Raw genomic sequence first — 56,603 nt, 5'->3', positions numbered from 1 at the left:
AATTTTGTAGACGAACACTGCCGCGACAATGATCCAGGCAATCGGCCACAGGCCATAAAGAAAGCCATAAACCACCGAGGCCAGCGCCTGCCCCACCGGCATACCATACAGCAACAATGCCACCAGCAGTGCCAGTACCACTGTCGCCGTACCCGCCTGATAGCCTTTCAGCTTGAGCTTAATCAGCGCGAAGAAAAAGAACACAATCGGGATCACCGCCACCAGGCTGGAGAGCCAGATATTGTCGAGAGGATCGTAATTTTGTTGCCACGCCTGCATGCTGCGATCTCCAGAGGTCACCAGAAGTCTGCGGTGACGCATCACAGATGCGCCACGCTCTATTTGCCGCTGTTTTTAGCTAAATTGGTCCGACCAAAATTCAGCTAACCGGGCTTTCTGGCTCCAGATGGTTAACGTATTGTTAATCTAAAGCAACGAGTCTGCTGTGATTTTTCGTGTTATGTGACGACATGGCAACATTTCAGTCCATTTGGTAGGACCAATTAAGGTGAAATAGCGGTTACCTGAAACAAGAAAGCCTCCGAAAAGGAGGCTTTATGAACGTAAAGGCTGGGATCAGGTGCATCCGCCGCCATGCTGGATTATTACGATAACATCTGAATAGCCAGCGCATACAGCCGCTGGTTCTCTTCGTCGCTGACAGGCTCTTCTTCCGCGTAACAGGCAATCATGGAACTGACTTTGTCAGATGACAGCGTCTCTCCATGAATGTGTAGGGTCAACACGGCGCGGCCGACGATTTTCAGAATGTCCTCGTTTTGTCCCTGGACGTAGTGACTCAATGAAGTGACCTCTGAAGTTGTTTTATATTGCCCAATGGCGCGATAAATATAAAACAGAGTGACCGCCTCGTTTAATCGGAATTTCCTGTAACAGCCATGACATATAAGCACAACATCAGAGAACGACGGATATCCTGCGATTAACTTGCTGACATTATGATGTTAAATAAGCATTTTTTGTCAGATCCGGATTTTCGCATGTTCGGAAATTTCGGAAAATTCATCAAAACTTTGCGATAATATCGGGTGAAAAACAAACCAAATATTTCCAGATATTAATTGATACCAGCGGGTAATCACCCTGCTGACACCCACGTGATTTATCATTGATGAGACCGCCCCTTTCTGCCAGACTGGCCGCCGCAACCCCGCCCGATATCAGAGACTGTTCCGTGACTGCTTTTTCTACCCTGACGCAACTGCCCGTCAGCCAACTCGACAACCTGCGCGAGATGGGTTTTGACGCCATGACGCCCATCCAGGCCGCCGCCCTGCCCGCCATTTTGCAGGGGAGCGATGTGCGTGCCCAGGCAAAAACCGGTAGCGGCAAAACTGCTGCCTTTGGGATCGGCCTGCTCCAGCGGATTGAAAATAGTCAGTTTCATACTCAGGCGCTGGTACTGTGCCCGACGCGCGAACTGGCTGATCAGGTCAGCAACGTGTTGCGCCAGCTGGCACGCTTCACACGCAACATTAAGATCCTGACACTGTGCGGTGGACAGCCGATGAGCGCGCAACGTGATTCGCTGGTGCACGCCCCACATATCGTGGTCGGCACGCCAGGCCGTATTCTTGATCATCTGAAGCGCGACAACCTCGATCTCAGCCAGCTACAAACCCTGGTACTGGATGAGGCAGATCGTATGCTGGAGATGGGCTTCCGTGACGACATGGAGGCCATTATCGGCTTTACCCCGGCATCACGTCAGACCTTGCTGTTTTCCGCCACCTGGCCGGACAGCATCGCCAGCCTGAGCGAGCGTTATCAGCGTGACGCACTGGCAGTGGCGACTGAAACCGAAGTCGAACTGCCTGCGATTGAGCAGCAATTTGTCGAAGTCAACGCCAGTGAACGTATCAACCTGCTGAGCGCACTGCTCAGCCAGCAGCAGCCCGCCTCTTGTGTGGTGTTCTGCAACACCAAACGTGAGTGTGATGACATTGCCGCCGCCCTTAACGATCGTCAAATCAGCGCCCTCGCCCTGCATGGCGATCTGGAACAACGCGATCGCGAACGTGTGCTGATCCGTTTTGCCAATGGTAGCAGCCGGGTGCTGATCGCCACCGATGTGGCGGCACGGGGTCTGGATATTAAAGCGCTGGCGCTGGTGGTGAACTTCCAGCTGGCGTGGGATCCGGAGGTGCATCTGCACCGCATTGGCCGTACTGGCCGCGCCGGAGAAACCGGTATGGCCGTCAGTTTTGTCGCTGCCGATGAGATGGTGCGCGCCCATGCCCTGGAAGATTATCTGCAACAGAAGCTCAAATGGGTCGCCGCTAACACCCTGAAAGGCAATGTAGTTAAAGCGCTGCCTGCTGCGATGATGACGCTGTGCATCGATGGTGGCCGCAAAGCCAAAATCCGCCCCGGTGACATTCTCGGTGCGCTGACGGGTGAAGCCGGTTTCAGTGGCGACCAGATCGGTAAGATCGATCTCACCCCCACCCATGCCTACGTGGCGATTGCGGCCAGCCAGGCCAAAGCTGCGTTGATCAAGCTGAAAGAAGGCAAGATCAAAGGCAAAAGCGTGCGCGCCATTTTGCTGAAATGATCCCGACCAGCGTGAGGGCGATCGCCTTCACGCTAAAATTCCCCTCTCCGCTCTCTATTTTTTAACCAACCTGCCGATAACTCGATCACGGCGATGTTGCCATGCCCTTAACACAGCCCTGAGCGAGGCCAGGATGGATAATTTCCAGAAAGAGATCGATGAACGCGCTAACCTCGCGTTATCAAACAAATTCGAACTGCTGCTATTCCGCCTCGGCTCCGATCAGCGGAAAGGCAAATCCGAGCTGTACGGTATTAACGTATTCAAACTGCGCGAAATCGTACCTATGCCCAATATCACCCGTGCTGCGGGGATGCAATCGCCCTTGCTGGGTATGGCCAGCATCCGCGATCAGTTTATTCCGGTGATTGACCTGCCTGCCGTGACCGGCTGCACCCCGGAAACCGGGCTGAACTTGCTGCTGGTGACGGAATATGCGCGTAGCACCCAGGCATTTGCGGTGGAATCCGTGGAAAACATTGTGCGTCTCGACTGGAATCAGGTGCACACCGCTGAGGCGGGCATCGGTAGCCGTAACATCACCAGCATTGCCTGCCTCGACAATGATGGTGAGAGCAACAATCTGGCATTGGTGCTGGATGTTGAACAGATCCTGTATGACATTATCCCATCGGTACGCGGCGTCGAGCCGGGTGAAGAGACGGTGAAAAACTTCAATCTCAAGCCAGGCCAGGTTGCGATTGTGGCAGAAGACTCCAAAGTGGCGCGTCAGCTGCTGGAGCAAGGGCTGAAAAGCATGGGCATCCCCGCCATCATGCATAACACCGGTCTTGAGGCATGGCAGAAAATCACCCAAATGCAGCAGGAAGCGCAGGCCGCGGGTCAGTCCATTCATGACAAAATTGCGCTGGTGCTGACCGATCTCGAAATGCCGGAGATGGACGGTTTTACCCTGACGCGTAACATCAAACGTGATGATGTGCTGCGCCATATTCCGGTGGTGATCCACTCCTCACTTTCCGGCAGCGCTAACGAAGACCATGTGCGCAAAGTCGGGGCCGATGGTTATGTAGCAAAATTCGAAATTAACGAATTGTCGAATGTGATTTACCGCGTGCTGGAAGCGGTGCGCTAAATCACGCGTAGCGGCGCGATTTATCGTGCCGCTACATGTTACATCCCATCTGCAACCTGTCATTTCCGGTCAAGTTTTTGTGACACACCTCTAAAAAATTAAAGTAAAAACATTAACATCCGATAACCATAGCGCTTGCGCGTGCGGTGTCAGGCTTGTCCCGCCGAGGTGAGTACACTTTTTTTTCCTTAAAAAACATCAACCTGATGCAGATAACTCATCTGCTTTTCTATCTTGAAAACCATACATTTTGGCATCACGGGGAGAACCTATGTTGAGCTTTAAGAACCTGAAGGTCGGCGTCCGGCTGGGCATCGCCTTTGGCCTGGTGGTGGCGCTGTTGGTGATCGTGGGTATCACCACCACCATGAAAATCAGCAACATCAAAAATGGCATCACCTCCATTGTGGAAGATCGTTATGTCAAAGTGCGCCTGGCATTTGATGTGCGCGATGGCGTCAACGATCAGATCAAATACCTGCGCGGCATCGTCATCGATACCACTCGCCCGGAGAACAACGAAAAACGCTTTAAACAACTGGCGGAAGCAACCGAACGCACCAACACGGCGATGAAAAAAATCGAAGCGATCCAGATAACCGCTGTCGGGAAAAAGAAGATCGCCGGTCTGCTGGAAGCCAGCCACAAGTTTGAACAGCAAAAGAATGCGCTGCTGGATCTGGTGCGCGCAGGCAATCTCGATGGTGCCAGTACCTATGTACTGAAATCGATCACCGATACCCAGAATACCTACCTCGACAGCGCTAACGCTTTTGCCAATTCGCAGTCTGAGCAGTTGCAGAATGAAGGGATTACCATCATTGCCGATGGCTCCACCGCCATCATGGTGACGCTGGTGTTCTCGGCTATCGCCATTGTCGCCTCGATTATCCTTGGCTTTTTACTGACGCGTTCGATCGTGCGTCCGCTGAATGAAGCGGTAGCCATTGCAGGCAAAGTCGCAGCGGGCGATCTCAGCACCCACATCGAAGTGAAAAGCAAAGATGAAACCGGCGTGCTGATGCGCGCGTTGCAGAGCATGAACGATAACCTGCTGACCATCGTTTCTGATGTGCGTGCCGGTTCCGATACCATTGCCGTGGCATCCAATCAGATCTCCAGTGGCAACCTTGACCTCTCCTCACGTACCGAGCAGCAGGCCAGTTCGCTGGAAGAAACCGCTTCGGCGATGGAGCAAATGACGTCAACGGTGAAACACAACGCCGAAAACGCGCGCGAAGCTAACAAGCTGGTCGCCAACACCTCCGATGTAGCGAAAGAAGGTGGCGAGGTGATGGAGCAGGTGATTGAGAAGATGGAAGCCATTGCGCTGTCGTCGAAGAAGATTGTCGATATCATCAGCGTGATTGACTCCATTGCCTTCCAGACCAACATCCTGTCACTCAACGCCGCGGTGGAAGCAGCGCGTGCCGGTGAGCAGGGTCGCGGGTTTGCGGTGGTCGCCAGCGAAGTACGTAACCTGGCACAACGCTCGGCTTCAGCAGCCAAAGAAATCAAAGTGCTGATTGAAGATTCGGTAGCGAAAGTGGATGAAGGCAGCCGCCTGGTGTCCCATGCCGGTTCAACCATCGGTGAAGTGGTCAACAGCGTGAAAAGCGTGGCGGATATCATGGGTGAAATCACCATCGCCAGTAACGAGCAGAGCAGCGGCATCAGCGAAATCAACCTGGCGATTACCCAGATGGAAGCAGTAACGCAGCAGAATGCCGCGCTGGTACAGGAAGCATCGGCTGCTTCCCAGGCGTTGCAGGACCAGGCTGAGCGTCTGGCACAATCAATGAGCGTGTTTAAAACGGGCCGCACATTGGAACTGAGTGCGGTGTAAGGCGATTTAACGGTGGCGAGGATTCGCCACCGTCATTACATCAATTCACCAGCGAATAAAAAATGGATGAAATAGCCAGCACACCGACAATCACCACAAATCCATTGCTGAGCTTCCCACTGTACTGACGCATCGCCGGCACTTTCTGGATGGCATACATCGGCATCAGGAACAGCAGCATGGCAATAATCGGCCCACCCAGGGTTTCAATCATCCCCAGAATGCTTGGATTGAGCGTCGCCACCAGCCAGGTGGTCAGCAGCATAAACAGCGATGTCAGACGGTTCAGACGCTGTGGCGTAACGCTCTTACCGCGACTACGCAGCGATTTAATCACCAGCCCATTAAAACCTTCACGCGCACCAAGGTAATGACCGAGGAACGATTTAGTGATCGCCACCATCGCCACAATTGGCCCCAGCCAGGCGATCACTGGCACATTAAAGTGATTCGCCAGGTAAGACAGAATGGTAATGTTCTGCGCTTTGGCCGCATCAAGATCCGCCAGTGACAGACTGAGCACGCAGCTAAACACAAAGAACATCACTGTCAGCACCATCATCAGATGCGCACAGGCCAGAATACGGGAACACTTCTGCTCTGCTCCAGCACCATATTCTTCGCGCTTTGCCACCGCAAAAGAGGAGATGATCGGTGAGTGATTGAAAGAAAACACCATCACCGGAATGGCCAGCCACAACGTCATCCAGATATTGCTGTCGCCACTACCCTGGCTAATTGACAGACTTTCCAGCGCCGCGCCATGCCAGTGGGGCACCAGATAGCACGCCAGCAGCATCAGCACCGCCACAAACGGGAACACCAGCACGCTCATCGCCTTCACGATCATCTGCTCGCCAAAACGTACCACCGTCATCATGCCGACAATCAAAATCAGCGCCAGTACGGCACGCGGCGGCGATACCAGACCCAGCTGATGCACGATAAAGCTGTCGACGGTATTGGTAATCGCCACGCTATACATCAACAGGATGGGGTAAATAGCAAAGAAGTAGAGCAGCGTGATGATCTTACCCGCACCCACGCCAAAATGTTCTTCCACCACCTCAGTGATATTTTCGCCGGGATTTTTCCCGGAGAGTACAAATCGCGTCAGTGCACGGTGGGCATAAAACGTCATCGGGAAGGCGAGAATCGTCATAATAATCAGCGGAATCAAACCGCCTGCCCCGGCATTGATCGGCAGAAACAATACCCCTGCCCCAATTGCCGTACCGTACAAACCCAGCATCCACACGGTATCACTTTTTCGCCAGCCCTTTGCAGGTGCCTCTGCGGCACTCGCCGTGCCGGTTTGCGTGGTTTCCATCTGTCTCTCCAGAATGACTCTTGATCCAAAGCACAGCCAGTAACGGCTGCGAATTATGACGCGCTCGGCGCAACACCCTCATGCTAACCGTTTTTTAGTGGCACAGATGGCATAAACGCGAAAATCGGTCACAAAGGCGTGATTAATGCTCACATCGTCCATTTAATGGACAAAAATGCACAAAATAAGCACGCAACCGTTTGCCTGGGCGCTATTTGACCTGAGACGTAGGGAGAGTGCAAGGAGGAACATTGGGGGCTGATATCGGGGTGGATTAATTTTGATCTGGTGCCGGTAATAGGAATCGAACCTACGACCTTCGCGTTACGAGTGCGCTGCTCTACCAACTGAGCTATACCGGCATAAGGCGGGAACTACGGGGCAACACGTTAGAAAAAACCGTCACATGAGTCAAGCACCAGGGCACCGGTAGTGAGTGTTCTCCGCATTAGCTGATAAAAACGTTCATATCGCACACAAAAACACTCTCCGGCAATGGCTGGTAAGATGCTTCAGCGCCCGTATTTTTATTAAAAAATCAGACAAAAAAATAACGCATCTAATTAACAGGACACATTAAATAAATCCATTAATTAAAAAAAAGAAAAGTGAAAAAATAATTAAAAATAAACGCCATGTTTAATAAAAAACAGAGTAGACTGCCTGCGGGCGCTTGAGGCAATCTGCCTTAAGCATCAGAAAGGATAATTGAGGTGGGTTGTGGAGAGTTTGCTCGCGGGATTAATTTTACTTAACCACCGCGAGCGAGCGACTACCCTACCACATCCAAACAATGTCAGGGTAGTCGCTTGCTCGCTTTAAATCAAGGAGTAAGTGACGATGAAGTCAACATTCAGCCAGCTGATTATCAGCGGACTCATTTTATTAGTTCTGTGTCTGATTAATCGCAGTTCGTTATGCGAGTTACGATTAAAGATATTCACAGCTGAATTATCTGCGGTAATGGCCTGCGAGTTGAGATCGTAGAAACTTCATAAGCGGGGATTTTTCCCCGCTATTCCGTCATTGTTTGCGTGTTTGCTCAGGCGCCCATTTCTTTATTTAATTAACGTGAACATGTAATAAAAAAATAGGCACCCTGAGGGTGCCCATTTTCAGACGGAATAAACATCAACCGCGTGGCGTATCGTTGCCCCAGCCAATCCATTTGTAGGTGGTTAAGGCTTCGAGGCCCATTGGCCCGCGCGCATGAAGTTTTTGCGTACTGACAGCCACCTCGGCACCCAGACCAAACTGGCCGCCATCGGTGAAGCGTGTGCTGGCATTAACATAAACCGCCGACGAATCGACCTGATTCACGAAACGGTTGGCATTGCTGATGCTGCGCGTCAGGATGCCATCAGAATGCTGAGTACCATGAAGCCGAATATGGTCAATCGCCTCATCAATGCTGGCCACCAGCTTGATGTTCAGGTCATTCGACAGCCACTCATCGTCATACTCAGCAGCTTTAACCGCCACCACACTGGCCGGACCGTTCTGCACCTGCGCGATAATATTCTCATCAGCATGCAACGCAATGTTTTCCTGCGCCATACGTTGCAGGAAAGCAGGCAGGAAGCGCTCGGCCTGATCGCGGTGAATCAGCAGCGTTTCCAGCGAGTTACAGGCACTCGGACGCTGCTTTTTAGCATTGACGATAACCGTCAGCGCCGCTTCGGTGTCCATCGTCTCATCAAGATACAGATGACACACCCCGATCCCACCGGTGATCACTGGTATGGTCGAATTTTCGCGGCAGAGTTTATGCAAACCGGCACCACCGCGCGGGATCAACATATCGACATAGCGATCCAGCTTCAGCAGCTGATTAACCAGTTCACGATCCGGGTTCTCAATTGCCTGTACCGCACCCGCCGGTAAACCGTGTTGCACCAGCGCGTTCTGAATCACCCGCACCGTCGCCGCGTTAGTACGATAGGTTTCTTTACCGCCGCGCAGAATCGCCGCATTACCGGTTTTCAGGCACAGCGAAGCGACATCTACCGTGACGTTGGGGCGCGCTTCATAAATCACCCCGACCACGCCCAGCGGCACACGGCGACGCTCAATACGCAGACCGCTATCGAGCAGTCCGCCATCAATCAGTTGGCCGACCGGATCGGCCAGACGGCATACCTGGCGCACATCATCCGCGATACCTTTCAGACGCTGTGGGTTGAGCGTCAGACGATCCAGCAATGCGGCGCTCATGCCATTCTGGCGCGCATCAGCCAGATCCTGTTCATTCGCCGTGAGGATGTCGGCGCTTTCTGCTTCCAGCCGATCGGCGATGGTTAGCAGCACCTGGTTTTTTTCAGCGGTGGAGAGTTCCGCCAGCTTATACGACGCCGCACGCGCCGCTTTACCCATTTCTTCTAACATCAATTGCTCCTTAACTGACGATCATATCGTCACGGTGCACGGCCACCGGGCCATATTCGTAACCGAGGATCTCGCTGATTTGCTGGCTGTGATGTCCGGCGATCATGCGCATTGCATCGCTGTTGTAACGCGTCACGCCATGGGCAACATCGCGCCCTTCAAGGCTGCGAATCCGGATCACTTCCCCACGCGAGAAGTTACCCTGCACCTCACGGATACCTTTTGGCAGTAACGAGCTACCGCGTTCAAGAATCGCGGTCAGCGCGCCGTCATCAACGGTGATTTCACCGGCGGGTGGTGCACCAAAGATCCAGCGTTTACGATTTTCCAGTGGCGTTTGCTGCGCATGGAAACGGGTGCCAACCGGTTTCCCGTCGATCACCTCGCCAATCACGTTGCTGCGGCTGCCAGCGGCGATGATCACATCAATACCCGCGCGGCAGGCAACATCCGCCGCCTGTAGCTTGGTCGCCATCCCACCGGTCCCCAGACCCGAGACGCTACCACCGGCCAGCGTGCGCAGCGCATCGTCAATCTGATGCACATCGCTGATCAGCTCCGCTTCCGGATTATTGCGCGGATCGGCGGTAAACAGTCCCTGTTGATCGGTCAGCAGCAGCAGCTTGTCAGCGCCCGCCAGCATGGCAGCCAGTGCCGAGAGATTGTCATTATCGCCGACTTTGATTTCGGCGGTGGCAACGGCATCGTTTTCGTTGATGACCGGCACGATATGGTTGTCGAGCAACGCACGCAGCGTATCGCGTGCATACAGGAAGCGTTCACGATCTTCCATATCGGCACGCGTCAGCAGCATCTGGCCGATATGAATGCCGTAAATCGAAAACAGCTGCTCCCACAATTGGATCAGACGGCTCTGCCCCACCGCAGCCAGCAGCTGCTTTGAGGCGATGGTAGGTGGCAGTTCAGGGTAACCCAGGTGTTCGCGCCCGGCCGCCATTGCGCCCGAGGTGACGATAACAATACGATGGCCCGCCGCGTGCTGCTGTGCACACTGACGAACCAACTCCACCATATGCGCCCGATTCAACCGACGTGAACCGCCGGTAAGAACGCTGGTACCCAACTTGACCACAAGGGTCTGACTGCCACTCATGTTTTTCCTGCCATATAAGAAAAAAGTTCTGCGAAGGGACGTTTTATCAGGAGTGAGCATGGAAGCCAACAGCCACCGGGGGAAAAGCACAAAAATCCCCGGACAATGCGCTAGACCAAAAGTTCGCGATTAACAAGAAATCAGAAAAACTGTCATAAAACTTTCATCGCCAACCGGTAAAAAGTCCCCGTGTTTTATTACAAGCCCTTTCAGGGGCACAACAAATTTTACTCATTGGGATTGATAGCAAAATGATGAAAAGCAAACTGGCATTAGTCGTATCAGCGCTGGCTCTGGCATCAACTGCGCACGCCGCTGAAGTTTATAACAAAGACGGTAACAAACTGGACTTCTACGGCAAGGTTAAAGCTGAAAACTATATGAGCGACAACGCAAGCTCAAATGGTGACAAATCTTACGTCCGTATCGGCTTCAAAGGTCAGACCAAGATTAACGACCTGATGACCGGTTACGGCCAGTGGGAATATCAGTACAACGTCAACAACTCTGAAGGTACAGACGCTAACACCGGCAACAAAACCCGTCTGGGCTTTGCTGGTCTGAAATTCAGCCAGTACGGTTCATTTGACTACGGTCGTAACTACGGCGTGCTGTATGACGTGGAAGGCCTGACCGACGTATTCCCGGAATTCGGCGGCGACGGTACTGCGCGTGCGGATAACTTCATGACCCAGCGCGCCACTGGCGTAGCCACTTATCGTAACAACAACTTCTTTGGCCTGGTTGATGGTCTGCGCTTTGCACTGCAATACCAGGGCAAAAACGACTCCACCAGCGCCAACGCCCGTGGTAGCGCAACCGATACTTCTCGTCAGAACGGCGACGGTTACGGTGCATCACTGGGTTACACCTTTGGTGATACCGGCATCAGCGCCATCAGTGCCGTCACCTCTTCTGACCGTACCAATCAGCAGGAAGCCCGTACCTACGGTAAAGGCCAGAAAGCTGAATCCTGGGGTGCTGGTCTGAAATATGACGCCAACAGCGTATATCTGGCGGCTATCTACACCGAAACCCGCAACATGACCCCGATCAGCGGAACTTATCAGGGTGCGTCCGTTTCTGGTGCAGCAAACAAAGCGCAGAACATCGAATTGGTGGCACAGTATCAGTTTGATTTCGGCCTGCGTCCGTCACTGGGTTACGTACAGACCAAAGGCAAAGATATCGAAAACGGTATCGGCGATGCCGACCTGGTGAAATACATCGACGTGGGTGCGACTTACTACTTCAACAAAAACATGTCTGTGATGGTGGATTACAAAATCAACCAGCTGTCTGACGACAACAAACTGGCACTCAACAGCGACGACGTGGTTGCAGTGGGCATGACTTACCAGTTCTGATGTAGCTTTACCCTCAATGTGTCTGAAACCAAGGGCAGGCTCATCACCTGCCCTTTTTTGTCGCCGTCAGGCGCTTAACTTTACCGGCTGCTCATCGAATCCGGCAGCAGGTTTGAGATCCAGCTTCAGTTCATGAAGTGTGGCTTTAAGACGCTCGTGGAAGTTGCGCAGCGTCTCTTCTACTTTAGCGTTGTTGTCTTTGCCTTTGATCGCTGAGGCACTCCAGTTCCCCGCTTTATCAAACAAACCAAAAGTGTATTGGTAGGTAAAGTGATCTTCCTGTGCTTCCAGTTCCATCCACCAGCCCCAGAACTCACGGCTTTCCGGTGACGGTTTCACATTAATGCACACCGCGAGGCAATCGAAAAAGAAGCGTGTTTCTTCGCATTTACCTTCACGGATGTACGGCCCCAGCTCAGTGAAACGCTTAAGCAGGCGACTACGGGGGTGACCACTCGGTAACGACATGCTAATTCTCCCTTAACTGGTTAACAGACCTTGTAACGATCACTACTTAGTCTTTTAACTGCTTTGCCAGCCAGTCGCAAATCTGATTTAGCGCTTTGTCGAAACTGCTGAAAACCGGAGCAGCCGGAATAAGCAGTGCTTTCCCCTGGGCCGAGGAGCTGACAATCATGCGCGTATCCTCCTCCGGGCTAAACAGATCGTTGTTCCAGTATGCCGCCAGCATGGGTATCGGCGTGCGACGTCCCAGCAATCCCTGTACTTTCAGGGAGTAACGATTGAGTTCCGTGCGCAGATTATTGTCCGGAGTGGATGACATGCCCAGGCGGCTCGCCAGCATATCCATATACATATCTGGCAGCTGGTCCTGACGCTGTTCATCGACAAACACGCCGTGCACCATCGCTCCCAGCGTCGCCACGGCACGAAGACGCGGCACCTCCAGATAAGCGAGCCGCGTCGCGACATTGGCCCCGAAACGATAACCAAACAACCCCACACGGGTGTGATCAACCCACGGCACGTTACTCAGCTCGCGTAAAACCTGCTGATGCAGCTGGCTGGTATCCTGATTCAGCGTCCATTTGCTGCTGAGACCGACTGACGGCATATCCAGCGTCAGCATCGCGATGCCGCGCGGTGCGAGGTAATCGTGGAACAGGCGATAATGGTCAATCTGCAACGAATCCAGACCACCGCATAACATCACCGTCGGATAGGGTGCCTGCGCCTGCGCTGGCATATGCAGGAAGCCCGTTACCGGGCTGCCACCGCTGATGGGAAAGGTCAGGGTTTTCAGTTCACCAGCCAGCCGCTGCGTCGCTTCTTCATAGGCATGATTGGCGAGCACCTGTGCCTGATCGGCCAGTTCATCGCCTTTAATATACGGATAACCCGCAAGGCTGTAGAGGTTTGCGGCATGCAGCCAGTGCTGGCCAGCCTGATCAGGGTTGTCGCTCTGCATCGCTTCCTGCTGCCACATCCCTGCCTGCTTCGTCCACTCGAAGTTCCAGTTACCGCCACGGTAACCAATTACCGTATCGAGCAGCGCATCGCTGGTGTGTTCAAGATTGCAGATGGCGATACGCGCCAGCACTTCGCTGATTTCCTGCGGAGACAGGCCACGCCACGTCCACAAAAGCTTATTCAGCATGCGATACCAGCAATGCTGCGTATCGCCCTCCAGCGCGGTATGAACCTGGATGGGATGATGGTGCTCACGTCGCACCAGAGAAGACGTTTCAGGATGTTTGAAACGTGGCTTAAACAGCTCTTCACTGAGATTTTTGCTGGACATCGTAAACTCTCTTCTGCGGCAGTCAGGCGAAGATCAGTTTACTGCACACTGCGGTGCTGTGCGATAAGACAGAAAGCACAACGCCCGAGAAATCGGGCGTTGTTTGCGTTGCGTCAATCAGCTTTTGACGATGGGGGGAATGTAGACCACGCCCATGTCCCACGGCTGTTCAATCCAGGTGTTCTGCGGAATATCGACAACATAATCGTCCACCAGCGCGCGGCCGGCAGGCTTAGCAAAGATGGTAACAAAACGTGCTTTAGGATACATATCGCGGATCGCCTGAGCGGTGCCACCGGTATCCACCAGGTCGTCAATCACCACAAAGCCTTCACCATCACCTTCGGCACGCTTCAGCACCGTCATTTCGCGCTGGTGATCGTGATCGTAGCTGGAGATGCACACGGTATCGACATAGCGAATACCAAGTTCACGTGCCAGCAGCGATGCCGGAACCAGACCACCACGGCTTACCGCGATGATACCTTTCCACTGTTCCACAGGAAGCAGGCGCTGGGCCAGTTTACGGGCATGGATCTGTAGCATGTCCCAGGTGACGACGTATTTTTCGCTCATAAAAGGAGTCCCGGCCAATTGAAGTTGGCTTAAAAATGTGCAAGGGGGAAAAGGTTGCGCGAGATTATAAGGATCTGTCGCGTTAAAAACCAGCATCTGACGCATCGGTTGCGGCTTTTTAGCGCGGCTGATTACGCACCCTGTCAGAAACAGTGGTATTCTCAGGCCCATCACGTCAGATGAGCTGACGGCGATCTTTCACTGGAACCCCGCGTGCGAGCGGCTCGTCCGCCACGCTGACACAGGAGACGCGTTGTGTCTGAATTGTCGCAACTTTCACCCCAGCCACTGTGGGATATTTTCGCCAAAATCTGCTCCATTCCACACCCGTCTTACCATGAAGAAGCCCTGGCCGAATACATCGTTGGCTGGGCCAAAGAGCAGGGACTTTGGGTGGAGCGCGATCAGGTCGGAAACATCCTGATTCGTAAACCCGCCACCAAAGGCATGGAAAAACGCACACCGGTTGCACTGCAGGCTCACCTCGACATGGTGCCGCAGAAGAACAATGACACGGTGCATGACTTCACCAAAGACCCGATTCAGCCGTATGTGGATGGCGAATGGGTAAAAGCGCGTGGGACGACACTGGGTGCCGATAACGGTATCGGTATGGCATCGGCGCTGGCGGTGCTGGCTGACAACAGCCTGACACACGGCCCGATTGAGGTGCTGCTGACCATGACGGAAGAGTCCGGCATGGATGGTGCCTTTGGTTTACAACCGAACTGGCTGCAAGCCGATATCCTGATCAACACCGACTCCGAAGAAGAAGGTGAGATCTATATGGGCTGCGCCGGTGGTATCGACTTTATCACCACCCTGCCCCTGACCCGTGAAGCGGTGCCTGCCGGTTATGAAACCCTGCGTCTGACGCTGAAAGGGCTGAAAGGCGGTCACTCTGGCGCGGATATCCACCTGGGTTTGGGCAATGCCAACAAGCTGCTGGCACGCTTCCTGGCGGCACATGCTCGTTCGCTGGATGCGCGCCTGATTGAATTCACCGGTGGTACGCTGCGTAACGCCATCCCGCGTGAAGCCTTTGCGACGCTGGCTATCGACAGCCACAAAGTGGATGCCCTGAAATCAGCGGCGGCACATTTCCAGGCCACGCTGCAAAACGAGCTGGGCATTAAAGAGAAAAACATCACGCTGCTGAGCGAACCGCTGGCGCATCAGGGCCAGGCGCTGACTGCTGACTGCCGTGATCGTTTCCTTAACCTGCTGAACACCACCCCGAACGGCGTGATCCGCAATTCAGACGTGGCCAAAGGCGTGGTGGAAACCTCGCTCAACGTTGGCGTGGTGACCATGGATCAGGACAATGCAGAAATCATCTGCCTGATTCGTTCGCTGATCGATACCGGTAAAGATTACGTGGTAGAAGTGCTGACGTCGCTGGGTGAACTGGCCGGTGCCAAAACTGCGCCTAAAGGCGGCTACCCAGGCTGGCAGCCGGATGCTGATTCGCCGATCATGGCGCTGACGCGGAAGACTTACGAAGCCCTGTTTGGCAAGACACCAAACATCCAGGTGATCCACGCAGGTCTGGAATGCGGTCTGTTCAAGAAACCTTATCCTGAGATGGATATGGTCTCCATTGGCCCTACCATCACCGGTCCGCACTCACCGGATGAGCAGGTTCATGTGGCAAGCGTTGGCCTTTACTGGCAACTGCTGACCTCGCTGCTCAACGTGGTGCCAGAAAAAGTGTAATTATTTGGTTAAGTCACTCACCAGGCTTCGGCCTGGTTTTTTTATGCCTGTTAACAAACCAGCATAATCTGCTAACAAATCGCAACCTTACCCCCTTCTTTCACTATCACGTCTGTCTGCTGCCAGTTTTAGACGCCGTTACGCCCGGATGTCTGGATGGCTAATACGATTTTGTGCTAGCTTATGCGCTTTCGTTTGTTGCCGAGCCTGGATGTTCAGGAAAAAATGCGCCCACTTCTCTTTTTAAAAGGCCCCGTCCATGAGTGCGATTAACCGCCTGGAGATGCGTAATATCTCCATCGCTTTTGGCGGTTTTGCCGCGCTGACCGAGGTGGACTTTGTCACCGACGGCGGCTCGGTGCATGCACTGACCGGTGCCAACGGTGCAGGAAAATCGACGCTGATGGCCGTGCTCTCTGGCGCGCACAGCCATTATCACGGCGAGATCCTGCTCGATGATCAGCCCGTCACCATTCGCTCCCCGCGTGATGCCAAAAAGCTGGGTATCCACCTGGTACAGCAGGAAGTGGACGTGGCGCTGGTGCCGCAGCTCAGTGTGGCGGAAAACATCCTGCTCGATCAGCTGGCCGAACCGGGCCACGGCTATCGCTGGGGCGAAATCCGCCGCCAGGCGCGCGCGCTGCTGGCCCAGCTGGAAGTGAATATTGACGTCAAACGCCTGGTGGAGCGCTGCTCACTGGCGGAAAAGCAGCAGATTTTGCTGGCCCGCGCCCTCTCCCATCACTGCCGCTTCCTGATCCTTGATGAACCGACCGCGCCGCTCGACCAGCATGAAAGCGAGCGTCTGTTTAGCGTGGTTCGTCGTTTACAGGACAATGGCATTGGCGTGGTGTTTATTTCCCACCGCATTCACGAACTGAAAGCAATTTGTGACCAGCTGACGGTGCTGCGCGATGGACGCCTGATCGAAACCGCCCCGATGGCGGCACTGAGCGGCGAGCAAATCGTGGAGAAGATGCTCGGCCACCAGTTAACCGATGTGTATCCGCCGCGCCGTGAACGTCAGCAACAGCCTCTGCTGCTGTCAGTGGAAGGTCTGCATGATGACCAGTTGCTCCAGGATATCTCGCTGCGCCTGCATAAAGGTGAAATCCTCGGCATCGCCGGGTTAGCCGGAGCCGGTAAAACCGAGCTGTGCAAAGCGCTGTTTGGCGCGAACAAAAGCCGCGTCAGTCGCGGCGAATTGCATGGCAAACCGTGGCGTCCGCGTTCACCACATGACTCGGTGGAAAATCGTATGGCGCTGGTGCCAGAAGAACGCCGTAAAGAAGGCATCTTTATCGATGAATCGGTGACGATGAACCTCAGCGTCAGCGCCGATAACAGTTTTTCCCGCTGGAGCCTGTTTGGCCACCGCCAGGCATGGCGCTGGGCAGAAGAGGTGATTAACCGCCTCAACGTGCGCACCACCGGCCCCGCGCAGACGCTGCGCCGCCTGTCGGGTGGTAATCAGCAGAAAGTGGCGATTGGTAAATGGCTGCGTAATAACGCCGATGTGCTGATTTTTGATGAACCGACCAAAGGGGTCGATATCAAGGCCAAAACCGATCTGTTCAGCCTGATCGACGGTTTAGCGCGGGAAGGCAAAGGCATCATCTATGCCTCGGGTGAGTTTTCCGAGCTGGTGGGCCTGTGCGACCGTATTTGTGTGCTCTGGGACGGGCGCATTGTGGCAGAAATGGAAGGTCGTGAGGCCACAGAAGAGACGCTTTTGCTTTATTCCACCGGAGGAACCCCTGCGTGAGCAGCAAAGATATCATCCTGAACCCGCAGCCTTCTCTGCGCCATCAACTATTTGATTTTCTCTATAAATGGGGCATGTTGCTGACGGTGGTGATCCTGATCGCCGCATTTGGTCTTGCCTCAGACAGCTTCCTTGAGCCTGCCAACATCATCAACATTCTGCGCTCCATCGCCATTGTCACGGTGATTGCGATTGGCGTGTCGATTTCGCTGACCATTGGCGGCTTTGACCTGTCTGTCGGCTCTACCGCCTCGCTGGCGAATGCGCTGGTGATTTCACTGTTCGTCTGGTACGGCTTCAACTCCACCGAAGCCATCGTCATTACCTTGCTGCTGTGCACCCTGGTCGGGTTGTTTAACAGCTTCCTGATTGTGATTCTGCGCATTCCCGACATGCTGGCGACCCTCGCAACGTTGTTTGTGGTTCAGGGCGTGGCGATGACCTACAGCTTTGGTGGCTCCATTACCGAAAATATGGTGATGCCGAACGGGGATATGGCGGAAGGCGCTATTCCGGCTGGCTTCAACCTGCTCGGCCAGGTGCCAACCATCGTCATTATCATGCTGGTGGTGACCATCGTGGCGCAGCTGGCGCTGTCGCTGACCAAACATGGCCGCCGGATGTATGCCCTCGGTGGCAATCCGGAAGCGGCACGTCTCTCCGGTATCCGTACCAACCGTTATCGCGTGCTGGCTTATGTGATTTCGTCACTGCTGGCCGGGGTCGGTGGCATTCTGCTGGCTTCGCGTATTGGTTCCTCGCAGGTGAATGCCGGTGGCGGTTACCTGATGGATGCGGTGGCGGCGGCGTGGATCGGCTTCTCGCTGGCCGGTTCCGGCAAACCGAATGCGCTCGGAACCCTGGTCGGCGCGATCATCCTTGGTGTGCTGCAAAACGGACTGGTGATGCTTTCCGTGCCCTACTACGCCATGGACATTATTAAAGGCCTGGTGCTGGCTCTGGCCCTGGCGATTACCTATATTCAGCGCCGCTAAGGCGCTTCCCTGAAGAAAGAGAACAACATGAAAAAAATTACCCTTTCGCTGCTGGCCGTAAGCCTGCTGAATGTCAGCGCCGCCTTTGCCGACACCGTGGTGCCGGTACCTGCCGCCATCGCTAATCATCAGGGACCGGTGCGTATCGCCATTATCCGTAACCTCGGTTCTGACGATAACACCACCCAGTTTGTGGCCGGTGCCATCCAGCAGGGACGTAAGCTGGGCTTCAAAGTCAGCACCTTCCTGAGCAACGGCGATGATGCGCGTTTCCAGGATTTCGTTAGCCAGGCGATCAGCCAGAAATATGACGGCATCATTCTGTCGCACGGTAAAGAACCCTACTCTACCGCACTGGTAAAACGCATTGCCGATGCCGGAATCAAGGTGTCGGTGTTTGATACCCCGGTTGATACACCGGTGAACGGCGTGACGGTCACCGCACAGAATGACGCCTCACTGGCGCAGGAATCGCTGGGTCAGTTGATCAAAGACTTTAACGGTAAGGCGAATATCGTCAAATTGTGGGTCGCTGGCTTCCCGGCCATGGATCGTCGTCAGGTAGTGTATGAAAAACTGATGAAGGAAAATCCAGGCATCCATCAGCTGGAATCGATCGGGGCGGTCTCTTCTGACGTGCAGGGCGATACGGCTAACAAGATTGGTGCGATTCTGGCGAAGTACCCGAAAGGCAAAATTGATGCGATCTGGGGTTCCTGGGATGCCTTCAGCCAGGGTGCCTACAAAGCGTTGCAGGAGAATGGCCGTACTGAGATCAAACTGTACAGCATTGACGTCTCCAACCAGGATCTGCAGCTGATGCACGAGAAAAACAGCCCGTGGGTGCAGACGGTGGCTGTGGATCCGAAAACCATTGGCGCAGTGAATATGCGTCTGGTGGCGAATAAGATTGCCGGTGAAAACACTCCGGCGAGCTACGAGTTTAAGGCTTCCTCGATTACTCAGCAGCAGCTGAGCAGCGAGCAGGGTGCGGTGAACGTGGCGTCGCTGAGCAAAATCATCCCAGGCTGGGGTGAGAACCACGATTTCGTCGCACCCTGGTTTGCCACGCTGGAAGCGAAGTACGGCAATAAATAACAAGTGGGGGTGGGTAAATCCGCCCCATATCCGTAGCAGCGCGATTTATCGCGCGTTGTTTTCCGTGCCGCAGCCCGAAAGACGCGCGATAAATCGCGCCGCTACGACAATCCCAATAATAATTGCCTTTCCAGCTGTGGATTCACCAGCGTCACATGTAATCCCACCAGCCTGACGCCACGCCCGGCGCGGCGTTCGTCCCAGGTTTTGCGTGCCACCGCAATCATGTCTTCTTTATTCAGCACTGGCCAGATATGCTCCTGGGTCGTCTGCTGGAAATCATTAAACTTCAGCTTTACCCCCTGGCGGGCGATCAGTTTATCCGGGCGGATACGCGTCAGACGACGATCCAGCTCTTCATAAAGATAATCAATAATTTCAAGGCATTGTTCCCAGCTGTGAATATCTTCCATCAGGGTACGCTCAACGCCGAGCGATTTACGCTCCCGCTCCACCACCACACCGCGCTCGTCAATGCCGTGGCTGCGTTCCCACAACACCCGGCCAAATTTGCCGAAGCGTTTGAGCAGTTGCGCCAGATCGGCCTGCTGCACATCGCCGCAGGTACGTAGCCCCATCTCTTCCAGCTTTTTCGCCGACACCTTGCCGACGCCGGGAATTTTACTCAGTGACAGCGTCAGCAAAAAATCAGGCATCGCCTGCGGCGTGATCACAAACTGGCCATTCGGCTTATTCAGGTCGGAGGCAATTTTGGCGAGAAACTTGATTGGCGCGATCCCTGCCGAGGCGCTGAGCTGGGTTTCACGCAGAATATCGGCGCGAATCGCCTGCGCCATCAGCGTGGCTGATCCCTGGCAATGCGGGCTATCGGTGACATCAAGGTAAGCTTCATCCAGCGACAGCGGTTCAATCAGCGAGGTGTAGCGCGCGAAGATGTCGCGGATCTGGCGGGAAGCCTCTTTATAAGCTTCGAAGCGGCCGGGCAGCAGACGGAGGTGTGGGCACAGTCTCAGCGCGGTAGCGGTGGGCATGGCACTGCGCACGCCATATTCGCGTGCCGGGTAGTTGGCGGTGCTGATCACACCACGTTGCACCCGGCTGCCACCGATGGCGATCGGGATATCACGCAAAGAGGGATCGTCGCGCATTTCAACCGCCGCGAAAAAGCAGTCCATATCGACATGAATGATCTTACGCATACCCCCTCCGAATACTGGATAAGTATACAGCATCGAAAAATATCGGCAATATTTGTCGGGGCAGGCATTAAAGTTTACAAATTTATCGCCGTAATCCCTGTGGTAAAGGGTTATTTTCTCAGACACTGGCTTGATTAAACGCCAGACAATGTTAATGTTGCGCTGCGGTAGCGGATATTTCCGATAATGCAATAAGAGACGTTATGCGTCACAGTTCCTCTTCACTTCAAGGTACACACAGAATGGGCAGAATCGCATTCTTGCTTGCGATGATTTTTATGCCGGTCCTTAGCTGGGCAATCAATCCCGAGCCAGTTAATCCCGAGGCTCCGGTAAGCAAAGAACTAAAAAAACAATTACTTGGCACCCCGGTTTATATTCAGATTTTCAAGGAAGAGCGCACGCTGGAACTGTACGGCAAGATCGGTAATGAATATCGTCTGCTGGACAGCTACCGCATTTGTAATTTCTCTGGCGGTTTGGGTCCCAAACGCCGTGAAGGGGATTTTAAAAGCCCGGAAGGTTTTTATAGCGTCAAACTGAATCAGTTAAAACCAGATAGTCATTATTATCGTGCGATCAATACCGGTTTTCCGAACCAATTTGACCGCGACAATGGTTACAACGGCAAATATCTGATGATCCATGGCGATTGTAAATCCATTGGCTGCTATGCCATGACCAACGCCTATATGGATGAGATCTACACCTACGTTAACGCTGCGCTGCGTAACGGGCAGCAGGAAGTGTCGTTAAGCATCTTCCCGTTCCGCATGACCGACAGCAACATGCAGCGCCACCGCTACTCCACTTACGCCAGCTTCTGGCGTCAGCTGCAGCCGGGTTATGCGTACTTTGTTAAGTACCATCAACCACCGACGGTGAACGTCACCGGCACCGGCCAGTACGCGGTAAACAGCAGTCCGGCGGTGATGACCGCGCCAGACGCTGCTTCAAAATCATTCCTGGCGCTCTCCCAGGCAAAATAATACCCACTCACCTGGCACTATCCGGTGCCAGGTTTCATTCCCCGTCAGCGGTTGCGTCGCGATCACCGTCACCACATCCTGCGGTGTAGTCTGCTGTTGAAAATCAATCTCCACATCCTGATCGAGCAACTTGGCTTTGCCAAACGGCGCGCGACGGGTGATCCAGAACAGATTGGTGGAACAGAACGCCATCAGATAACGTCCGTCCGACAGCAGCATATTAAACACCCCTTTCTGCCGTAACTCCGTCGCCAGCTCCGCGATATAGCGAAACACCGCGGGCCAGTTCCCCGGTGTGCGCGGATAACGCTGGGTCAGTTTATGCAGGATCCAGCAGAAGGCTTTTTCACTGTCGGTTTCACCCACCGGCCGGAAATGGCCGGTCTCCAGCTGACGATAGCCTTTCAGCTGGCCATTATGGGCGTAGGTCCAGTTACGGCCCCACAACTCACGGGTAAACGGATGGGTATTTTCCAGTGACACTTCACCCCGGTTGGCCTGGCGAATATGCGCCACCACCGAATGTGATTTGATGGGGTATTCCTGCACCAGACGGGCAATTGGCGAGTTATAGCTCGGTAACGGATCTTTGAAGGTGCGGCAGCCTTTATCTTCATAAAAAGTGATGCCCCAGCCATCTTTGTGCGGTCCGGTTCCACCGCCACGCTGCACCAGCCCGGTAAAACTAAAACAGATATCCGTTGGGACATTCGCGCTCATCCCGAGCAATTCGCACATAGCTACCGCCTTAGTAAAATCCTCCCACCAGCGTGGGAGGAGAAGCCACGACTTACTTCACCATCTCTTTTTCAATCAGCAGCATCAGGATATGGATGACTTTGATATGAATTTCCTGAATGCGGTCAGCATAACCAAAATGCGGCACCCGGATTTCAATATCCGCCGTACCGGCCATTTTGCCGCCGTCTTTACCGGTCAGCGTGATGACCTTCATGCCCTGCGCGCGCGCCGCTTCCACCGCTTTGATGATGTTGGCGGAATTGCCGGAAGTGGACAGGCCGAGCAGCACATCACCCGGACGGCCCACGGCCTCGATATAACGTGAGAACACGTAATCGTAACCAAAATCGTTGCTGACGCAGGAAAGATGGCTGACGTCAGAGATGGCAATCGCCGGGTAGCCAGGACGGTTTTCACGATAACGCCCGGTCAGCTCCTCGGCGAAGTGCATGGCATCGCAATGCGAGCCGCCGTTACCGCAGGAAAGCACTTTGCCACCCGCTTTGAAGCTATCTGCCAGCAACACCGCCGCGCGCTGAATCGCATGGATGTTGGCTTCATTGCTGAGGAAATTGTTCAGCGTATCGGCGGCTTCATTAAGTTCTGACCGGATAATGTCCTGATACATAGGGATGTCCTTTAGAGGAAAGATTGACCCCTGCAAGTTTAACGGAATGGCGTGGAGGCGCAAAGCACAGGCGCAGGTGAAAGCCCGGCTCCGGAGGGTAAAAAGCGTGAAGCCGTGTGTCAGATCAACCTATCCCGAGGATTTTGTGAGTTGGGTTGTAATTGTGTTGTAAACAGATTGATAAATTTCCGGCGCTGCTCTAAACCTCTATACATAACAGGTCAGACCTCTTACAACTTACGGAGCGGTTCATTATGCTGGTTGCCTCAATCGTTGCGACGCTGATATTGATTAGCGCCCTCTTCTACCATCAACTTTCCCTGCGTTTCAGCAGCGCTATCCTGCTGTTATGGACCGCAGCGCTGGCATTTAGCGGGCTGTGGACGCCCTGGCTGCTGCTGCCGCTCGCCATCATCCTGTTACCCTTTAACCTGCCGGCGATGCGTCGCAGCATGTTTTCAAAACCGATGCTGCACAGCTTTCAGAAAGTGATGCCGCCGATGTCGCGTACCGAAAAAGAAGCCATCGACGCCGGTACCACCTGGTGGGAAGGCGACCTGTTCCGCGGCAAGCCGGACTGGCAAAAGCTGCATAACTACCCGCAGCCACGCCTGACAGAAGAAGAACAAACTTTTCTCGATGGCCCGGTAGAAGAAGCCTGCCGTATGGCGAATGATTTCCAGATCACCCACGAAATGGCCGATCTGCCGCCGGAACTGTGGGCGTATCTGAAAGAACATCGTTTCTTCGCCATGATCATCAAAAAAGAGTATGGCGGCCTCGAATTCTCGGCCTATGCTCAGGCGCGCGTACTGCAAAAACTGGCGGGCGTGTCCGGTATCCTCGCCATCACCGTTGGCGTGCCTAACTCCCTTGGCCCCGGTGAATTGCTGCAACACTACGGCACCGATGCCCAGAAAGATCATTACCTGCCACGCCTGGCGCGCGGCGACGAAATTCCCTGCTTCGCGCTGACCAGCCCGGAAGCCGGTTCTGATGCCGGAGCCATCCCGGATACCGGCGTGGTGTGCATGGGTGAATGGCAGGGCAAAGACGTGCTCGGCATGCGCCTGACCTGGAATAAGCGCTATATCACCCTGGCACCGATTGCCACCGTGCTCGGCCTGGCCTTTAAACTCTCCGACCCGGATCACCTGCTGGGCAATACCGAAGAACTGGGCATCACCTGCGCACTGATCCCTACCCACACGCCAGGCGTGGAAATTGGTCACCGCCACTTCCCGCTTAACGTCCCGTTCCAGAACGGTCCGACGCGTGGCAAAGATATCTTCGTACCGATTGATTACATTATCGGCGGCCCGGCGATGGCCGGTCAGGGCTGGCGTATGCTGGTGGAATGCCTCTCGGTAGGGCGTGGTATCACCCTGCCGTCCAACTCCACTGGCAGCCTGAAAAGTATCGCGCTGGCGACCGGTGCTTATGCGCACATTCGCCGCCAGTTCAAAGTGTCCATCGGCAAAATGGAAGGCATTGAAGAACCGCTGGCACGCATTGCCGGTAATGCCTACGTGATGGATGCGGCAGCGACGCTGATCACCAGCGGCATTATGCTGGGTGAAAAACCGGCGGTGCTGTCGGCGATTGTTAAATATCACTGCACCCATCGCGGCCAGCAGTCGATCATTGATGCGATGGATATCGCCGGAGGTAAAGGCATCATGCTCGGCGAGAATAACTTCCTCGCCCGCGCCTATCAGGGCGCACCGATTGCCATTACCGTCGAAGGTGCCAATATTCTGACGCGTAGCATGATCATCTTCGGTCAGGGTGCCATTCGCTGCCATCCGTGGGTGCTGGAAGAGATGAATGCGGCGGCGAAAAACGATCTGGCAGCCTTTGACCGTGCGCTGTTCAGCCATATCGGCCATGTCGGCAGCAACAAGGTGCGCAGCCTGTGGCTGGGTCTGACCGGTGGCCGTACCAGCGCCACCCCCACCCGTGACGCCACGCGTCGTTATTATCAGCAAATGAACCGGTTGAGCGCTAACCTGGCGCTGCTGGCTGATGTGGCGATGGCGGTGCTGGGCGGCAGCCTGAAACGTCGTGAGCGTATCTCTGCGCGTTTGGGCGATGTCCTGAGCCAGCTCTATCTGGCATCAGCAACGCTGAAACGTTATGAGGATGAAGGCCGTAACGAAGCTGACTTGCCGCTGGTGCACTGGGGCGTCCAGGATGCGCTGCATCAGGCAGAAGTGGCCATCGACGATCTGCTGCGCAACTTCCCGAATCGCTTTGTCGCCGGGGCGCTGCGTGGGGTGATCTTCGCCGGTGGACATCACTGCCCGGCACCGTCTGATAAGCTCGACCATAAACTGGCGAAACTGTTGCAGCTGCCCTCCGCGACACGTACCCGTCTGGGTCGTGGTCAGTATCTGACGCCGAGCGCCCACAACCCGGCGGGCCAGCTGGAACAGGCGTTGCAGGATGTGATGGCGGCGGAGGTGATTCACGATCGTCTGTGCGTGCAGCTGAAGAAAAATGTCGCCTTCACCCGGCTGGATCAGCTGGCGCAGCGTGGTCTGGCGGAGGGCTGGATTGATGAAGCGGAAGCGAAGATTCTGACCCGTGCCGAGGCCAGCCGCCTGCGTTCGATTAACGTGGATGAGTTTGCGCCGGAAGCGCTGGCGGTGCCAAAGCCGCAAAGTAAGCCGGCAAACCGCCCCAGCGAAGCAGCTTAAGCCCCGTAGCGGCGCGATTTATCGCGCAAACAAAGCCTCCCCACCGGGAGGCTTTTTCATTTAACTCGCCTGACGAATGCGGGCAATCAACCCATCCACATCATCAATATGGTTGGCCGCCAGAATCAGCGTGCGCCCCAGCGTGATGCAGTTGCGGATGCACTCGGTGCGCATGGCATCATCGTCAATATTTTTGAAATCAGCGACATGTGACATGCCCACGGTACGGCGAATCAGCTCGGTGCCGCAGTAACCAATGGTGTCGCTCCACACTTTGCGCAGGAAAGCGGCAGCATAGCCGGGATACGCCAGCGCCACATCGGTGGTTTTGGCCTGCGCCAGTTCGAGGAAACGGCTGGCAAAGGTGCTCCACACCTGATGGACATCACTCAGGCGACGTTCACGCGCTTCCGCCGCTTCACGCGGGGCCAGCAGGCCCGGCAGGCAGCAGTAGTTAATCAGCAGATTGCCCAGCGCGGTACCGATGTCAAAACCGATCGGTCCGAAGTAGCCAAACTCCGCATCAATCGCTTTCAGGCTGCCATCCGCCACGAAGATCGATCCGCTGTGGATATCGCCGTGCAGCAACGCTTCGGCATCGGCAAAGAAGCGATGCTTCAGACCGGCCACCGCAATGCGCAGTGCGTCATCACTACGCAGGCTTTCCACCAGCGATTGCAGCGCCGCCGGGTAGTTATTGCGTTCATGATCGACGTAAGGATCGTTAAAGAACAGATCCTCGGTGATTTCACACATTTCCGGGTTGATAAAGCGCGCCACTTCGGCTTTTTTCTTATGCGGATGCAGGATGAAATCCGAGGTATGGAACAGGGTCTGCGCCAGGTATTCGCCCAGCTGGCTGGCGGCCTGCGGATAATATGCGCCTTTTACCAGCTCGCCACGCCAGATACGATGGCTGGAAAGATCTTCCATCACCATCACCGCCAGTTCGGCGTCGTAATGGGTGACATGCACGGTGTACTGTGGGCAATGTTTGTAATGCTCCACCAGCGTCTGAGCTTCGAGACGCGCACGATCGAGAGTTAACGGCCAGGATTCGCCGACACAGCGGACATACGGCAACGCCTGTTTCACCACCACACGGCTGACGCCCTGGTTGTCGTAGATCTTAAAAACCAGGTTGAGATTCCCATCACCGATCTCCTCGGCGCTCACCAGCGCTGACGGATCGTCCACACCGCCAAATTGTTTTGCATATTCCACAGCATCGGCAGCGGTGAACGTACGGTATTGCGACATTGCCTGTTCCTCGTCAATCGTAAGTAATAAGCCGTTCAGACGTCTATACATCCGTCACGCATGTTGGCACAATAGCCGCCATTAACGCAACAGAGATTTCACACCATGCAAACACTTCGCACAACCAGCCTGGAAATTCGTGATAACCAGCTGTGGATCCTCGACCAGCAGGCATTGCCGCAGCAGAAAAACTGGCTACCCGCGCATGATGTCGCGCAGCTGGTCGCTCATATCCACGCGTTACGTGTGCGTGGCGCACCGCTGATTGGCCTTTCCGCCAGCCTGCTGCTGGCACTGCTGGCTGAACAAGGGATGAATAAAGCCGGGCTGGCGGAGGCGCTGGAGGTGCTGCGCGCGGCACGCCCGACGGCGGTCAACCTGATGAACAATCTGGACCGTATGAAAGTGGCGCTGGCGGAGAACGATTTTGTCACCGCGCTGACGGCAGAAGCGCTGCGTCTGGTCGCAGAAGATAAGCAACTGTGTGACAACATCGCCCGCGCGGGTAGTGCGCTGGTCACGCCGGGCAGCCAGTTGCTGACCCACTGCAACACCGGTGGCCTGGCGACAGCAGGTGTCGGCACCGCGCTCGGGGTGATTGCCCATGCGCATCAGCAGGGCAAAGTGAAAAATGTCTGGGTCGATGAAACCCGCCCGCTGTTGCAGGGAGGACGACTCACCGCCTGGGAGCTGGGTGAACTGGGGATTCCTTATCACCTGATTACCGATTCAATGGCCGCCAGCCTGATGGCACGGGGCGTGGTGGATGCTATCTGGGTCGGCGCGGATCGTATCGCCGCCAATGGCGATGTGGCGAATAAAATCGGCACCTACAGCCTGGCGGTGCTGGCGCATTATCACGGTGTTCCATTCTATGTGGCTGCGCCGCATACCACGCTGGATCGCCTGTGCCCGAACGGTGACGCGATTCCGATTGAACAGCGTGCCGCCAGCGAAGTGACCGGCGTATCCGGCAGTTTTGGCAGCGTGCAATGGGCACCCGAGAATGCCGCTGTTTACAACCCGGCGTTTGATGTCACGCCCGCTGCGCTTATCAGTGGCTGGGTGCTGGATACCGGCGTGGTGACGCCTGAGCAGGTTCAGGCAGGGATTTTTCAGCCGTAAATGATGCACGGCCGTAGCGGCGCGATTTATCGCGCGTTCCGTGCGCGATGCGGAAAAAAACGCGCGATAAATCGCGCCGCTACAGGTCAGAAAATTATCAGGCCAGACGCGGGTACGCATCCGCGATGCTGTCACCGGTGAAATTGGCAATCCAGCCTTCCTGATTGTCGAAAATACGGATCGCGGTGAAGTGTGGCTCTGAGCCCATATCAAACCAGTGCGGCGTACCGGCTGGCACGGAAATCAGGTCCTGTTTTTCACACAGGATCTGATACACCTGGCCATCCAGATGCAGGCAGAACAAACCCGATCCTTCGACAAAGAAACGCACTTCATCTTCGCTATGGGTATGTTCATTAAGAAACTTACTGCGCAGCGCTTCTTTCTGCGGGTTATCCGCACGCATGCTCAGCACATCCCAGCTCTGATAACCTTTCTCTGCCACCAGACGATCAATCGCATGCTGGTAGGCCTTAATCACCGTGTCAGAATCCGGGTTGGCACCCAGATCGCGATCTGCCTGCCAGCGCTCAAACCGCACGCCTTTGGCATTCAGACGCTCGCGAATCGCTTCTGCATCGCTGCTGTGCCACACCGGCTGGCTGGCTTCAGTATCGGTAAAAATGGTCAGTGCACTCATCCTAAATCGACTCCGGGTTAATCTGGGAAAAATCGTTTACCTGACGATGGCGACTTTCACTATCCGCCTCGCCGCGAATTAATTGCAGGGTGCGCCAGCCAGCGTCAGCCGCCGCGTCCAGTTCCTGGTGAATATCGGACAAAAACAGCAATTCAGAAGGTTCAACACCAATTTGCTGCGCGATATTGCGATAGGACTGGGTTTCACGCTTGGCACCGACACCAGTGTCAAAATAACCGCTAAACAACGACGTTAAATCACCTTCGTCGCTGTAGCCAAATAACAATTTCTGCGCCGCCACCGAACCGGAGGAATATACATACAGCGCCTTACCCTGCTGACGCCAGCGTTCAAACGCGGGCAGCACATCCGGATAGAGGTGGCCGGTAAACTGGCCTTCAACATAACCATCACGCCAGATCATACCCTGCAACGCTTTCAGGCCGGGTGATTTGCGATCCTGCTCGATGTAGCTCAGCAAAGTGGCGATCACCTCATCAAGCGAGGCCTCGGGTGCGCCGGATTCCTCACGCACCGCGTCCAGCGCGGCGGCGACGCCCGGCTCTGCCTGATGCTCGCGCACAAAGGCCGCCAGATGCTGACGGGCATACGGGAATAACACATTATGGACGAAGCGAATATCGCTGGTGGTGCCTTCAATATCGGTAACAATTGCGCGAATCATCTGGCCTCCAGCAGCCGACGTTGTAGTTCACATTCAAACAAAAATTCCAGCCCTTCCAGATGACGACGGGCTTCGTTGACGTCTTTACCCCAGCAGGTCAGGCCGTGGCCGCGCAGCAGAAAACCATAACGCAGTGGCGTTTCAGCAGCAAAGGCTGCGATACGTTCTGCCAGGGCATCAATATCCTGGTCGTTATCAAACAGCGGAATCGCCACGGTGTTGAGATGGGTATCCTGACCGGCGAGTGTTTTCTGCATTTCATAACCGCTCAGCAGCAGCGCGCTGCCCTTTTCTACTCGCGACAGCACCGTCGAATTGACGGTATGCGTATGCAGCACGGCACCGGCTTCCGGGAACAGACGATAAATCAAGGTGTGCAGACCGGTTTCTGCCGACGGCTTACGCCCGGATGGCACCTCGTTAGTGGCAATCTCCACCTGGATAAAGTCATCACGCGTCAGACGGCCTTTATCCTTACCCGAGGCGCTCAGCAGACAATATTCGTCGTCCTGACGAACCGACATGTTGCCGCCCGTGGCCGGAGCCCAGCCTTTTGCGCCAATCCAGTGACAGGCAGCCACCAGCTGTTCCAGTGGAAGAAAATCGGTCATAGCGATATTGATATCCCGCAGGTTAGTTTGGACGTCTAAGCGTCTCGATTGCCAAATATTAACATCCTGTTTATAGTGGCAGCAACAGAGGGTTAACTCCGCAACGACATTCGCGCTTAAGGCAAAAGATCAATGACGCAGCACAACCTGATTCCCGAGAGCAAATTACCGGCGCTCGGCACCACCATTTTTACCCAAATGAGCGCGCTGGCGCAGCAACATAACGCCATTAACCTGTCGCAGGGTTTCCCTGATTTCGACGGCCCGCGCTATCTTCAGGAACGCCTGGCGTATCACGTCAGCCAGGGGGCTAACCAGTATGCCCCGATGACCGGTGCGTTACCGTTACGCGAAGCCATCGCCGATAAAACGGCAGAGCTGTATGGGCACAAACCTGACGTGAACAGCGATATCACCGTCACCGCCGGGGCAACCGAGGCACTGTACGCCGCCATTACCGCGCTGGTGCGTCCGGGTGATGAAGTGATCTGCTTCGATCCCAGCTACGACAGCTATGCCCCTGCCGTGCAGCTGGCCGGTGGCGTACTGAAACGCATTGCCTTGCAGCCACCGGGTTTCCGCGTGGACTGGAACGCCTTCCAGAGCCTGCTGAGCGCCAAAACCCGGCTGGTGATTCTGAATACGCCGCACAACCCTTCCGCCACCGTCTGGCGCAAGAGTGATTACGCCCAGCTGTGGCAGGCCATCGCCGCACAGGAAATTTATGTTCTGAGCGACGAAGTTTACGAGCATATCTGCTTCGCCGAAGAGGGACATGCCAGCGTGCTGGCCCATGCCGAATTGCGTCAGCGGGCGATTGCCGTGTCGTCCTTTGGTAAAACCTTCCATATGACCGGCTGGAAAGTGGGTTACTGCGTGGCACCCGCGGCGATCAGCGCGGAAATCCGCAAAGTGCACCAGTACCTGACCTTCTCGGTGAATACCCCGGCACAGCTGGCGATTGCTGATATGCTGCGCGCCGAGCCGGAGCACTATCGCGAGCTGCCAGAATTTTACCGCACGCGCCGTGACCGTCTGGTACAGGCGCTGGCGAAAAGTCGTTTTGAAGTGCTGCCCTGTGAAGGTACCTACTTCCTGCTGGCGGACTACAGCGCCATTTCCGATCTGGATGACGTGAGTTTCTGCCAGTGGCTGACCAAAGAAGTCGGCGTGGCGGCGATTCCGCTGTCGGTGTTCTGCGCCGATCCTTTCCCGCATAAGCTGATCCGCCTGTGCTTTGCCAAACAGGAAGCGACGCTTGACGCCGCAGCGGAGCGTTTATGTCAGCTTTGAAAATTACCGTTTTGCAGGAAACTCTGAGCTGGATGGATGGCGCCGCGAATTTGCGCCACTTCGACGGCGTACTGAAGGGCATTGAAGGACGCGATCTGGTCCTGCTGCCAGAGATGTTTACCACTGGCTTCGCGATGGAAGCGGCGGAAAGCTCGCTGCCCCAGGAAGAGGTGGTGGCGTGGCTGCACCAGCATGCCAAAACCAGCAATGCGCTGGTGGGCGGCAGCGCGGCGATTCAGACTGAAAAAGGCGCGGTAAACCGTTTCCTGCTGGTTGAGCCGGATGGCACGCTGCATCAGTATGACAAGCGCCATCTGTTCCGCATGGCGAACGAACATCAGCATTATGTCGCGGGTGAAACGCGCGAGGTGTTTACCTGGCGTGGCTGGCGCATTCTGCCGCAGATTTGTTATGACCTGCGTTTCCCGGTATTTACCCGCAACCGCAACGATTATGACCTGGCGCTGTTTGTCGCCAACTGGCCCGCGCCGCGTGCGCTGCACTGGCAGTCACTGCTGCTGGCAAGGGCGATTGAGAACCAGGCCTATGTCGCGGGCTGTAACCGCGTCGGCAGCGATGGTAACCAGCACCAGTACAGCGGCGATAGCCGGATTATTTCGCCGCTGGGTGACATCCTGGCCGCCGCTGAGCCGTTTGCGCGGGCGCGCATTGATGCTGAGTTGTCGCTGGAGGAGTTGCAGGCGTATCGTGAACGCTTCCCGGCGTGGCGCGATGCGGATGCGTTTACGTTGTAAAACCTTCGTAGCGGCGCGATAAATCGCGCTGCTACGGGGATATAACATCAACTGCCGCGATAGGTTGACCACGACCACGGGGAAATCAGGAACGGCAGATGATAATGGCTGCCGGTTTCCCCCAGCACAAAATCAATCTGCGCGCTGACATACAGCGCATCACGGCCCGCTGCGGCAAAATAATCACCGATTTCAGCAGTCAGTCGATAATGTCCTGGCGCTAACGGCTCTGGCGTTAAATCTTTAATTCGCCCGTCGGCATCGGTCTTGCCTTGTGCCAGCGGCAGCCAGCCTTCCGGGCTGTTCTGTTCCAGCGAAATCGCCACACCAATCGCCGGTTTACCCAGCGCAGTATCGAGAATATGCGTGGTGATGGTGCTCATAGGATGCTCTCCTTCAGCCGTAACAAAGTAATTTCCCGCAGTTGTGTCAGCGCTTCCTGCTGTTCTGTCGCGGCATCATTATTCAGGCGGCGCTGTAACTCCGCCAGCATTTCCTCGCCGCTACGCCCTTTAGCGCGAATCAAAAACACCCGGCCAAAGCGCTGTTCATAGCGTTGATTTCCCGCCAGCATGGCAAACTGCAACGCGCCGTCGGCATCCAGCATGGCGGACTGCTCGCTACGCGAAAAGGTCGCTTCTTTCCCCTCGCCACGCGCTTTTTCACCAATGCGCGGATGGGCGCTCAGCGCCTGTTCCAGTTCCGCCCCCTGCCACTGCAGCGCCAGTGCCTCAGCTTCGGCGATCAACCCGGCACTGCTGGCAAACGGGCGGGCTGCCACCAGCGCCTGTTGCCAGGCGGGAATGGCGACACAATGGGCAATCGCCGCCTGTGCTTCCGCTGGCGACAACTGATTAAAACTCTCCAGATTCATGCCACCACTCCTGTTATACCCGCGCCAAATCGCACACCGCCTGCAAATATGCCTGCACACCCAGCGCCACATCCGCCGCCTGCACCGACTCCGCCGGATGGTGGCTGATGCCGCGATGGTTGCGCACAAAAAGCATTCCTACCGGCCAGCGCTCTGCAATGGCGATCGCATCATGTCCGGCACCGCTTGGCAGCGACAGGCTGCGCCCCTGCACCGTTTCCAGCGCATGGCTCAGCGCCTGTTGCAGGCGCGTATCGCAGGCGGTGGCGGCGATACGATAATACTCGTCCGCGCTGAATGTCAGACCACGGCGTAAGGCGATGGCTTCCGCCTGCGTCAGTAACAGCGACAGCAGGCGCGCCAGCGGTTCATCCTGCGGGCCACGCACATCCAGCGACAACTGCACATCACCGGGGATCACATTCACCGCCCCAGGGGCGCAGTGCAACGTTCCCACCGTCGCCACCAGTTGCGGGTCCAGCTCGCGGGTGGTTTGCTCAATAAACACCATCCATTCGGCAGCCGCTGCCAGCGCGTCTTTACGATGCGTCATCGGCACCGTACCCGCATGGCCCGCCTCGCCGGTAAAACGGCAATTCAGACGGCGTGCACCATTGATGGCGGTGACCACACCGAGCGCCAGGTCTTCCTGTTCCAGGCATGGCCCCTGCTCAATGTGCAGCTCCAGATACGCGGCGATGTCGTTAACATCACGCGCCGCATCAAGGATTTTTGCTGCGTCTAAACCCACATCCTGCATCGCCTGAGCAACCGTAATACCGTTGCCATCGGGATGGGTGACCCAGCTTTCCGGCCAGCTGCCGGTGATGCCACGACTGCCCAGCAGCGTAATACCGAAACGCGTGCCCTCTTCATCGCCGAAGCCGACAATCTCAATCGCCAGCGGCAGACGCTGCTGGTGATCGTGTAGCCATTGCACGGTTTCAATCGCGCTCAGTACGCCCAGCATCCCGTCATAACGACCGGCGTTACGCACAGTATCGAGATGTGAACCGAGCAGCAGCGCCGGTGCACCCGGCGTAGCGGATTCATAGCGGCCACAAATGTTGCCGACCGCATCCTGCCACACCGTCATACCCGCAGCCTGCATCCACTCACCGACGCGCTGATTGGCGCGCATCTGTTCCGGCGAAAGATAAACCCGCATCAGGCCATCTTCCGTTTCACTGATCTCAGCCAGCGCATCGCAGCGCGCCATGACGCGTGCGGCGGCTGACTGCGCCTCGCTGGCAGTCATCAGGCTTTCACTCATGCGTGGCTCCCGTAGTGATCCCAGGCAGCCTGCAATGCCGCACCTTGTGTGGAGCGGAAGCCCAGATGATTCAGCACCGCTTCCAGCGCCGTCAGGGTTTGCATCACGCAATCTTTGCGCGCGTTGTAGCCCATGGTGCCGATACGCCACACTTTGCCATGCAGCGGACCAAACGAGGTGCCAATCTCAATGCCGAAATCTTCCAGCACCAGTTTACGTACCTGATCGCCGTTCACGCCTTGCGGGATCACCACGCCGAGCACGTTATTCATCTTATGTTGCAGATCACCGAAGGTTTCCAGCCCCATACCCTGAATACCTTTCAGCAGCGCATCGCCGTGCAGCTTATGGCGGGCAATACCGTTATCCAGCCCTTCCTGCATGATCAGACGCGCGCACTCACGCGCACCAAACAACGCCGTGGTGGCTTCGGTATGATGGTTCAGACGCTCCGGCCCCCAGTAATCCATGACCATGCCGAGATCGAAGTAGTTGGAGTAGATCATCTCGTCCTCGCCGTCCTGATGATCGGCGGTACGGATCCCCTCTTCCACGCATTTACGTTTGCGGATCACCGCTTCCATCTGCGGGCTAAGGGTAATGGGTGATGTCCCAGACGGGCCGCCGAGGCATTTTTGCATCCCCGCGGAGACCGCATCCAGCCCCCAGGCATCGGTTTCCAGCGCGTTACCGCCGAGCGAGGCCGTAGCATCGGTGTAGAACAGCACGCCATATTTCTGGCAGATGGCACCCAACTCAGCCAGCGGCTGTAACATGGTGGTGGAGGTATCGCCCTGCACAGTCAGCAGCAGACGTGGCTTGATACGTTTGATGGCGTCTTCGATCTGATCCGGCGTAAACACCTCGCCCCACGGCACCTCAATGGTGTGGACTTCAGCGCGGCAGCGGCGGGCAATTTCACACAACAGATGACCAAAACGACCGAACACCGGCACCAGCACTTTATCGCCCGGACGGATCGCCGACAGCAGAATCGCTTCGATTCCGGCGCGTGAAGTCCCGTCGATCAGCATGGTCCAGCGATTTTCGGTACGGAACACGCCCCGATACAGCGCCATCACCTCATTCATGTAATTCGTCATCGCCGGGTCGTACTGACCAATTAACTGCGTCGACATGGCGCGCAGCACGCGCGGATCAGCGTTGATCGGCCCCGGCCCCATCAGCAGGCGTTGCGGTGGATTGATTTGCGGAAACTGCGCGATGTCCATGATGAATTCCTTGTTATTGGCTTAGAGACGAACCGTCGAGATAAATTGTTTCAGTTCCGCCGTTTGCGGATTGGCGAACACCGTTTTGCTGTCGCCCTGCTCCCAGACGCGTCCCTGATGCATAAAGACCACACGATCGCCCACGTCGCGGGCGAAGTTCATTTCATGTGTCACGAGAATCAGCGTCATGCCTTCAGCTGCCAGCTGCTCCAGCACCTTCAGCACTTCGCCCACCAACTCAGGATCGAGCGCCGAGGTGATCTCGTCACAAAGTAACACTTTAGGCTGCATCGCCAGCGCACGGGCAATCGCCACGCGCTGCTGCTGGCCGCCTGAAAGATTGGCCGGGTAGTAGTCGAGGCGCTCACCGAGGCCGACTTTTTCCAGCATTTGTTTTGCCAGTTCCCGGCATTCCGCCTCGCTCTTTTTCAGCACGCGGCGCGGTGCCAGCATGACGTTTTCCAGCGCCGTCATATGCGGGAACAGATTGAAGCTCTGAAACACCATGCCGACCGAACGGCTGATGTCACGCGCCTGCGATTCCCGATCGGTAATGGTCATGCCGCCGAGTTTAATACTGCCTTCCTGATAGCCTTCCAGTCCGTTCATGCAGCGCAGCAAGGTACTTTTACCCGATCCGCTGCGGCCAATGATGGAAATCACCTCGCCCATTTCGATATCGAGATCGACCCCTTTCAACACATGATTGTCGCCGTAGTACTTCTGTACCTGATTAATGGTGATGAGCGGCATTGAATTTTTTCTCCAGGTACTGGCTGTAGCGAGACAGCGGATAACACATCAGGAAGTAACCCAGCGCCACCAGGCCAAACACCTTAAACGGCTGATAAGTCACGTTGGTCAAAATGGTGCCAGCTTTGGTCAGCTCGACAAAACCGATAATGGAAGCAAGTGCCGTGCCTTTAATGACCTGCACGGCAAAACCGACAGTCGGGGCGATGGCAATGCGGATCGCCTGCGGGGCAATCACGCGGAACAGCGTCTGGCCAAAAGTCAGACCCAGACAGCGTGAAGCTTCCCACTGGCCTTTCGGCAACGCACGGATGCTGCCGTGCCAGATATCCACCAGAAAAGCGCTGGTATACAGCGTCAGCGCTATTGAAGCGGCAGTCCAGGGGGCGACATCAATACCAAACAGGCCGACGCCGAAAAATGCCAGAAACAGCTGCATCAGCAGCGGCGTACCCTGGAACAACTCGGTGTAGCCACGGATAATGCGCGTCAGCCACGGCTTACGCAGCAGACGCAGAAACAGCAGCGGCAAGGTCACCAGCGTGCCGCCAAAGAAGGCCACCAGCGACAGCAAAATCGTCCAGCGCGCCGCCAGCAGCAGGTTGCGCAGGATGTCCCAGTCGGTAAAGGTCGTCATGATGGCAGCGCTCCAAACCATTTACGTCCCACTGCCAGCAGCAGCTGACGCATGGCAATCGACAACGCCAGATAAATCAACGTGGTCACCAGATAGACTTCAAAACTCAGGAACGTGCGCGACTGAATCAGGTTGGCGGCGAAAGTCAGTTCCTCATAGGAGACCTGCGACACCACGGAAGATCCCAGCATCACAATGATGCACTGGCTGACCAGCGCCGGATAAATGCGTTGCAACGACGGCGGCAACACCACGCGCAGGAACGTCTGGCTGCGGGTCAGGCCGAGGACACGCCCAGCCTCCCATTGCCCTTTCGGCGTCACCTGAATACCGGCGCGGATGATTTCAGTGCTGTAGGCACCGAGGTTAATCAGCATCGCCAGCAGCGCTGCTTCGCCCGCCGTCAGTTTCAGACCAAGATTGGGCAAACCAAAGACGATAAAAAACAGCTGCACCACAAACGGGGTGTTACGAATCAGCTCGACATAAATGCCCCAGATACGGCTGAGTAAGCTGGGTTTGCCGCTGCGCAGTGCCGCACCGAGAATACCCAGCGCCACGCCGCCCACGGTGGCCAGCACTGTCAGCTGGATAGTGACCCACAGCCCCGCCAGCAGCTCCGGCCAGTGCGGCCAGAGCGCAGCAAAGTTAAGTTGCCCAATCATTGGCCGTCCTTCTTATGCGCCGAGGTTGGCCGGCAGTGGCGCTTTCAGCCACTCTTCGGACAGCTTGTTCAGGGTGCCATCTTTAATGCCCTGCTCGATCAAGGTGTTCACTTTATCTTTCAGCGCTGGCTCGTCTTTCTTCAGGCCGATAAAGCACGGAGAATCTTTCAGCATAAACTGCGCGACCGGGGCTTTGGCCGGGTTCTGACGCGCAATCGCTGCCACCACCAGGTTGCCGGTGGCGATGTACTGCACCTGACCAGAAAGATATGCAGACAGCGTGGTGTTGTTGTCTTCATAACGCTTAACGTCTGCGTCTTTCGGTGCCACACCGGTCAGCACCATATCTTCAACCGCACCACGGGTTACGCCGATGGATTTGCCGCTCAGCGCCGCTGCATCTTTGATTTCTTCACCTTTCGGACCAAACACGCCCAGGAAGAACGGGGCATAGGCACGGCTAAAGTCGATCACTTTTTCACGTTCGGCGTTTTTCCCCATGCTGGAGATCACCAGATCGACCTTATCAGTTTGCAGGTAGGGTACGCGGTTAGCACTGGAAACGGGCACCAGCTGCAACTTCAGTTTCATCTCTTTGGCGAGATACTTCGCCATGTCGATGTCGTAGCCCTGCGGCTGTAAATCGGTGCCGACGGAACCAAACGGCGGGAAGTCCTGCGGCACGGCAATGCGGATAACACCGCGTTTCTGGATGTCCTGCAGCTGATCGGCCATTGCGCTACCGACCTGCGCCATCATTAACGCAGCGCCTGCCACTGCCATTAAAACTTTTTTCATTATGCACCCCGGTGAGTTTATGTGAAACAAAAGATTCTTGATGAATCGTTCTGCAACTAATGTGCCAACCGAAACAAAAAGAACACTTCCACGAAAAATCAGGGTTGCAGCTTTATCAGGGTGAAAAAAACCGGCGATGCGCCGGTAAGCTAAAGCGATCAAAAAAGGTGCAAAGCACCAAAAGGGTGCCCTTTAACGGTGTTCCAGCTCATCCAGATGCTGGTAAAGGTCGGCAATTTGATGAATACGCTGACGACCTTGCGACAACATTTCATGCAGCAAGGCGTTAGCCAGCAGGTTCACCAGGCTCATGGCGGAGGCATAGCTGTCGAAGGCGGAAACGCTGTCGAGCGGTGCACACAGCTGCCAGCGCGCCAGGGTAATCACGCCCTGCGCCTGGGGTTCGCACAGCGCCAGCACCGGAATGTTGCTTTGTTGCAGCTGCTGCATCAGCGGGCGGAGGATGCGCGATCGGCGACGAAATGCCATCACCACCACCACATCTTCCGGGGTGATATCCACCAGCTCCTCGCCCAGCGTCTGGCCGGGCTGCGGCAGCACATGCACCTGCGGACGCGCCTGCATCAGCTGCTGACGCAGATGCAGCGCCACCGGATAGGCATTACGCATGCCGATGATAAACAGTCGTTTCGCCTGGGCCAGTGCCTGAATCACCTCGCCAAACTGCTGCGGATCGATGTTGTTGACCCACTGCGTCAGATTCGCCATCTCCTGCTTGTAATGACGCGACAGCAGCGTGTTACCCTGCACCGCATCGCGGTTATCCGTCAGGGGCATACCGCTCTGGCGCAGCGTGCGCAGCTCATCCCGCATGTCTTTGTATTTTTCGTAGCCAAGGCGCTTGAACAGGCGGCTCACCGTCGCTTTTGACACGCCGCTCAGCCGCGCCAGCTCCGCGCTGTTGTAGCTGATCAGGTCGTCAAAATGATCAAAGACAAAATCGGCAATGCGCTGCTCCTGCGGCGACAGTTGCGGATAGTGACTGCGGAGGCGTTCATCTAGCTGTTTCATCTTTCGTCCTGTAACTTTCGTTTCATCACAAGCTAGCATAAATCGATCCACAATGGTGTCTCTGCCAAAACTGGAACAGCTCTTGCTATAACTTTGCCACGTACCTGGAAAAATGAGTTCACTATGATACAGAGCAATATGGCGCCATTAGGCATGGCCGTGACCCCGCACCATCTCGCCAGCGAAAGCGCCTTAGCGGTGCTGCGCGAAGGTGGCAACGCCATTGAAGCCATGGTAGCGGCCGCCGCCACTATCGCCGTGGTCTATCCACATATGAACGGGCTGGGCGGTGACGGCTTCTGGCTGATTGTGCCGCCTGGTGGCGATCCGATCGCTATCGATGCCAGCGGTGCCGCCGGATCTCTGGCGCACTTCGATTTTTATCACGGCGCAACTAAAATTCCACATCGCGGCCCCAAAGCCGCGCTGACCGTAGCAGGCACCGTGAGCGGCTGGCAGGAAGCTCTGGCATTCTCCGCCGGGCTGGGCGCCACACCGCTGCCGCTGCCACGTTTGCTACGTGACGCTATCCGCTATGCCGCTGATGGCATTCCCGTCACCGACTCGCAGGCTGCCGCCACCGCCGCCAAACGCCATGAATTGCAGGATCAACCGGGATTTGCCGCCACCTTTTTGCCCGATGGCGAAGTGCCTGCGGCAGGCAGCCGTTTCACCCAACCGGCGCTGGCCAATACCCTCAGCCTGCTGTGCGAGCAGGGATTAGACAGTTTTTATCGCGGCGAGCTGGCGCATCATCTGGCCCGGGAAATGTCGGCACTCGGCATGCCTGTCACCCTCGAAGACTTACAACGTCAGCAGGCCCGCCGCTGCACGCCGCTGCATCTGGCGCACAGCGAAGGCGATATCTGGAACATGACACCGCCCACCCAGGGGCTGGTATCGCTGGCGATTCTGGGCATTACCGACTCGCTCAACATGGCGGATGCCGATGAAACCCAGACCGTGCATCGCATCGTTGAAGCCACCAAGAAAGCCTTTGCCCTGCGCGATCAACATATTACTGATCCACGCCATATCGACATTGATGTGCAAAGCCTGCTGGACGCGGATCATCTCGCGAGCATTGCGGCACAGATTGATGATGCCAGCGCCGCCCCGTGGGGCACCGGCAAAGGTCCGGGTGATACCGTGTGGATGGGGGTGATGGACAGCAGCGGGCTGGCGGTCTCCTTTATCCAAAGCATTTATCACGAATTCGGCAGCGGCGTGGTGCTGCCGGGTACCGGGATCACCTGGCAAAACCGTGGCGCGGCCTTCAGTTTGCAGCCGGGCCACCTGCTGGCACTGGCTCCCGGTAAGCAGCCGTTCCATACCCTTAACCCGGCGGCTGCACGCCTGAAAGATGGCCGCACCATGGTGTATGGCTCGATGGGCGGCGACGGTCAGCCACAGACCCAGGCGGCGATATTTACCCGCCATGTTATCCAGGGATTACCATTGCAACAGGCAGTGAGCGCACCACGCTGGCTGCTGGGCCGCACCTGGGGCCAATCCTCTGACTCCCTCAAGCTGGAAGCGCGCGTTGCGCCGGAAACGGTGCAGCAGTTGCGTGCCCTGGGCCATGAAGTGGAGCTGTTACCCGATTTTAGCGAGGTGGTCGGCCATGCTGGTGCCATCGTTCGCCATAACAACGGCATGCTGGAAGGCGCGTTTGATCCGCGCAGCAATGGCAGCGCTGCTGGTTTCTAAGGAGATAATGATGAGTGCACAACCGGACTGGGCCGCCTATATCGCCCAGATGGAACAGATTCTGGCGCTGGAGCTGGATGAGGCGCGCCGCGCCGAACTTTTGACACAATTTAACCGCATTGCCGCGATGGCTGAACCGCTGATGGCTTATCCGCTCGACGATCGTCTGGAAGTAGCGGGAGTCTATAAGCTATGAAACTTTCTGCCCTCTCAATCAGCGCGCTGCAACAGGCACTGAGCAATGGTGACATCAGCGCGCGTGACATCGCCGAACAAACCTTAAGCGCGATTGAACAGCATAACCCGGCACTCAACGCCTGGACCGAAGTCACCGCTCAGCGCATGCTAAAAGAAGCGGAACAGCTGGATGCACAACGCCAGCGCGGGGAAACGTTACCCGCACTGGCGGGCATTCCCTATGCGGTGAAGAACCTGTTTGACGTCGCCGGTCACAGCACCCTGGCCGGAGCCAGTTTGTTCAGTGAACGTCCGGCGGCGCGCGAAGATGCCTGGGCGGTGAGCAAACTGCGCCAGCAAGGGGCGCTGCTCTCCGGGATGCTGAATATGGATGCTTACGCCTACGGCTTCACCACCGAGAACACGCATTATGGCCCCACCCACAACCCGCGCGATCTCACGCGTGTGGCGGGTGGCTCATCGGGCGGATCGGCCGCCGCGGTCGCGGCCGGGCTGGTGCACTTCTCGCTCGGCAGCGATACCAACGGCTCGATTCGCGTACCGGCTTCGCTGTGCGGTATTTTCGGCCTGAAGCCCACCTTTGGCCGTTTATCACGTAGCGGCAGCCATCCGTTTGTTGCCAGCCTCGATCATATCGGCCCCTTTGCGCGCTCGGTGGAAGATCTCAGCCTGGTGTACGACATTTTGCAGGGAGCGGATACCCGCGATGCATTTCAGGCCGCTCAACCGGTGATGACGGCCAGCGACACGCTGACGCAGGGATCAGCAGGGATACGCTGTGGCGTGTTAGGCGGCTTCTTCTCCACCTGGTGCAATGATGATGCCCGTGCCGCGCTGGCCGTGGTGGCCAAAGCGCTGGCAGCCAGCGATGAAGTCACGATGCCAGACGCTGAGATCGCGCGCTCCGCTGCCTTTATCCTCACCGCAGCAGAAGGAGGCAATCACTATCTGCCGAAGCTGCGCGAGATGCCGGAACGTTTTGAACCGAACTCACGCGAACGTCTGTTGGCCGGTGCGATGCTGCCTTCCGCGTGGTACGTGCAGGCACAGCGCTTCCGTCGTCATTTCCAGCAGCAGGTGCTGCCGCTGTTTGAGCAGTTCGATGTGCTGATCGCTCCGGCGACGCCGTGCAGCGCCACCACCATCGGCCAGGAAACCATTCATATCAATGGCCAGCATCTGCCGACGCGCGCCAGCATGGGGATGCTGACTCAGCCGATCTCCTTCCTCGGCCTGCCGGTATGCACCGTGCCGCTGCCGACGGCGAGTGGCCTGCCGATTGGTTTACAGCTGATCGCCGCACCATTCAAAGAACACCTCGCACTGCGCGCCGCCTGGGCGTTGCAACAGCAAGGGCTTACTCTGCCGCAAACGACCCTGATGGACGCATAAGCATGACACCTGAACATATTGATCGTCCGGCGATTGTCGCCGAAGTGACAACGGCGTTTTATCGCTACGAGCAGGCGCTGGTCAGCAATGACGTGGAGGTCCTCGATGAGCTGTTCTGGCATGACAGCCGCACGATCCGTCTCGGTGCCGGTGAGAATCTGTATGGTATCGAAGAAATCCGCGCGTTTCGTGCCGCACGCCCCTCAGCCGGGCTGGATCGTACATTGCGCCACACGGTGATCACCACCTTTGGCGATGACTATGCGGTGTGCAGCACCGAGTTTACCCGTGAGGGAACGGAGAGGATTGGCCGTCAGCAGCAGACCTGGGTGCGGCTGCCATGCGGCTGGCGCATTGTTGCCGCGCAGGTGAGTTTGATGAATTAGCAGTATCTTGCCGCTACGCATTGATACCATTTGTACCCGGTCGGCATAAATGCCGACCCTACAACCGTAGGGTGCGCATTCATGCGCACCTGGAGATTGACGTTCAAAAGGTCCTTATCCAGCCACCGGTGCTGGGTGCGTCTCCATCCAGTGATCGGCGATCTGCTGGCGGGTACACACCCAGACCTGATCATGCTGCTGGATATGGTCAAGGAAGCGTTGCAGGCCACGGAACTTGCCCGGACGCCCCAGCAGACGGCAATGCATGCCAATCGACATCATCTTCGGTGCCGTTTCCCCTTCTTCATACAACACATCAAAGGTGTCACGCAGATAGGTGTAGAACTGCTCGGCGGTATTAAACCCCTGCGGGGAGGCAAAGCGCATATCGTTACATTCCAGCGTATACGGAATGATCAGATGTGGTTTGACCGTACCATCCTGACAGGTGACCTGCGTCCAGAAGGGTAAATCATCACCGTAGTAATCGCTGTCGTAGCTAAAGCCTCCCTGCTCCACCACCAGACGGCGGGTGTTGGGGCTATCGCGGCCGGTGTACCAGCCGGTCGGGGCTTTACCGAACAAATCCTTCAGCACATCCACCGCCTGCTGCATATGCTGACGCTCGGTTTTCGCATCCATGCCCTGATAGTGGATCCAGCGCCAGCCGTGGCTGACCACGTCATAGTCAGCGGCTTTGATCGCTGCGACAATTTCCGGATGACGAGCCAGCGCCATCGCCACACCAAAAATGGTCAGCGGCAAACCACGCTTTTGAAATTCGTTATGGATGCGCCAGAACCCGGCGCGGGAGCCGTATTCATAAAGCGAGTCCATCGACATATGACGATCGGCGTAGCTGGCCGCACCAATGATGTCGGAAAGAAACTGCTCAGAACCGGCATCGCCGTGCAGCACGTTATTCTCTGCCCCCTCTTCATAATTGAGGACAAACTGCACCGCGACGCGTGCTTTACCCGGCCAGCGGGCATGAGGTGGCTGGCTGGCGTAGCCAATCAGGTCGCGTGGATAGTTTTTGTTGAAGCTGTACTCTTTCTTTTCAGATACATCACTCATTCTGTAAATTCCTGTGGTAAACCTCAACCAGTGCTTAGTTTAGGTGCTGAAAAGCACCTGTGAGCGGTTTTTCTAGCGGGTAATCGAGATCACCATGTTTGCTGGTGCCAAAGCCCAGTGCCACCAGCGACTCCACCATTTTGACCGCCGCACCGACACCGTCGATCACCGGCAAACCGAGTTCGCGGGTCAGATCCTGAGCCAGCGTTGCCATCCCACCACAACCCAGCACAATCGCCCCGCTGCCATCCTCTCGCTTCGCCTGGATACAACGTTGGCGTACTTTTTCCTGTGCAATTCCGCTGCCATCTTCTAAGGCCAGCACCGGCAAATCGATGGCGTGCACCCCGGCACAGTGATGAGTAAAACCGTATTGCTGCAATAAATGGCGCGCGATAATCAGCGTGCGCGGCAGCGTGGTGACGATGGAAAAACGCGTCGCCAGCAACGTGGCGGTGTGCATCGCCGCTTCCGCAATGCCGACCACCGGGCCGCTTGCCAGCTCACGGGCGGCTAATAAGCCGGGATCGCCAAAACAGGCAATCACATGCCCGCTCACTCCCTGTGCTTTGCCCAGCTTCACCTGTTCCAGTACGCCAATCGCCGCAATGGCTTCATCAAAATGGCCTTCAATCGAAGGCACCCCCTGGCTCGGACACACCGCGATAATTTCCGTACCCGGTGCAGCAACGGCACGTGCCGCCTGGCCGATAGTTTCCGTCATTGCCAGGCTGGTGTTGGGGTTGATGACCTGGATCAGGCTCATTACGTGGCTCCTTTCCCGGCAAACAGCCGGGCAAAGTCAGGAAGGGTTTCACCGCTGCGTTCAAAGTGCAGGCTGGCGACAATATGTTCGAAGTGATGCTGAAGGGCTGCGGTCAGCGCAGGCAGATCCTTCTGACGTAGCAACTCCACCAGCCGATCGTGATGATCGCAACGACAGCCACGCTGCCAGGGCGCACCCCAAGCGGCAATCACCAGCGAGGAGCGTTGCGTCAGGCGCGTCACCATCTCGGTCAGTACCTGATTACCCGATATCGCCTGCAACTGGATGTGAAAGGCGGCCGACAGACGAATGGCGGCGGCACCATCATTCTGTTCGTGCGCCTGCTGTTCTTCCGCAATCAGGCCAGCCAATGCCGCCAGGTGCGGCGGCTGCACATGCGCGACGACCGCGGGCAGGTTGGCGCACTCCAGTAAATTACGCGTGGTAAAAATATCACGCGCCTCTTCCACGCCAGGCGTAGCAACCTGTGCACCACGTCTGGGCGATAACGTGATCATTTGCACCGCCGCGAGGCGTTGCAGCACCTTGCGAATGCCCGTGCGGCTGACACCAAACACCTCGGATAACGCTTCTTCCGGCAATTTGCTGCCTGGCGGTAATTGATGCTCGACAATGGCGTTCAGCAACGCCTGGTAGATGGGTTCGTCTCTATCATTCAGATCTGCGGCCGTTCTCTGGCCTGTTTCACTCTTCATTTCCCGCTCCGGTAAATGTCTGTGCACAGCACATCGTATACGTGAAAAACAATTTTTGTATACAAGAAATCAATTCTGGCCTGGATCCTGCAATACCGTTTCACGCTGTGATTATTTTTTCATTATTAAGAGAGGAGCAGGTTTCATGCCAAATCATTCTGAAGTGACCTCTGCGGTGGCCTCTGAAGCCAACGCCCATTACAGCCCACGACTTTGCAACGAGGATCTGGCACCGACGCGTGACCAGAACTGGTCGTGGTATAACATTTTCTCTTTCTGGATGTCGGATGTGCACAGTATGGGCGGCTACGTGGTGGCTGCCAGCTTCTTTACTCTCGGCCTGGCAAGCTGGCAGGTATTGCTGTGTCTGCTGGTGGGGATTTGCATTGTCCAGCTGTGCGCCAACCTGGTGGCGAAACCGAGCCAGATGGCAGGGGTGCCTTACGCCGTGATTTCACGCCAGGCATTTGGTGTTTTCGGGGCCAATATCCCGGCGGTGATCCGTGGCCTGATCGCATTCGCCTGGTACGGTATTCAGACTTACCTGGCAGCCAACGCGCTGATGCTGGTGCTGCTGAAGTTCTTTCCGTCACTCTCCGGCATGACGCACAGCAGCTGGCTGGGCTTATCTCTGCTGGGTTGGTGCTGCTTCGGTGTGATGTGGTTCCTGCAGGCGTTGGTGTTCTGGCACGGGATGAACGCGATTAAACGTTTCATCGATGTGGCCGGCCCGGCTGTATACGTCGTGATGGTAGCTCTGGCCGGATGGATTGTATACAAGACTGGTTTTGACGGTATCTCCTTTACCCTCGCCAGCAAACAGCTGAGCGCCGGTGAGCAGACCTGGCAGATGATCACCGCCACGGCTCTGGTGGTGTCTTACTTTTCCGGTCCGCTGCTTAACTTCGGCGACTTCTCCCGCTATGGCAAAAACATGGGTGAGATTCGTCGTGGCAACCGCTGGGGCCTGCCGTTTAACTTCCTGTTGTTCTCCATCGTTACCGTGGTGATTGTCTCCGGCAGCAATTCGCTGTTCGGGCGTATGATTACCGACCCGATTGAAACCGTCAGCATGGTAGGTAACGATTTGGCGGTGGCAATTGGCCTGCTGACCATGATCACCGCCACCATCGGTATCAATATTGTGGCGAACTTTGTTTCACCGGCTTTCGACTTTTCCAACTGTTCACCGCAGAAAATCAGTTTCCGCACCGGTGGCATGATTGCCGCTGTAGGCTCGGTACTGCTGACACCGTGGAACCTGTTCCAGTCACCTGAACTGATCCACTACACCCTGGATGTGCTGGGCGCGTTTATCGGACCGCTGTTTGGTATTCTGATTGCCGATTTCTATCTGATTAAACGCAGTAAAGTGTATGTCGATGATTTGTTTGATGACACGCCGAAAGGCCGTTACTGGTATCAGAGCGGTTTTAACCCGAAAGCGATCGCCGCCTTGCTGCCATCGGTGGGAATTGGCCTGATTATCAGCTTTATTCCTTCACTGCATGAGGTGGCGAACTTCAGCTGGTTCATCGGTGTGGCGCTCGGCATGGGTTGCTATCGCTGGCTGGCGCGCGCTGAACGTGACGTGTCGGTTACAGCAACCTATGGTGGCAAGGTAGCCGTGCAGAAGGATTAAGGCATATCGCGCCGCTACGGCAGAAAAGCAAAAAGCCGATTCATTGCTGAATCGGCTTCTTTAAAGAGATTGGCGGTGCGGACGGGACTCGAACCCGCGACCCCCGGCGTGACAGGCCGGTATTCTAACCGACTGAACTACCGCACCGCGCTGTGTTCCCCGTCGGGAACGAGGCGCATATTAATGGCAGGGCGATCAGCCGTCAACGCTTTTTCTGTGGCTTTGTTTCGTTTGCTGCTTTTTTCGACTTAACGCCGCTTTTCCACGCAAAATCAGCGATTTCAGGCGCGCCACAGACAGCAGCCGCCCTTCTTCATTACCAGATCTAAGCGGCTCTCATGTGCCAGACATTCTTCATCACTGGCGCTGACCACGCGCAGCCCGGATGCCGGACGCACAATGCGCTGAATATTTTCACCGTCGGCCTGGGTGCTTTGCTCGCTGTCCATCGAGAATGCCAATGACGTCTGGCCACCGGTGATGGTCAGGAACACTTCAGCCAGAATTTCGGCATCGAGTAATGCGCCGTGCAGCGTGCGCTTGCTGTTGTCTATTTCGAGACGGCTACAAAGCGCATCAAGGCTGTTACGCTTGCCGGGGAACATCTTGCGCGCCATCGCCAGGCTATCGGTTATCTGGCAGAAGGTTTCCGTTTTGCCAATGTCGCGTTTCAGCTTGGCAAATTCGTAATCCATAAAGCCGATATCGAACGATGCGTTATGAATTACCAGCTCAGCACCCCGGATGTACTCAAGAAACTCATCGGCGATGTCACTGAAGCTGGGTTTATCCGCCAGAAACTCATCGGCAATACCGTGCACACCAAAGGCTTCCGGATCCACCAGCCGATCGGGCTTGAGGTAGATATGGAAGTTGTTGCCGGTCAGGCGGCGGTTGATGACTTCAACCGCACCGATTTCAATGATGCGGTGTCCTTCATAGTGCACGCCGATCATATTCATGCCGGTGGTTTCGGTATCGAGGACGATCTGGCGGTTATTTGCAGTGCTCATAGGACTCGTTTATGTCAGACTTGGTGTTTTGTCAGTTAAGGAAGTCTACCAGAGATGCGTAAACAGGTAGAAATATTCACCGATGGATCCTGTCTCGGCAATCCTGGTCCTGGCGGCTATGGCGCCATTCTGCGTTATCGCCAGCATGAAAAAACCTTCAGTGCCGGTTATCGCCTCACCACCAATAATCGTATGGAACTGATGGCCGCGATTGTCGCACTGGAAGCGCTGACGCAGCCGTGTGAAGTGGTGATCAGCACTGACAGCCAGTATGTACGCCAGGGCATTACCAGCTGGATTCATAACTGGAAAAAGCGTGGCTGGAAAACCGCGGATAAAAAACCCGTGAAGAATGTCGATCTGTGGCAACGGCTCGATCTGGCGCTGAGTTCACACCAGATTTCCTGGGAATGGGTGAAGGGCCATGCTGGCCATCCGGAGAATGAGCGCTGCGACGAACTGGCGCGCACTGCCGCCAGCCAACCATCACAGGACGATATCGGCTATCAGCCCGAATCCTGATCCTTCATTTTTCGAAACTGCCGCGTCGCATTCACCGTCTGTCGCAACTGCGCTTTACTCAGGCTTTTTTTCACTTTGGTGGGCGTTAACGGGAAGGTGCGTTTACGCGCCACCACCACATTCAGGCAGCCCAGCGCAGGCAGGTGTGCACTGATCACTTTTCCGCCCTGACGGTGCCAAGGCACCACCTGGAAGCGGGTGCGGTAAACCACTTCGTAATTCAGCAGATTAAGCCAGTCCAGCAATCGCATCTGGCTAAACATGCGGCCGCTCCAGGGCGCACGACCATGCAAACCCGGAATGCCTTTGCTGATACCAAGCAGGCTAAAGGGATTAAATCCACTGATAATCATCCAGCCATCGTCAATCAGTACGCGGTCCACTTCGCGCAACACACGATGCGGGTCCTGGCTCCAGGCTAACGTATGCGCCAGCAAGCAGGCATCAATCGATTTAGCTTCAAACGGCAATTGAGTGGCACGGGCAATCACCTGCAACCCTTCGCCCTCTTCGCCGACATTCACCTGATGCGAAATAGCACAATGGCTGGTGTTGATTTCTGCGCTCAGGCTGCCAATTTTAAGCATATGGAAGCCATACAGCTTACCGAGCGAAGGCTGAAGTTGCTGTGTTAGCGCGTCGCGAAAATAGTCGCCCCAGGGCATGTCGCGCCAGGAGCGCGGCGCAGTCAGGATTTGGCGTGTTTTAGCCGGCTTCATGCTTTACCATCTTCCTTTTTCTACGGCCTGAGAGGTGTTTATGAATCTTACCAGTATTCCCGCATTGCAGGATAACTACATCTGGACACTGACGGATGACCAGCAAAATTGCCTGATTGTCGATCCCGGCGAAGCACAACCGGTACTGGATAAAATTAAAGCCAATCGCTGGCATCCGGTGGCGATTTTACTGACTCACCATCATCACGACCATGTGGGTGGCGTCAGCGAGCTGCTCCAGCATTACCCCGATATGACGGTTTTCGGTCCACAGGAAACTGCAGATAAAGGGGCAAAGCAAATTGTGGCCGATGGAGATGAATTTACGCTGTTAGGGAGAAATTTTCGTGTCATCGCGACCCCTGGACACACTTTAGGACATATCTCATATTTCAGTTCGCCTTATCTTTTCTGTGGCGACACGATGTTTTCCGGCGGTTGTGGCAGATTATTTGAAGGCACCGCGCAACAAATGTTTGATTCATTTCAAAAGCTTAATGAACTCCCTGCCGACACCTTAATTTGCTGTGCCCATGAGTACACTTTATCCAATATGAAGTTTGCTGCGGCTATTCTGCCCCATGACCCCAAAATTTTAGCAAGGTTCCAGCAAATTAAAGACTTACGTGCAGAAAATCGTATTACTTTGCCAACAAATTTGGCTTTAGAAAGGGAAATAAATTTATTCCTTCGTACGCAAGATCCTGATTTAAAAAAGGCTTTAGGCGGTAATTTTACAACTGCGCCTCTTTGGCAAGTTTTTGCTGATCTACGCGAGAAGAAAGATCGCTTTTGATTTTTTTGGTTGTGTTGTGTCAGACCGTCAAGTATTATTGCTCGTCTTTTAAGCGACTATTGACACACACATGAAGGCAAAAGCGATATTAATCGCCTCTGTCTTGCTGGTGGGAGGATGTCAGGCATCAAGGAATGACGCCACGATCCCAGAACAGCATGCTCAGAGCCTGTCTTCAGCTGGTCAAGGTGAAAATGGAAAGTACGGAGATCGCTTGTTGTCGCCGCGCTGGCAAGATGATGGAACCAGCCTCGCAGAAGACACTGATCTCTGGAATCACATTAGTGACGAGTTGAAGATGGGGATTCCGGATAACCCCCGGATCCGCGAACAAAAAACAAAGTACTTAAGAAATAAGAGCTATCTCCACGATGTAACATTACGGGCAGAGCCGTACATGTACTGGATAGTCGAGCAGATACAGAAACGTAAAATGCCGATGGAACTGGTACTGCTACCCATAGTGGAGAGCGCTTTTGACCCACATGCAACATCTTCTGCGAATGCCGCTGGCATCTGGCAGATTGTTGCAACTACGGGCAAAAACTATGGTTTGAAACAAAACCAATGGTATGACGGTCGCCGCGATGTGGTGGCTTCTACCAAGGTTGCGCTGGATATGATGCAGCGTCTCAACACCATGTTTGACGGTGACTGGTTACTGACCATTGCCGCCTATAACAGCGGTGAAGGACGTGTGCTCAAGGCGATTAAACAGAACAAGGCGCGCGGTAAGCCGACCGACTTCTGGAGCCTGTCGCTGCCACGCGAAACCACGGTTTATGTTCCGAAAATGTTGGCCTTGAGCGATATTCTCAAGAACAACAAGCGCTACGGCATCAAATTGCCGACCCCGAACGAGAGCCGTGCACTGGCTCGCGTGGAAGTGGGTCAGCAGATTGAGCTGACGCAGGCCGCAGATATGGCTGGTATGTCGTTAAGTAAGCTGAAAAGCTTCAATGCCGGTTATAAACACGGTGCGACAGCGCCGAATGGACCGCACTACATTATGGTGCCTAAGTCCAATGTCGCTCAGCTACGCAATTCACTGGCATCCGGTGATATTGCCGCCGTGCAGCCTTCCCAACTGGCGAAAGCCAGTGATGCGGGTAGCAGCTACACGGTGCGCAAAGGTGACACCTTGTCTGGCATTGCCAGCAAGCTCGGCGTTAGCGTTAATACACTGAAGCAGCAGAATAACCTGCGCGGTGCCTCGGTTCGAATCGGTCAGAAGCTGACCGTTGGCGACAAGGGCTCGCAGCTGGCCGATAACGGCAACAGCATCACCTATCGTGTTCGTAAGGGTGATTCTCTTGCCAGTATCGCGCGACGTCATGGTGTTAACATCAAAGACGTTATGCGCTGGAATAGTGTGTTAACGGCTGCGAAAAGCATTCAGCCAGGGGATAACCTCACGCTGTTTGTCCATAATAGCGCAACGCCAGATACCTAATGGCTCGAAAAGGCTGACATTTGTCGGCCTTTTTCATTTTTCTTGTCTGGAAAAAATCGGCTTTAGCGCGCAGCTGCCCAGGTGGAGTTAAATTCGACCAGCAATGGATTGTGGTCTGAAGCGCGAGTCACCAGCACTGACGCCTCATTCACTTTCATATCGCGGTAAAAAACAAAATCCAGTGGGCGACCGAAGGCTTTGCGTCGGTGGTCATCGGTAAAAGTCACTTCCCGCAATGACATCTCCTGAGCAAATCGAAACAGCGCCTTCATGCGCTGGCGACTCCAGGCATTGAAATCACCCGCCATAATTACCGGACCACGGTGATACTGAATCTGCTCACCAATCGGCCCCAGCTGTTTGCTATAGACATCAATACCCAGGCTGAAATTCACCGCATGAATGTTCACCACCATCAGCATTTCGCCGTTCGGTAGCGGGTAGGCCGTCACCAGCGCCGATTTAGCCAGTCTCAGCAACGGCTCTCGCTCACGCAGTGGGCAGCAATAGACAGGATGCGCCGATGCCAGCGTCATCACGCCAGAGGGATGCTGTGGCAGGACAAATGCGGGCACCTGATCGGCAGCGAGGTAGTTGCTGGTGGCAAACCTTACCAGCTCAGGCGTCGTCTGTGCTTCCTGTAGCAATACCAGATGCGCATCTTTGCCAAAGCCCTGCAGCACTGACATCCAGTCTGCTCGCTGCTGTTTAAAGATGTTCCACACCAATACCCGTAAAGTCGGGTCGGCTGGCAATGGTGCGCCGGGCGGCAGTGCCTGCCCAAGATGCAGCATCGCTCCCGGCGGAAAGATCCGCTCGGCAGGCTGACCTGCTACATAACGCATTGCATAGGTTTTTTTCCGCACTTTCCCGCCTGGCTCGTTACAAACATACTTCACCTGACTGTTATAGGGATTTTAGCGCGGGGTTTCAATTGGTGTTCTTGATTGTCGGATTGGATATATCGGTTTAAACGTGAACAGCCTGCCATTTGGCAGGCCGTTTCTGAGGATTATTCCACGGCTATCACAGCGCGAGGCTTATCCAGCAAGCCACTGAGGCGTACCAGCAATAATGCGATGAAGACAATCACTGCCCCTACCCACGGCGTTTGTGCTAACCCATAATGCTGAACAATATATCCGCCAACTGTGGAACCCAGTGCGATACCAATATTAAAGGCGGCGATATTGAGTCCAGAGGCGACGTCTACCGCTCCGGGAGCATAGTGTTCGGCCTTCTGTACCACGTAAACCTGCAAGCCTGGCACGTTGGCGAAGGCGAAGATGCCCATGATGATCACTGTCGCTAACGCCAGATAGTGCGTATTGGCCGTGAACTGAAAGACGGCTAACAAAATCGCCAGGGCGGCGAAAATTAAGGTGAGAGCAGGCACAGCACCACGACGATCTGCGAGTTTTCCTCCCCAGATATTACCTATCGCGACAGCGATGCCGTATCCCAACAAAATTATGCTCACGGCCGAGGGAGAGAAGCCCGCCAGAGACTGCATCATCGGAGCCAGAAAGGTAAAAGCAGTAAACACGCCACCATAGCCCAATGCGGTAATCGCGTAGATCAGCAGTAAACGTGGATTAGTCAGCACCCGAGCTTGTTGAAGTAACGACGTTGCTGGCGGCTGCGCAATGTTACGTGGCACCAGCAACATGCTGCCCATCAGCGCAATCACGCCCAGCACTGACACCGCAAGGAAACTCTCACGCCAGCCAAAATGTTGCCCTATCAGAGTCCCTAGCGGCACCCCCGTCACCAGGGCAACAGTCAGACCGCCAAACATGATCGCAATAGCGCTGGCCCCCTTCTCTTTGCTCACCAGGCTGGTGGCGATAGTTGAGCCGACGGAGAAGAATACACCATGCGCCAGACCGGTCAGCAAGCGGGCAATGACCAGCGTTTCATAGTTTGGGGCCTGCCAGGCCACCAGATTCCCCAGAGTAAACAGCGCCATCAACCCCATTAGCAAATGCTTACGCGGTAATTTACCCGTGAGAGCAGTAAGTACCGGAGCACCAACGGCAACACCGAGAGCGTAGATAGAGACCAGCATCCCGGCAGAAGGAAGAGTTATGGCAAGCTGCTCCGCGATAGTTGGGATTAACCCAACGATGACAAATTCAGTTGTTCCGATAGCGAAGGCACTGATAGTTAGCGCCCAGAGTGCAAGTGGCATGATTGACTCCCATTAGTTTTGATGGGCGTCAGTATCCGCCTATGCTTTAATAACAAAAAGATGCAAAGTAGCAATAGACTTTTGCATATGGAGGGATAATGAAGGCATCATCAGATGAATTGAAAGTGTTCATTGCCGTGGTGGAAAGCGGTAGCTTTAGCCGGGCTGCGGAGCAGTTGCACATGGCAAATTCTGCCGTCAGTCGCACCGTAAAAAAGCTTGAGACTAAGCTGGGAGTGGCTTTATTGACTCGCACTACGCGTCAGCTGGCACTCACTCATGAGGGGGAACACTATTTCCGTCGCGTGCAGAAATTGATGCAGGAAATGTCGACGGCTGAAAACGAGTTAATCGAACGCCAGCTGGCTCCCCGGGGGGTGCTGCGTATTGATGCGGCCACACCGGTGATTCTGCATTTGCTGCTGCCGATGATTAAGCCTTTTCGCGAACGTTATCCTGACGTCACGCTCTCACTCATCTCCTCAGAAAGCTTTATTAATCTTATTGAGAGGAAAGTCGACGTTGCCATTCGGGCTGGTACGCTGACAGACTCCACCCTGCGCGCGCGTCTGCTATTTATCAGCTTCCGCAAATTAGTCGCTACCCCTGCTTATCTGGCGAAGTATGGCGTTCCTGTGTCGGTAGCAGACTTGTCTAATCATGAATGTCTGGGCTTCGTTGAGCCTTTACGCCTTAATCGCTGGCCTGTCGCACAGGAAAATGGCGAACTTTATGATATCCAGCCGGGTATGTCGTCAAACAGTGGAGAAACGCTGAAACAGCTTTGTCTGAATGATAACGGTATCGCCTGTTTATCTGACTATATGGTCGATAAAGAAATTGCTGAGGGGACGTTTGTTGAAGTGCTGGCGCAGCAACGTCTGCCTGTAGAAATGCCCTTTAATGCGGTTTACTACAGTGACCTTGGTGTCAGCCAGCGTGTGCGGGCGTTTATTGATTTTCTCAGTGAGTGGATACAGAACCAGCCCTGGCGTAGCCAGGACTGATTGTTGAATGCTTACTTAATCCCAGGAAGGTGCCAGGCCTTCCGGACTGACCAGACGTTGCCCCCGATCCAGCGCATGGATCTTATCCATATCCTCATGATCCAGTTGCAGATCCTGCGCATGCAGGTTACCTGCAAGGTTCTCACGTTTGGTCGAGGATGGAATGACTGCGTAACCCAACTGCATTGCCCATGCCAGCACAACCTGCGCAGGAGTAGCCTGATGTTTTTTCGCAATTGCCTTAATTGCTTCGTCTTTCAGCGCTTCACCATAAGCCAGCGTCATATAAGAGGTAATGTGGATACCCTGTTCCCGGGCGAACTTTACTACCTGTTCATTCTGCAAATACGGATGTAGCTCAACCTGATTAGTCGCGATATTTTCTACGCCCACAGCTTCGATTGCCTCTTTCATCAGTGCAATGGGGAAATTTGAGATGCCAATCTGGCGTGTCAGCCCGGCTTCTTTGGCCGCCATCAGCGCCTGCATACTTTCTTTCACTGAAATGGCTGCCCCTGGAGATGGCCAGTGAATTAAGGTGAGATCGACGTAGTCAGTACGCAGTTTGAGCAGGCTCTCTTTGAGGCTGGGAATCAGTTTGTCAGCAGAGAGGTTTTCTACCCAGATCTTAGTCGTCACGAATAGCTCGCTGCGCTCGATGCCACTTTCAGCAATCGCCTGACCTACTGCAGCTTCGTTTTCATAGATCTGAGCGGTATCGATAGTACGATAACCCAGTTCAAGTGCGGTTTTAACTGAATGAATAACAACGTCGTCTTGCAGACGGAAAGTGCCTAAACCAAAAGCAGGGATTGTCATAATTACCTCATCGGTGAATGGAATATTTCAATGAGGGACATTGTGACAGCATCATTGCTGCTGAAAAATCCGCTTATAAGCAGAGGAATTTTGCGTTTTAGTCAACAATAAGATTGATATGCCAGAAATGAAAAAGCCCTGACTTTTCAGTCAGGGCTAATCAAGAGAGTGGCGGTGCGGACGGGACTCGAACCCGCGACCCCCGGCGTGACAGGCCGGTATTCTAACCGACTGAACTACCGCACCACCGAATACTGCATTACCAGCGGGGTCTCGCTGATAACCGGTGTTACCTTTTCAGGTAAATACCTTAAATTGATGCCTGGCAGTTCCCTACTCTCGCATGGGGAGACCCCACACTACCATCGGCGCTACGGCGTTTCACTTCTGAGTTCGGCATGGGGTCAGGTGGGACCACCGCGCTACAGCCGCCAGGCAAATTCTTTGTGCTCTGTCCTGTGTCTTTTGCACTGCTGCTGCGTTGGCTGCATTCGCGTAAGTCAGTCACATACTTATGTATGCTCCTTCCTTCCGTCTCTTTTGCCGCCTTGCTTCAGCGCAAAATCCTTCNGACNTCAATCCGCAGGACATAACTGAATCCGGTAAACAAAGCTGAAAATTCTTCTCTCGGCCTCTCAGCCAAAACGCCTCTGGCGTTGTAAGGTTAAGCCTCACGGGTCATTAGTACCGGTTAGCTCAATGCATCGCTGCACTTACACAT

54 protein-coding genes, 3 tRNA genes, 1 rRNA gene and 1 pseudogene (1 of these 59 cut by a window edge) are annotated in these 56,603 nt (G+C 55.3%); 23 read left to right on the top strand and 36 right to left on the bottom strand.

The genetic code is table 11. The features are described 5' to 3' along the window. Both lldP and CUN67_RS04140 read right to left on the bottom strand, forming a co-directional pair. Positions 1-279: the 5' portion of an L-lactate permease gene (gene lldP, locus CUN67_RS04145; RefSeq protein ID WP_208714128.1), read on the bottom strand. The gene continues 1,377 nt to the left of window position 1, outside the view; the window shows 279 of its 1,656 coding nt (coding positions 1-279); it begins with the start codon at positions 277-279; its stop codon lies off the left edge, out of view. Positions 280-605: 326 nt separating this feature from the next. Then, positions 606-803 carry a hypothetical protein gene (locus CUN67_RS04140; RefSeq protein ID WP_021185917.1) on the bottom strand — a complete coding sequence of 66 codons (198 nt, stop codon included), beginning with the start codon at positions 801-803 and terminating at the stop codon, positions 606-608. Positions 804-1,195: 392 nt separating this feature from the next. Between CUN67_RS04140 and dbpA the strand changes: the two genes are divergently transcribed. From dbpA to CUN67_RS04125, 3 genes are all read left to right on the top strand, one after another. Next, positions 1,196-2,575: an ATP-dependent RNA helicase DbpA gene (gene dbpA, locus CUN67_RS04135; protein WP_208714127.1), complete on the top strand. Its 1,380-nt coding sequence runs from the start codon at positions 1,196-1,198 to the stop codon at positions 2,573-2,575. 133 nt (positions 2,576-2,708) lie between these two features. Next, positions 2,709-3,671: a chemotaxis protein gene (locus CUN67_RS04130; RefSeq protein ID WP_208714126.1), complete on the top strand. Its 963-nt coding sequence runs from the start codon at positions 2,709-2,711 to the stop codon at positions 3,669-3,671. 271 nt (positions 3,672-3,942) lie between these two features. Beyond that, positions 3,943-5,517, top strand: coding sequence for a methyl-accepting chemotaxis protein (locus CUN67_RS04125; protein WP_208714125.1), 1,575 nt, complete (start codon positions 3,943-3,945; stop codon positions 5,515-5,517). A 40-nt stretch (positions 5,518-5,557) separates the two neighbouring features. Here CUN67_RS04125 and CUN67_RS04120 read toward each other — a convergent pair whose 3' ends face one another. Then, positions 5,558-6,847, bottom strand: a complete 1,290-nt coding sequence (locus CUN67_RS04120; protein ID WP_208714124.1) for an HAAAP family serine/threonine permease — start codon at positions 6,845-6,847, stop codon at positions 5,558-5,560. 286 nt (positions 6,848-7,133) lie between these two features. Further along, positions 7,134-7,209, bottom strand: a tRNA-Thr gene (locus CUN67_RS04115). Between the two features lie 478 nt (positions 7,210-7,687). Between CUN67_RS04115 and CUN67_RS30655 the strand changes: the two genes are divergently transcribed. Beyond that, on the top strand, positions 7,688-7,834 hold the full coding sequence (locus CUN67_RS30655; protein ID WP_208714123.1) for a Hok/Gef family protein: 147 nt from the start codon (positions 7,688-7,690) through the stop codon (positions 7,832-7,834). 144 nt (positions 7,835-7,978) lie between these two features. On the opposite strand, the gene proA is transcribed toward CUN67_RS30655, so the two are convergent. After that, positions 7,979-9,232, bottom strand: coding sequence for a glutamate-5-semialdehyde dehydrogenase (gene proA / locus CUN67_RS04105; RefSeq protein WP_208714122.1), 1,254 nt, complete (start codon positions 9,230-9,232; stop codon positions 7,979-7,981). 10 nt (positions 9,233-9,242) lie between these two features. Next, complete coding sequence (gene proB / locus CUN67_RS04100; protein ID WP_208714121.1) at positions 9,243-10,346, bottom strand: glutamate 5-kinase; 1,104 nt, start codon at positions 10,344-10,346, stop codon at positions 9,243-9,245. A 251-nt stretch (positions 10,347-10,597) separates the two neighbouring features. Between proB and CUN67_RS04095 the strand changes: the two genes are divergently transcribed. After that, positions 10,598-11,713, top strand: coding sequence for a porin (locus CUN67_RS04095; protein WP_208714120.1), 1,116 nt, complete (start codon positions 10,598-10,600; stop codon positions 11,711-11,713). A gap of 66 nt (positions 11,714-11,779) precedes the next feature. Here CUN67_RS04095 and crl read toward each other — a convergent pair whose 3' ends face one another. The 3 genes from crl to gpt form a co-directional block, all read right to left on the bottom strand. Further along, positions 11,780-12,181, bottom strand: a complete 402-nt coding sequence (gene crl / locus CUN67_RS04090) for a sigma factor-binding protein Crl (RefSeq protein WP_208714119.1) — start codon at positions 12,179-12,181, stop codon at positions 11,780-11,782. Between the two features lie 46 nt (positions 12,182-12,227). Next, positions 12,228-13,475: an esterase FrsA gene (gene frsA / locus CUN67_RS04085; RefSeq protein ID WP_208714118.1), complete on the bottom strand. Its 1,248-nt coding sequence runs from the start codon at positions 13,473-13,475 to the stop codon at positions 12,228-12,230. A gap of 117 nt (positions 13,476-13,592) precedes the next feature. Beyond that, positions 13,593-14,051, bottom strand: coding sequence for a xanthine phosphoribosyltransferase (gene gpt / locus CUN67_RS04080; protein ID WP_208714117.1), 459 nt, complete (start codon positions 14,049-14,051; stop codon positions 13,593-13,595). 255 nt (positions 14,052-14,306) lie between these two features. On the opposite strand from gpt, the gene pepD reads away from it, so the two are divergent. From pepD to CUN67_RS04060, 4 genes are all read left to right on the top strand, one after another. Next, positions 14,307-15,767 carry a beta-Ala-His dipeptidase gene (gene pepD, locus CUN67_RS04075; RefSeq protein WP_208714116.1) on the top strand — a complete coding sequence of 487 codons (1,461 nt, stop codon included), beginning with the start codon at positions 14,307-14,309 and terminating at the stop codon, positions 15,765-15,767. 259 nt (positions 15,768-16,026) lie between these two features. Continuing rightward, complete coding sequence (locus tag CUN67_RS04070) at positions 16,027-17,532, top strand: sugar ABC transporter ATP-binding protein (protein ID WP_208714115.1); 1,506 nt, start codon at positions 16,027-16,029, stop codon at positions 17,530-17,532. Then, positions 17,529-18,527: an ABC transporter permease gene (locus CUN67_RS04065; protein WP_208714114.1), complete on the top strand. Its 999-nt coding sequence runs from the start codon at positions 17,529-17,531 to the stop codon at positions 18,525-18,527. Before CUN67_RS04070 ends, CUN67_RS04065 begins: the two co-directional genes overlap by 4 nt. 27 nt (positions 18,528-18,554) lie before the next feature. Then, positions 18,555-19,625 (top strand): sugar ABC transporter substrate-binding protein, encoded by a 1,071-nt coding sequence (locus CUN67_RS04060; protein ID WP_208714113.1) that lies wholly within the window; start codon positions 18,555-18,557, stop codon positions 19,623-19,625. Between the two features lie 101 nt (positions 19,626-19,726). Here CUN67_RS04060 and dinB read toward each other — a convergent pair whose 3' ends face one another. Beyond that, complete coding sequence (gene dinB, locus CUN67_RS04055; protein ID WP_208714112.1) at positions 19,727-20,785, bottom strand: DNA polymerase IV; 1,059 nt, start codon at positions 20,783-20,785, stop codon at positions 19,727-19,729. Between the two features lie 242 nt (positions 20,786-21,027). Here dinB and dpaA point away from each other — a divergent pair, with 242 nt between their 5' ends. Further along, on the top strand, positions 21,028-21,774 hold the full coding sequence (dpaA, locus tag CUN67_RS04050; RefSeq protein ID WP_208714111.1) for a peptidoglycan meso-diaminopimelic acid protein amidase: 747 nt from the start codon (positions 21,028-21,030) through the stop codon (positions 21,772-21,774). Here dpaA and CUN67_RS04045 read toward each other — a convergent pair. Together CUN67_RS04045 and lpcA are read right to left on the bottom strand one after the other, a co-directional pair. Beyond that, positions 21,745-22,512 (bottom strand): class II glutamine amidotransferase, encoded by a 768-nt coding sequence (locus tag CUN67_RS04045; protein WP_208714110.1) that lies wholly within the window; start codon positions 22,510-22,512, stop codon positions 21,745-21,747. The genes dpaA and CUN67_RS04045 overlap by 30 nt on opposite strands. Before the next feature lie 52 nt (positions 22,513-22,564). Then, positions 22,565-23,143: a D-sedoheptulose 7-phosphate isomerase gene (lpcA, locus tag CUN67_RS04040; protein WP_208714109.1), complete on the bottom strand. Its 579-nt coding sequence runs from the start codon at positions 23,141-23,143 to the stop codon at positions 22,565-22,567. Between the two features lie 254 nt (positions 23,144-23,397). Here lpcA and fadE point away from each other — a divergent pair, with 254 nt between their 5' ends. Then, positions 23,398-25,842 carry an acyl-CoA dehydrogenase FadE gene (gene fadE / locus CUN67_RS04035; protein ID WP_208714108.1) on the top strand — a complete coding sequence of 815 codons (2,445 nt, stop codon included), beginning with the start codon at positions 23,398-23,400 and terminating at the stop codon, positions 25,840-25,842. Between the two features lie 60 nt (positions 25,843-25,902). On the opposite strand, the gene mtnK is transcribed toward fadE, so the two are convergent. Further along, the gene (gene mtnK, locus CUN67_RS04030; protein WP_208714107.1) at positions 25,903-27,102 is read right to left on the bottom strand and encodes an S-methyl-5-thioribose kinase; all 1,200 of its coding nucleotides are present in this window, start codon (positions 27,100-27,102) and stop codon (positions 25,903-25,905) included. Positions 27,103-27,207: 105 nt separating this feature from the next. On the opposite strand from mtnK, the gene mtnA reads away from it, so the two are divergent. Further along, complete coding sequence (gene mtnA / locus CUN67_RS04025) at positions 27,208-28,227, top strand: S-methyl-5-thioribose-1-phosphate isomerase (protein WP_208714106.1); 1,020 nt, start codon at positions 27,208-27,210, stop codon at positions 28,225-28,227. A gap of 97 nt (positions 28,228-28,324) precedes the next feature. On the opposite strand, the gene CUN67_RS04020 is transcribed toward mtnA, so the two are convergent. The 3 genes from CUN67_RS04020 to CUN67_RS04010 are packed head-to-tail and all read right to left on the bottom strand — an operon-like array spanning position 28,325 to position 30,163. Further along, positions 28,325-28,867, bottom strand: a complete 543-nt coding sequence (locus tag CUN67_RS04020) for a 1,2-dihydroxy-3-keto-5-methylthiopentene dioxygenase (RefSeq protein WP_208714105.1) — start codon at positions 28,865-28,867, stop codon at positions 28,325-28,327. A 1-nt stretch (position 28,868) separates the two neighbouring features. Beyond that, the gene (gene mtnC / locus CUN67_RS04015; RefSeq protein WP_208714104.1) at positions 28,869-29,552 is read right to left on the bottom strand and encodes an acireductone synthase; all 684 of its coding nucleotides are present in this window, start codon (positions 29,550-29,552) and stop codon (positions 28,869-28,871) included. Continuing rightward, positions 29,549-30,163, bottom strand: a complete 615-nt coding sequence (locus CUN67_RS04010; protein ID WP_084872950.1) for a methylthioribulose 1-phosphate dehydratase — start codon at positions 30,161-30,163, stop codon at positions 29,549-29,551. The genes mtnC and CUN67_RS04010 overlap by 4 nt, the downstream gene beginning before the upstream one ends. Before the next feature lie 132 nt (positions 30,164-30,295). Here CUN67_RS04010 and CUN67_RS04005 point away from each other — a divergent pair, with 132 nt between their 5' ends. Together CUN67_RS04005 and CUN67_RS04000 are read left to right on the top strand one after the other, a co-directional pair. After that, complete coding sequence (locus CUN67_RS04005; protein ID WP_208714103.1) at positions 30,296-31,456, top strand: pyridoxal phosphate-dependent aminotransferase; 1,161 nt, start codon at positions 30,296-30,298, stop codon at positions 31,454-31,456. After that, complete coding sequence (locus CUN67_RS04000) at positions 31,444-32,211, top strand: amidohydrolase (RefSeq protein ID WP_208714102.1); 768 nt, start codon at positions 31,444-31,446, stop codon at positions 32,209-32,211. The genes CUN67_RS04005 and CUN67_RS04000 overlap by 13 nt, the downstream gene beginning before the upstream one ends. A 47-nt stretch (positions 32,212-32,258) precedes the next feature. Here the strand turns inward: CUN67_RS04000 and uraH are convergent, their stop codons facing one another. The 9 genes from uraH to hpxU all read right to left on the bottom strand — a co-directional run bounded on the left by uraH (position 32,259) and on the right by hpxU (position 39,475). After that, the gene (gene uraH / locus CUN67_RS03995; protein WP_208714101.1) at positions 32,259-32,594 is read right to left on the bottom strand and encodes a hydroxyisourate hydrolase; all 336 of its coding nucleotides are present in this window, start codon (positions 32,592-32,594) and stop codon (positions 32,259-32,261) included. Beyond that, complete coding sequence (gene uraD, locus CUN67_RS03990) at positions 32,591-33,085, bottom strand: 2-oxo-4-hydroxy-4-carboxy-5-ureidoimidazoline decarboxylase (protein ID WP_208714100.1); 495 nt, start codon at positions 33,083-33,085, stop codon at positions 32,591-32,593. Before uraD ends, uraH begins: the two co-directional genes overlap by 4 nt. A 13-nt stretch (positions 33,086-33,098) precedes the next feature. After that, complete coding sequence (hpxK, locus tag CUN67_RS03985) at positions 33,099-34,358, bottom strand: allantoate amidohydrolase (RefSeq protein WP_208714099.1); 1,260 nt, start codon at positions 34,356-34,358, stop codon at positions 33,099-33,101. Further along, the gene (locus CUN67_RS03980) at positions 34,355-35,590 is read right to left on the bottom strand and encodes a pyridoxal-phosphate-dependent aminotransferase family protein (RefSeq protein WP_208714098.1); all 1,236 of its coding nucleotides are present in this window, start codon (positions 35,588-35,590) and stop codon (positions 34,355-34,357) included. Before CUN67_RS03980 ends, hpxK begins: the two co-directional genes overlap by 4 nt. 21 nt (positions 35,591-35,611) lie before the next feature. Further along, a complete protein-coding gene (locus CUN67_RS03975) occupies positions 35,612-36,343 on the bottom strand; it encodes an amino acid ABC transporter ATP-binding protein (RefSeq protein ID WP_084872936.1) in 732 nt (243 codons plus the stop codon). Continuing rightward, the gene (locus CUN67_RS03970; RefSeq protein ID WP_208714097.1) at positions 36,324-36,980 is read right to left on the bottom strand and encodes an amino acid ABC transporter permease; all 657 of its coding nucleotides are present in this window, start codon (positions 36,978-36,980) and stop codon (positions 36,324-36,326) included. The genes CUN67_RS03975 and CUN67_RS03970 overlap by 20 nt, the downstream gene beginning before the upstream one ends. Next, a complete protein-coding gene (locus CUN67_RS03965; RefSeq protein WP_208714096.1) occupies positions 36,977-37,645 on the bottom strand; it encodes an amino acid ABC transporter permease in 669 nt (222 codons plus the stop codon). The genes CUN67_RS03970 and CUN67_RS03965 overlap by 4 nt, the downstream gene beginning before the upstream one ends. 12 nt (positions 37,646-37,657) lie before the next feature. Then, positions 37,658-38,443 (bottom strand): transporter substrate-binding domain-containing protein, encoded by a 786-nt coding sequence (locus CUN67_RS03960; RefSeq protein WP_208714095.1) that lies wholly within the window; start codon positions 38,441-38,443, stop codon positions 37,658-37,660. A gap of 192 nt (positions 38,444-38,635) precedes the next feature. Beyond that, positions 38,636-39,475: a MurR/RpiR family transcriptional regulator gene (hpxU, locus tag CUN67_RS03955; protein WP_208714094.1), complete on the bottom strand. Its 840-nt coding sequence runs from the start codon at positions 39,473-39,475 to the stop codon at positions 38,636-38,638. 123 nt (positions 39,476-39,598) lie between these two features. On the opposite strand from hpxU, the gene CUN67_RS03950 reads away from it, so the two are divergent. Genes CUN67_RS03950 through hpxZ form a run of 4 tightly spaced genes read left to right on the top strand, consistent with a single transcriptional unit; the run spans position 39,599 to position 43,161 of the window. Continuing rightward, on the top strand, positions 39,599-41,185 hold the full coding sequence (locus tag CUN67_RS03950; RefSeq protein WP_208714093.1) for a gamma-glutamyltransferase family protein: 1,587 nt from the start codon (positions 39,599-39,601) through the stop codon (positions 41,183-41,185). Between the two features lie 10 nt (positions 41,186-41,195). Next, the gene (gene hpxX, locus CUN67_RS03945) at positions 41,196-41,381 is read left to right on the top strand and encodes an oxalurate catabolism protein HpxX (RefSeq protein WP_084872924.1); all 186 of its coding nucleotides are present in this window, start codon (positions 41,196-41,198) and stop codon (positions 41,379-41,381) included. Then, entirely contained in the window at positions 41,378-42,775 is a 1,398-nt protein-coding gene (locus tag CUN67_RS03940; RefSeq protein WP_208714092.1) for an AtzE family amidohydrolase, read from the top strand. The genes hpxX and CUN67_RS03940 overlap by 4 nt, the downstream gene beginning before the upstream one ends. 2 nt (positions 42,776-42,777) lie before the next feature. Then, a complete protein-coding gene (gene hpxZ, locus CUN67_RS03935) occupies positions 42,778-43,161 on the top strand; it encodes an oxalurate catabolism protein HpxZ (protein WP_208714091.1) in 384 nt (127 codons plus the stop codon). Positions 43,162-43,275: 114 nt separating this feature from the next. Here the strand turns inward: hpxZ and puuE are convergent, their stop codons facing one another. Genes puuE through CUN67_RS03920 form a run of 3 tightly spaced genes read right to left on the bottom strand, consistent with a single transcriptional unit; the run spans position 43,276 to position 45,720 of the window. Continuing rightward, on the bottom strand, positions 43,276-44,238 hold the full coding sequence (gene puuE / locus CUN67_RS03930; protein WP_208714090.1) for an allantoinase PuuE: 963 nt from the start codon (positions 44,236-44,238) through the stop codon (positions 43,276-43,278). A 34-nt stretch (positions 44,239-44,272) separates the two neighbouring features. Next, positions 44,273-45,004 (bottom strand): aspartate/glutamate racemase family protein, encoded by a 732-nt coding sequence (hpxA, locus tag CUN67_RS03925; protein ID WP_208714089.1) that lies wholly within the window; start codon positions 45,002-45,004, stop codon positions 44,273-44,275. Next, positions 45,004-45,720 (bottom strand): GntR family transcriptional regulator, encoded by a 717-nt coding sequence (locus CUN67_RS03920; RefSeq protein ID WP_208714088.1) that lies wholly within the window; start codon positions 45,718-45,720, stop codon positions 45,004-45,006. The genes hpxA and CUN67_RS03920 overlap by 1 nt, the downstream gene beginning before the upstream one ends. Positions 45,721-45,865: 145 nt before the next feature. Between CUN67_RS03920 and CUN67_RS03915 the strand changes: the two genes are divergently transcribed. Further along, positions 45,866-47,362, top strand: a complete 1,497-nt coding sequence (locus CUN67_RS03915; protein WP_208714087.1) for an NCS1 family nucleobase:cation symporter-1 — start codon at positions 45,866-45,868, stop codon at positions 47,360-47,362. Between the two features lie 70 nt (positions 47,363-47,432). Here the strand turns inward: CUN67_RS03915 and CUN67_RS03910 are convergent. Both CUN67_RS03910 and dnaQ read right to left on the bottom strand, forming a co-directional pair. Further along, positions 47,433-47,509 (bottom strand) — tRNA-Asp (locus tag CUN67_RS03910). Positions 47,510-47,643: 134 nt separating this feature from the next. Continuing rightward, positions 47,644-48,375: a DNA polymerase III subunit epsilon gene (gene dnaQ, locus CUN67_RS03905; RefSeq protein WP_208714086.1), complete on the bottom strand. Its 732-nt coding sequence runs from the start codon at positions 48,373-48,375 to the stop codon at positions 47,644-47,646. Here dnaQ and rnhA point away from each other — a divergent pair. Next, positions 48,329-48,897, top strand: a pseudogene (gene rnhA, locus CUN67_RS03900) (ribonuclease HI). The gene dnaQ and the pseudogene rnhA sit on opposite strands and share 47 nt — an antisense overlap. Here rnhA and CUN67_RS03895 read toward each other — a convergent pair. Further along, the gene (locus tag CUN67_RS03895; protein WP_208714084.1) at positions 48,882-49,616 is read right to left on the bottom strand and encodes a class I SAM-dependent methyltransferase; all 735 of its coding nucleotides are present in this window, start codon (positions 49,614-49,616) and stop codon (positions 48,882-48,884) included. The pseudogene rnhA and the gene CUN67_RS03895 overlap by 16 nt on opposite strands. Positions 49,617-49,656: 40 nt before the next feature. On the opposite strand from CUN67_RS03895, the gene gloB reads away from it, so the two are divergent. Continuing rightward, positions 49,657-50,412: a hydroxyacylglutathione hydrolase gene (gene gloB, locus CUN67_RS03890; RefSeq protein WP_208714083.1), complete on the top strand. Its 756-nt coding sequence runs from the start codon at positions 49,657-49,659 to the stop codon at positions 50,410-50,412. A gap of 70 nt (positions 50,413-50,482) precedes the next feature. Continuing rightward, positions 50,483-51,865, top strand: a complete 1,383-nt coding sequence (mltD, locus tag CUN67_RS03885; protein WP_208714082.1) for a murein transglycosylase D — start codon at positions 50,483-50,485, stop codon at positions 51,863-51,865. 62 nt (positions 51,866-51,927) lie between these two features. Here the strand turns inward: mltD and CUN67_RS03880 are convergent, their stop codons facing one another. Beyond that, positions 51,928-52,731 (bottom strand): endonuclease/exonuclease/phosphatase family protein, encoded by an 804-nt coding sequence (locus tag CUN67_RS03880; protein WP_084872900.1) that lies wholly within the window; start codon positions 52,729-52,731, stop codon positions 51,928-51,930. A gap of 146 nt (positions 52,732-52,877) precedes the next feature. Next, positions 52,878-54,056: an MFS transporter gene (locus CUN67_RS03875; protein WP_208714081.1), complete on the bottom strand. Its 1,179-nt coding sequence runs from the start codon at positions 54,054-54,056 to the stop codon at positions 52,878-52,880. 98 nt (positions 54,057-54,154) lie between these two features. Here CUN67_RS03875 and yafC point away from each other — a divergent pair, with 98 nt between their 5' ends. Then, complete coding sequence (gene yafC, locus CUN67_RS03870) at positions 54,155-55,063, top strand: DNA-binding transcriptional regulator YafC (RefSeq protein WP_208714080.1); 909 nt, start codon at positions 54,155-54,157, stop codon at positions 55,061-55,063. A 15-nt stretch (positions 55,064-55,078) separates the two neighbouring features. On the opposite strand, the gene dkgB is transcribed toward yafC, so the two are convergent. The 3 genes from dkgB to rrf all read right to left on the bottom strand — a co-directional run bounded on the left by dkgB (position 55,079) and on the right by rrf (position 56,318). Further along, positions 55,079-55,882 (bottom strand): 2,5-didehydrogluconate reductase DkgB, encoded by an 804-nt coding sequence (gene dkgB, locus CUN67_RS03865; protein WP_208714079.1) that lies wholly within the window; start codon positions 55,880-55,882, stop codon positions 55,079-55,081. A gap of 169 nt (positions 55,883-56,051) precedes the next feature. Beyond that, a tRNA-Asp gene (locus CUN67_RS03860) sits at positions 56,052-56,128 on the bottom strand. A gap of 74 nt (positions 56,129-56,202) precedes the next feature. Further along, a 5S ribosomal RNA gene (rrf, locus tag CUN67_RS03855) occupies positions 56,203-56,318 on the bottom strand. Between the last annotated feature and the right edge of the window lie 285 nt (positions 56,319-56,603).

It is taken from the genome of Pantoea cypripedii (genome assembly GCF_011395035.1).
Classification (GTDB): Bacteria; Pseudomonadota; Gammaproteobacteria; order Enterobacterales; family Enterobacteriaceae; genus Pantoea; species Pantoea cypripedii_A.
The sequence above is the reverse complement of the archived record's forward strand: the minus strand, read 5'-3'. Positions and strand labels throughout refer to the sequence as shown.

What these genes read in the sequence shown, in the direction of transcription:
- CUN67_RS04130 (WP_208714126.1), top strand. Translation starts at nt 2,709, where the DNA reads ATGGATAATTTCCAGAAAGAGATCGATGAACGCGCTAACCTCGCGTTA.
- CUN67_RS04125 (WP_208714125.1), top strand. Translation starts at nt 3,943, where the DNA reads ATGTTGAGCTTTAAGAACCTGAAGGTCGGCGTCCGGCTGGGCATCGCC.
- CUN67_RS04120 (WP_208714124.1), bottom strand. Translation starts at nt 6,847, where the DNA reads ATGGAAACCACGCAAACCGGCACGGCGAGTGCCGCAGAGGCACCTGCA.
- CUN67_RS30655 (WP_208714123.1), top strand. Translation starts at nt 7,688, where the DNA reads ATGAAGTCAACATTCAGCCAGCTGATTATCAGCGGACTCATTTTATTA.
- proA (WP_208714122.1), bottom strand. Translation starts at nt 9,232, where the DNA reads ATGTTAGAAGAAATGGGTAAAGCGGCGCGTGCGGCGTCGTATAAGCTG.
- proB (WP_208714121.1), bottom strand. Translation starts at nt 10,346, where the DNA reads ATGAGTGGCAGTCAGACCCTTGTGGTCAAGTTGGGTACCAGCGTTCTT.
- CUN67_RS04095 (WP_208714120.1), top strand. Translation starts at nt 10,598, where the DNA reads ATGATGAAAAGCAAACTGGCATTAGTCGTATCAGCGCTGGCTCTGGCA.
- crl (WP_208714119.1), bottom strand. Translation starts at nt 12,181, where the DNA reads ATGTCGTTACCGAGTGGTCACCCCCGTAGTCGCCTGCTTAAGCGTTTC.
- frsA (WP_208714118.1), bottom strand. Translation starts at nt 13,475, where the DNA reads ATGTCCAGCAAAAATCTCAGTGAAGAGCTGTTTAAGCCACGTTTCAAA.
- gpt (WP_208714117.1), bottom strand. Translation starts at nt 14,051, where the DNA reads ATGAGCGAAAAATACGTCGTCACCTGGGACATGCTACAGATCCATGCC.
- CUN67_RS04070 (WP_208714115.1), top strand. Translation starts at nt 16,027, where the DNA reads ATGAGTGCGATTAACCGCCTGGAGATGCGTAATATCTCCATCGCTTTT.
- CUN67_RS04060 (WP_208714113.1), top strand. Translation starts at nt 18,555, where the DNA reads ATGAAAAAAATTACCCTTTCGCTGCTGGCCGTAAGCCTGCTGAATGTC.
- dinB (WP_208714112.1), bottom strand. Translation starts at nt 20,785, where the DNA reads ATGCGTAAGATCATTCATGTCGATATGGACTGCTTTTTCGCGGCGGTT.
- dpaA (WP_208714111.1), top strand. Translation starts at nt 21,028, where the DNA reads ATGGGCAGAATCGCATTCTTGCTTGCGATGATTTTTATGCCGGTCCTT.
- CUN67_RS04045 (WP_208714110.1), bottom strand. Translation starts at nt 22,512, where the DNA reads ATGTGCGAATTGCTCGGGATGAGCGCGAATGTCCCAACGGATATCTGT.
- lpcA (WP_208714109.1), bottom strand. Translation starts at nt 23,143, where the DNA reads ATGTATCAGGACATTATCCGGTCAGAACTTAATGAAGCCGCCGATACG.
- fadE (WP_208714108.1), top strand. Translation starts at nt 23,398, where the DNA reads ATGCTGGTTGCCTCAATCGTTGCGACGCTGATATTGATTAGCGCCCTC.
- mtnK (WP_208714107.1), bottom strand. Translation starts at nt 27,102, where the DNA reads ATGTCGCAATACCGTACGTTCACCGCTGCCGATGCTGTGGAATATGCA.
- mtnA (WP_208714106.1), top strand. Translation starts at nt 27,208, where the DNA reads ATGCAAACACTTCGCACAACCAGCCTGGAAATTCGTGATAACCAGCTG.
- CUN67_RS04020 (WP_208714105.1), bottom strand. Translation starts at nt 28,867, where the DNA reads ATGAGTGCACTGACCATTTTTACCGATACTGAAGCCAGCCAGCCGGTG.
- mtnC (WP_208714104.1), bottom strand. Translation starts at nt 29,552, where the DNA reads ATGATTCGCGCAATTGTTACCGATATTGAAGGCACCACCAGCGATATT.
- CUN67_RS04010 (WP_084872950.1), bottom strand. Translation starts at nt 30,163, where the DNA reads ATGACCGATTTTCTTCCACTGGAACAGCTGGTGGCTGCCTGTCACTGG.
- CUN67_RS04005 (WP_208714103.1), top strand. Translation starts at nt 30,296, where the DNA reads ATGACGCAGCACAACCTGATTCCCGAGAGCAAATTACCGGCGCTCGGC.
- CUN67_RS04000 (WP_208714102.1), top strand. Translation starts at nt 31,444, where the DNA reads ATGTCAGCTTTGAAAATTACCGTTTTGCAGGAAACTCTGAGCTGGATG.
- uraH (WP_208714101.1), bottom strand. Translation starts at nt 32,594, where the DNA reads ATGAGCACCATCACCACGCATATTCTCGATACTGCGCTGGGTAAACCG.
- uraD (WP_208714100.1), bottom strand. Translation starts at nt 33,085, where the DNA reads ATGAATCTGGAGAGTTTTAATCAGTTGTCGCCAGCGGAAGCACAGGCG.
- hpxK (WP_208714099.1), bottom strand. Translation starts at nt 34,358, where the DNA reads ATGAGTGAAAGCCTGATGACTGCCAGCGAGGCGCAGTCAGCCGCCGCA.
- CUN67_RS03980 (WP_208714098.1), bottom strand. Translation starts at nt 35,590, where the DNA reads ATGGACATCGCGCAGTTTCCGCAAATCAATCCACCGCAACGCCTGCTG.
- CUN67_RS03975 (WP_084872936.1), bottom strand. Translation starts at nt 36,343, where the DNA reads ATGCCGCTCATCACCATTAATCAGGTACAGAAGTACTACGGCGACAAT.
- CUN67_RS03970 (WP_208714097.1), bottom strand. Translation starts at nt 36,980, where the DNA reads ATGACGACCTTTACCGACTGGGACATCCTGCGCAACCTGCTGCTGGCG.
- CUN67_RS03965 (WP_208714096.1), bottom strand. Translation starts at nt 37,645, where the DNA reads ATGATTGGGCAACTTAACTTTGCTGCGCTCTGGCCGCACTGGCCGGAG.
- CUN67_RS03960 (WP_208714095.1), bottom strand. Translation starts at nt 38,443, where the DNA reads ATGAAAAAAGTTTTAATGGCAGTGGCAGGCGCTGCGTTAATGATGGCG.
- hpxU (WP_208714094.1), bottom strand. Translation starts at nt 39,475, where the DNA reads ATGAAACAGCTAGATGAACGCCTCCGCAGTCACTATCCGCAACTGTCG.
- CUN67_RS03950 (WP_208714093.1), top strand. Translation starts at nt 39,599, where the DNA reads ATGATACAGAGCAATATGGCGCCATTAGGCATGGCCGTGACCCCGCAC.
- hpxX (WP_084872924.1), top strand. Translation starts at nt 41,196, where the DNA reads ATGAGTGCACAACCGGACTGGGCCGCCTATATCGCCCAGATGGAACAG.
- CUN67_RS03940 (WP_208714092.1), top strand. Translation starts at nt 41,378, where the DNA reads ATGAAACTTTCTGCCCTCTCAATCAGCGCGCTGCAACAGGCACTGAGC.
- hpxZ (WP_208714091.1), top strand. Translation starts at nt 42,778, where the DNA reads ATGACACCTGAACATATTGATCGTCCGGCGATTGTCGCCGAAGTGACA.
- puuE (WP_208714090.1), bottom strand. Translation starts at nt 44,238, where the DNA reads ATGAGTGATGTATCTGAAAAGAAAGAGTACAGCTTCAACAAAAACTAT.
- hpxA (WP_208714089.1), bottom strand. Translation starts at nt 45,004, where the DNA reads ATGAGCCTGATCCAGGTCATCAACCCCAACACCAGCCTGGCAATGACG.
- CUN67_RS03920 (WP_208714088.1), bottom strand. Translation starts at nt 45,720, where the DNA reads ATGAAGAGTGAAACAGGCCAGAGAACGGCCGCAGATCTGAATGATAGA.
- CUN67_RS03915 (WP_208714087.1), top strand. Translation starts at nt 45,866, where the DNA reads ATGCCAAATCATTCTGAAGTGACCTCTGCGGTGGCCTCTGAAGCCAAC.
- dnaQ (WP_208714086.1), bottom strand. Translation starts at nt 48,375, where the DNA reads ATGAGCACTGCAAATAACCGCCAGATCGTCCTCGATACCGAAACCACC.
- CUN67_RS03895 (WP_208714084.1), bottom strand. Translation starts at nt 49,616, where the DNA reads ATGAAGCCGGCTAAAACACGCCAAATCCTGACTGCGCCGCGCTCCTGG.
- gloB (WP_208714083.1), top strand. Translation starts at nt 49,657, where the DNA reads ATGAATCTTACCAGTATTCCCGCATTGCAGGATAACTACATCTGGACA.
- mltD (WP_208714082.1), top strand. Translation starts at nt 50,483, where the DNA reads ATGAAGGCAAAAGCGATATTAATCGCCTCTGTCTTGCTGGTGGGAGGA.
- CUN67_RS03875 (WP_208714081.1), bottom strand. Translation starts at nt 54,056, where the DNA reads ATGCCACTTGCACTCTGGGCGCTAACTATCAGTGCCTTCGCTATCGGA.
- yafC (WP_208714080.1), top strand. Translation starts at nt 54,155, where the DNA reads ATGAAGGCATCATCAGATGAATTGAAAGTGTTCATTGCCGTGGTGGAA.
- dkgB (WP_208714079.1), bottom strand. Translation starts at nt 55,882, where the DNA reads ATGACAATCCCTGCTTTTGGTTTAGGCACTTTCCGTCTGCAAGACGAC.